The following is a 55,833-nucleotide window of genomic DNA, read 5'->3' on the forward strand; positions in this document are numbered from 1 at the left end:
TTTCCCCTTACCTCCCCCCGCCCCCCTGGTGTTGTGTGGGGGGGGGGGGGGGGCGCCCCCCCCCCCCCCCCCCCCCCCCCCCCCCTCTCCATGCCCTCTCCCGTCCTGGGGGGTAATGACGGGGGCGAGCTGCCGCGGTTCCCTGTCCCGGACCGCGGACGGCGTGGTTCCATGGGCGCCGGACGGGGGGTGACGGGCATGGTGTCCACGGACCGTTTCCTGGCCTTCGCGGCCATGTCGCTGCTGGTGATCGTGATTCCGGGGCCGAGCGTGCTGTTCGTCATCGGCCGGGCGCTGGCCCACGGCCGCCGCACCGCCGTGGCCACGGCCTTCGGCAACGTCGTCGGCTCGTACCTGCTGGTGGTCGCGGTGGCGGTCGGGATCGGCTCGGTGGTGGAGCGTTCCGTGACGGTCTACCTCGCGGTGAAGCTGGCGGGCGCGGCGTATCTCGTGTACCTCGGCGTCCGGGCCTTCCGGCACCGGCGGGAGCTGAAGGCGTCGGCGATCCGGGCGGCGCCCGAGGCCCCGGCCCGCGGTGACCTGCGGACGGTCCTGGACGGTGTGCTGGTCGGTGTCACCAACCCGAAGGGTGTGGTGTTCTTCGCCGCCGTGCTCCCGCAGTTCGTGGACCACTCGGCCGGGCACGTACCGTTGCAGATGCTCCTCCTCGGCCTGGTGCCCATCTCGATCGGCCTGGTCACGGACACCCTGTGGGGCCTGACGGCGTCGGCGGCCCGCACCTGGTTCGCCCGGTCCGACCGCCGGCTGTCCCTGATCGGCGGCGCGGGCGGCTGCACGATGGTCGGCCTCGGGGTGACGGTCGCGGTGACGGGCCGGGCGGACTGACCGGTCCACCGGCGACCGGTCCACCACCGACCGGCTGACCACTGACCGGCTGACCGCTGACCGCTGGATCACCGGATCACCGGATCTACTGGATGTACGAGACTTTACGAGACCGAGAACTACGGGATCACGCTCCCGAAGCGGATGTCGTACGACGACTCCCCGTGCATCGTCTTCCACAGGCGCGCTCCCTCGGCCGTCACCTCCTCCCGCTGGGCCTTCGTGAGCGTGCCGAACGGCTCGACGACGAGGGCGTCCCGCTCCGGCTTCCACACGCCCGCGAGGAAGCCGTCGACGAGGAGGGTGCGGTAGGCCTGGTTGCCCTGCCAGCTGCGACCCCGGTGGTCGGCCGGTACGACGCGGGTGCGGTCGGCGTGGGAGAGGAGCAGGTTGTCGAACTCGGGGAGGAAGCGGGGCGGGGCCGGGGTGCCGGGGTCGGGGCGGGGGGCGTCGGGCAGGTCGAAGAGTTCGACGCCGTTCTCGTCGCGGAAGGTCAGCAGCCGCGGGCGCAGGCGTTCGAAGGCTTCGCGCAGGCGGGTCAGGCCGGCCCACGTCTGCATGTCCCTGACGGAGGCCGGGCCGAAGGCGGCGAGGTAGCGCAGGACGGTGGCGTCGGGCGTCGGGGCGGGTTCGGCGGGGCGGCCGAGCCAGTGCTCGGCGGTGGTGAGCGTGACCTGGCCGCTCCTGCCCCACAGCCCGCGCGGGGTGACCTGGACGAGCGGGAGCTTGCAGCGGGCGGCGACCGCGAGGGCCTGCGGATCGGCGTCGGGCCACTCGGCGAGGAGTGCTTCGCGCAGCTGTTTCATGGTCCGCGGTTCGGCCTCGACGAGGTCGCGGGCGAGGGCGGCCAGGCGGTCGAGGTCGACGCCGGCGAGGCCCTTGCGGAAGGTGGTCAGCTCACGGTCACGGGCGGGCTGCACCAGGGGCCGCAGGGTGAGGCAGTCGTCGGCGGTGTGGGTGTGGATGGTCGAGCGCATGGTGACGATGCGGACGGCTTCGCGGCCGGCCATGAGCGTCGACAACTGCTCGGGGGCGAAGCCGTCGAGGCGGGCGGCGAGGGCGTAGTACGGCGGCTTGACGTTCTGGGCCTGGAGTCCGAGGAGGTGCCCGACGGCGGCCTTCGCGGACAGCGGGCTACGGCGCAGGAGGAGCTGCCGGGCGAGGGTCGCGCGGTTGAGGGCGCGGGTGCCGAGCACGGGGGCCGTGGACGTCGTCTTCGTCATGCCCCGCAGGTTAGAGGGCATTGAGGACAGTTTCTGTCCGCTGTTCTCGGCCCGTTCATCGAGGCGGGCGGCGATCACCTCGCCCACCTACGGATGCAAAGCGGTCATAACGGGTGCCGTCTCCTTACGGACCGCTGACGTCGCTCCGGTGCTTGCGCCCACGGCGGCATCATGGTGTGAGACTCGTGGGGTGGAACACGTATCCGAACCGTCTCTCACCCTCCGGGAGTCCGGCGTGCCGTCGACCGTCGCCGTCCCCGCGCGGCGGCCGGGCTGCCGTGTCGGCCCTGACCGGTCGCGGGAAGCCGAGGTCGGCCATGATCGGTGACACGCTTCTCATCGCCCTCTACGCGGCGATCGGCGCGGCGGGCGCCGGCCTGGCGGGGGCGGCGGCCCTGCGGGCGCTGCGGAACCGGTCCGTCGCCGTGTCCCTGGCCGTGGTCGCCGCCGTCACCGTGGCGGCGATGCTCGCCGGAACGATGCTGGTGTCCTGGGCGATGTTCCTGTCCGACCACGACCTGTGGGTGGTGACGACGGTGTGCGCCATGGCCGCGGTCGTCTCGCTCGTCGTGGCGCTCCTGCTGGGCCGCAGTGTCGTGAAGGGCAGCCGGGAGCTGGCCGAGGCCACCCGTGCCCTCGGGGACGACGGCAGTTTCACTCCGCCCGTCGCCGCACCCACCGCCGAACTGGCCCAGCTGAGCCGTCAGTTGGCCGCCACCAGCGCCAAGCTCGCCGCCTCCCGGGAGCGGGAGCAGGCCCTGGAGGCCTCTCGACGCGAACTGGTCGCGTGGATCTCCCACGACCTGCGCACCCCGCTGGCCGGCCTGCAGGCGATGTCGGAGGCCCTCGAGGACGGCATGGTCGACGATCCCCGCGTCTACCACACCCGCATCCGCACGGAGGTCGGGCGCATGAGCGCCATGGTCAGCGACCTGTTCGAGCTCTCCCGCATCCAGGCGGGCGTGCTCGCCCTGTCCCCGGCCCGGATGTCGGTCTACGACCTGGTCGGCGACGCCATCGCCGGCGTCGACGCGCTGGCCAGGGAACACGGCGTACGGCTCGTGGGCGACGGAGTCGAGCCCGTGCCGGTGGAGGTCGACGGCCGCGAGATGTCCCGTGTTCTCGCCAACCTGCTGGTCAACGCGATCCGCCGCACGCCCGCCGACGGCACGGTCGCCGTCGCGGCCCGCCGTGAGGCCGACCGGGTCGTGCTGTCGGTGACCGACGGCTGCGGCGGGATCGCTCCGGAGGACCTGCCCCGCGTCTTCGACACCGGCTGGCGCGGCACCGACGCCCGCACCCCGCCGGCCGGCGCGGGGCTCGGCCTGGCCATCGTGCGCGGCATCGTGGAGGCCCACCGGGGACGCGCGGCGGTGCGCAACGTTCCGGGCGGCTGCCGGTTCGAGGTGCACCTGCCGGCAGCGGTCTGAGGACGACGGCCCGAGGACGACGAGGCAGCGGGGCCGGCCCGGCGGCCGCGTCTGAACGGGCCGGGAGGTCTTTGCCGTCCGTCGCGATCGCGGGAGGACGGCGGCGAGGGCGCACACTCCGCCGGTTCGAGACTCACCCGCCCGCTGCGATCCGAGGACGAGCGGAAAGCTGGACCGGCCCGGCGGGAGGCGGGGCGGGGCGCGCCGCCGACACCCGGGCACCGCGGAAGCGGGAACCGGCAACCGGAATGCGGACCCGGCAGCCGGGAAGCGGGAACTGGCAGCCGGCCACCGTCAACCGGGCGAGTTCACCCGGCCCGCAGGGGCGCCGTCGCGAACTCCGTCATCCCCTCCGCGAAGGCGACCTGCGGTTTCCAGCCCAGTTCGTCGCGCAGCCGCTGCGAGGAGGCGGTGATGTGGCGGACGTCGCCCAGCCGGTACTCGCCCGTGACGACCGGCGTCGGCCCGCCGTACGCCTCGGCCAGTACGGCGGCCATCTCGCCCACCGTGTGGGGGTCTCCACTGCCGACGTTGTACGCCCGCAGGCCGCCCTCCGGAAGACGGTCCACGCCGTCCAGCGCCGCCAGGTTGGCGCCGGCGACGTCCTGGACGTGGACGAAGTCCCGCCGCTGCCCGCCGTCCTCGAAGACGCGCGGGGCCTCGCCGCGCGAGAGCGCGGACCGGAACAGGGAGGCGACGCCCGCGTACGGGGTGTCCCGCGGCATTCCCGGGCCGTACACGTTGTGGTAGCGGAGGGCGGCCACCCGCCCTCCGGTCGCCCGCGCCCACGCGGCGGACAGATGCTCCTGGGCCAGCTTGGTGGCCGCGTACACGTTCCGCGGATCGGCCGGGGCGTCCTCCCCCACCAGGCCGGCGGTCAGCGGCTCACCGCAGTGCGGGCACGGAGGCTCGAAGTTCCCCGCCTCCAGGTCCGCCACCCGGCGCGGGCCGGGCCGTACGGCGCCGTGGCGCGAGCAGGCGTACCGTCCCTCGCCGTAGACCACCATCGAACTCGCCAGCAGCAGGCGCCGCACCCCTGCTCGGGCCATACCGGCCAGGAGCACGGCGGTGCCGAGGTCGTTGCAGCCCACGTAGTCCGGGGCGTCGGCGAAGTCCTTGCCGAGACCGACCATCGCGGCCTGGTGGCAGACGGCGTCCACGCCCCGCAGGGCGTCGGCCACGGCCTCCCCGTCGCGGACGTCGGCGTGCCGCCGGTCCACCCCGTCGGGGACCGGCGGGACCGTGCGGTGCGCGGCGGGCAGCAGCGCGTCGAGGACGCGGACCTCGTGCCCGGCGCCGATGAGGGCCGTGACGATGTGCGAGCCGATGAAGCCCGCGCCTCCGGTGACCAGGATCAACATGCCACCGACCGTAGGCCCGCAGGCCCCGCGGCGGGCCGCCCGGCACGAGGACGTCAGGGGTTCGTAAGCCCTTCCGTCCTCCCGCACCCGTCTTCGGCGGGCCGGGGGCGGCGGCACCCGGCGGTCCCCGCACACCGTGCCGCCGCCGGCGCACCGCGCCGTGGCGAGCCGAGGCCCGCCCCGCCCGTCCACCCCGGTCAGGCGCTCAGGCCGCCGGCACGGCGGGGCGCTCGTCCGCCTCGTCCGCCTCGTCGGTCAGCAGGTCCATCAGGGTCGCCCGGGCACGGGCCACGCGGGAGCGGACCGTGCCGACCGGGCAGTCGCTGATCTCGGCCGCCTCCGCGTAGGGCAGACCGACCATCTGGGTCAGGACGAACGCCTCCCGGCGCTCGTCCGGCAGCGAGGCCAGCAGGTCGAGCAGGGCGACGCCGTCGTCGAAACCCGGCAGGCCCCGCGGTTGGGACAGTTCGACGGCCAGCTGCCAGTCCGGTACGTCGGCCGGCCGGGGCCGGGCGGCGGCGTACCGATGGCTGTCGATGACGGCCCGGCGGGCGATGGACAGCAGCCAGGCGCGCGCCGAGGAACGCCCCTCGAAGCGGTGCAGGCTGCCGAGGGCGCGCAGGAAGGTGTCCTGCGCCAGGTCGTCCACCGCCTGGGGGTCGGCGCACAGGTGGGCGACATAGCGCTGGACGTCGCGGTGCAGGGCGCGGACGAACTGCTCGACGGCGTCGGCGTCACCGCCCCGGGCGGCGAGCGCCCAGGCGGTTGCCGACTCGTCGGCCGCGACCGGTCCGCCGGTTTCGCCGGGTGCGGTGGGCAGGGCAGAGATGATCACCTGGTGTCCTTCTCGGGATCCGTGACCCGGACCGGGGGCGCGCGAGGGCGCGGACGGTCCGGTGAGTGAGGAGTCGGCCCTACGACGGCGCGGTGACGCTGCGGTGCGGTGGCGCAGTGGCACTGGTACGGCACTGCGGCGCGGTGGCAGCGCTACGGGGCGGGGCTGCGGCGCGGTGGTGTCAGGGCGCCGCGGCGCGATGCCGCGACGGCACCCGTGCGGGCGTACGGCCGAGGCCCGGGGCGCGCAGGGGCGGCCCGGGATACCGGCTGTCGTCAGACGACAGCGGTCCCCACGGCGGACCGCGCGAGACGATCGCGTGGACGAGCAGGAGCGGGCCGGGGTTCCGCTCCGAGCGGGGGCGGCGCGGGCGAAGGCGCGGGCGGTCCGGGACGGCGGGGAGGGCGAGCGGCAGCCGCAGCGGCGCCGCCAGCCGTCCGGCCACGGCCCGCAGGATGCGGAAGGCGGCCTTCTCCCCGTACGCCAGCCACAGTCCGGTCAGGAGCGCGGCGAGCAGGTGGGCGGCGAGCATGCCGGCGAACGACGAGCCGACGCCTCCCGTGACGTGCCCCAGGTGATCCACGGAGCCCATGCCGGTGTGGCTCATGCCCGGGTGGCTCACCGGCGGGTGACCCATGCCCGCGTACCCCATGGCCATGGCCGTGCCCATGTCCATGGAGTCCACGGAGTCCACGGGGGCCGTGGCCGGGCCGTCCCCGCCCGGGGAGCCGGTGCTCCCGGACGCCGGCCGGCCGAGGGAGAAGGCCGAGTGCAGAGCGGTCTGCGCGGCGACCACGACGGCCACGATCAGGGGCAGTCCGCGCTCACGGCCCGCCAGGCACCAGCCGGTGCCGCCGGTCACGGCCAGGCCGGCCCCGAGCACCCCGGCGGGGACGTCGTCGCCGGACATCAGGACGTGGCCCAGGGCGGCGAGCAGCACGCACACGGCCGCGAACACCGCGGCCCGTAACGTGCGCGAACACCACCCTGCTGTCACGGTGCTCATCCTCGCATCCGGGCGCTGGTCGTCAGCGGTGGATACGGATGTCGCCCCGTCCCCGCACTCAGCCCGGCCGGCGTGATCCGGGCCACTGCGTCGGGGCGGACACCGACGTGTACACGCGAGCGAATGTTGTGCACTTTATTGACGGCAGTCACCTGCGAGCCTAAGTTCACGGTGTCCTTCCCCCGGTCAAGGGAGACCGCGATGCCCACGTCCCCCGTCGCATCACCGTCCACGGCCCCCGAACGCACCCGGCAACTGCGCCGGGTCGCGCTCTCCGGACTGCTCGGCACCGCCGTGGAGTTCTACGACTTCCTCGTCTACGGCACCGTCGCCGCCCTCGTCTTCGGCGAACTGTTCTTCCCCGGCGCCGATCCCGCCGTCGGCACCGTCGCCGCGTTCGGCACGTTCGCCGCCGGCTATGTCGCCCGGCCGCTCGGCGGCATCGTCTTCGGGCACTTCGGCGACCGGCTCGGCCGCAAGTTCATGCTGCTGCTCACCATGGGCCTGATGGGCGGCGCCAGCTTCCTCATCGGCCTGCTGCCCACGTACGACACGATCGGCGTCTGGGCGCCGGTCCTGCTGATCACCCTGCGGGTCGTCCAGGGCATCGCCATCGGCGGTGAGTGGGGCGGCGCCACCCTGATGGTCGTCGAGCACGCCGGGGAGCGGCGCCGCGGCCTGTGGTCCAGCTTCACGCAGATGGGAGCCCCGCTCGGCTCCCTGCTGTCCTCGCTCGTCGTCACCCTCGTGGTCGCCATGCCCAGGGACCAGTTCGCGGCGTGGGGCTGGCGCGTGCCGTTCCTGCTCAGCGTGGTGCTGCTCGGCGTCGGACTCTTCGTCCGGCTCAAGGTCGTCGAGAGCCCGCTGTTCGCCGAGGTGAAGAAGGACCGGGCCGAGGCGCGGCTGCCGATCCTCGACGTGCTGCGTCACCCGCGCCCCCTGCTGCTGGCCTGCTGTGTCGGCATCGGCGCCTTCACCGCCCAGTCGCTGCTGACCAGTTACCTGATCGCGTACGCCACCGGCATCGGCTACGCACGCCCGCAGGTGCTCACCGCCCTCACCGTCTCCGCCTGCGTCGCCCTCGTCGTCCTGCCCTGCGCCTCCGCGCTCTCCGACCGGATCGGCCGCCGCCCGGTCGTCCTCGCCGGAGCCGTCGCCTCGGCGGCCCTCGCCTTCCCCGTCCTCGCGCTGGTCGACTCGAGGTCGCCCGGTCTGCTGATCCTCGCCGTCGTCCTCGGCCACGGCATCGCCCAGTCCACGATGTACGGCCCGCTGGGCGCGCTGCTCACCGAGATGTTCGGCACCCGGGTCCGCTACACCGGAGCCTCCCTCGGCTACCAGGGCGCCACCCTCATCGGCGCCGGCTTCTCGCCGATGATCGCCGGAAGCCTGGTGGCCGCCAGCGGCGGCAGCACCCCCGTCGCCCTGCTGCTCTGCGGCGGAGCCGCCATCACCGCGGTGACCGTCTGCTGCGTACGCGAGACCAGCCGGACGTCCCTCACCGACGCCACCGAGCGCCCCACCACCCCCCACACGGAGGAAGTCCCGGCATGACGACCGGCACCAGCCCCCACCCCCGGACGCACTCCCGCCCCCGTCCCCGGACACGCCCGCGCACGCGCGCCGCCCGTCGCGCCGCCTGCGCCGCGGCCCTGCTGCTCGCCGTCACCGCCGCACCGGCCCCGGCCGTGGCGGCCACCCCCACCACGAGCCGCATCGAGGGCGGGCTCCCGTCGGGCGCGACGTACCTGATGGACGTGCCCGCCGACTGGAACGGCACCGTCCTGCTCTTCAGCCACGGCTACGTCCCGGCCGGCGCCGCCAACCCCGCCCAGGACGCGCCCGACGAGGCCACCAAGGCCCTCCTGCTGGAGCGCGGGTACGCGCTCATCGGATCCTCGTACGCCACCACGGGCTGGGCGGTGACGGACGCGGTACCCGATCAGCTCGCGACCCTGTCCGCCTTCGGCGACCGTTTCGGCGCCGCTCGTCGCACCATCGCCTGGGGCAGGTCGTACGGCGGTCTGGTCACCACCGCCATCGCCGAGCGCCACGCGGACCGGATCGACGGGTCGCTGTCCCTGTGCGGTCTCGTCCACGGCGGCGTCGCCAACTGGAACAACACCCTCGACCCGGTCTTCGCCCTCAGGACGCTCCTCGCGCCCGGCTCCGACATCCCCCTGACCGGGCTGCCGGACCAGGCGGCCGCCGCCGACGCGGCGAAGGCCCTGACGGCCGTGGTCGACTCGGCGCAGTCGACGGCCGCCGGGCGGGCCCGGATCGCGCTGGCCGCCGCCCTGCACAACATCCCGGTCTGGAACCAGCCGACGCAGACCCGGCCCGCCGCGACCGACTGGGACACGCAGCAGGCCAACCAGTACCCGGCCGTGAAGGGCCTGCTGAACACCGCCGCCTTCACCTGGCGGCAGGAGGCCGAGAGCCGGGCCGGCGGCACCATGTCCTGGAACACCGGGGTCGACTACGCGGCGCTGCTCGGCCGGTCCTCCGTCCGCAAGGAGGTCACCGAGCTGTACAAGAAGGCCGGGCTCTCCCTGCGCGGCGACCTGGCCGCCCTGAACCGCGCCCCGCGCGTCGGCGCCGACCCGGCCGCCGTCGCGTGGATGAGCCGGACCAGCTCCTTCACCGGCCGGCTGACCAAGCCGCAGCTCTCCGTCCACACCATCGGCGACGCCCTCGTCCCCGTCCAGACGGAGAGCGCCCTGCGCCGGGCGGTCACCGCCGCCGGGTCGGCGCCCCTGCTGCGGCAGGCGTACGTCGACAACGCCGGCCACTGCACCTTCAGTCCCGGCGAACAACTCGCCGCCCTGCACACCCTGGAGGACCGTCTCACCACCGGCGGCTGGCACGGCACCGACCCGCAGGCCCTCAACTCCCGGGCAGCCGCGGCAGATCCCGCGTCCCCCGCCCGGTACGTCACCCACCGTCCCGCCCCGTACCCGCGGCCGTACGACCTTGCCCACCCCGCCGACGGCCGGTGACGCCGTACGGCCGCCCGCCGCGCCGTCGGCGGGCGGCCGTACGCTTGCCTGCGTGGAGGACGACGACATCCTGGACACCTCGGACGGCCCGCAGCCGCGCCCGCAGTCGCTCATGCTCGCCTTCTTCGGCAACCACGTCCTGGACGAGGGGGACCTGTGCGTGTACTCGGGCAGCATCATCGACGTCCTCGGCCGCGCCGGAGTCGGTGAACAGGCCGTACGCTCCACGCTGACCCGCATGGTCAACCGGGGTCTGCTGCGGCGCCAGCGCGAGGGCCGCAGGATGTACTTCGGTCTGACCCCGCAGGCGACCCGCGTCCTGGAGGACGGCCGCACCCGCATCTGGAAGCAGGGCGCCGTCAACGACGACTGGGACGGCGCCTGGACCCTGCTGGGCTTCTCCCTCCCGGACTCCTGGAAACGCCAGCGCCACGACCTGCGTTCACGGCTGACCTGGTCCGGGTTCGGCGCCCTGTACAGCGGACTGTGGATCGCCCCCGGGAAGGTCGACGTCGCCGGTGTCGTCTCCGACCTCGGGCTCGCCGCCCACGTCAAGATCTTCCACGCCCGGGCGGACGAGGCCACCGACATCGAGCTGATGATCCGCGACACCTGGGACCTGGAGAGCATCGCCGCCCGTTACGTCACCTTCGACAAGCGCTGGACCGCCCATCTGAACGCCGGGGCCGGAGACGACCCGATCGGCACCCGGCTGCGGCTGGTCAGCGAATGGCTCGGGACCATCCGCACGGACCCCCGGCTGCCCGCCCGGCACCTTCCCCCCGCCTGGCCGGCCCGCCCCGCCCAGGAAACCTTCCGGCACGTCGCCGAAGAGACCGCCGCGCCCGCGCGGCACATGGCCCGCGAACTGCTGGAGACGAGCCCGTCGCGCTAGCGACGGAGTCCGGCGCCAGGGCGAGGCGGGGGCCCCGTCGGCGTCCGCGGTGTTCACACCGTGGCTGCTCAGGCTGCACCTGGAGACCGGCCACCACAGGGGCTGCGACGTCCAGTCCCGAAGCGGCTCGCCCGCGTCGCCGTGAACGTTCCCGGGTCCGTCGGCGTCACAGCCGTAACCGATCCGAGGAGAGCCACCATGACCGCCGTTCCGCCGAGGCCCCGTCCCGTCTCCGCCGCCGTGCTGATCGGCGCCCTGCTGTGCGCGACGGCCGCCTGTGGCTCGGGGGCGTCCCGGGGATCCGCCGGGGGGAGCACGCCGACGGGGCCCGGCTGGGAGGAACCCGCTTCCTACACCTACACGCTGACGTCGCGGACCCAGGTCCTGGCGGGTACGTTCCGGGTGGAGGTCCGGGACGGCGCCGTGGCGGAGGTCGTCGGGCTCGACGAGGACAGCCGGCGGGCGGCGCGGGAGGTACCCGGCCAGGCGCCCACGATCGGCGGCCTGCTGGAGAGGCTGGAGCAGGCCCGCGGCGACGACGCGCACACCGCCGAGGCGGAGTACGCGGCGGACGGGCACCCGGTGCGGATCTCCCTGGACTGGGACGAGAACGCCATCGACGACGAGGCCCTGTACCTCATCAGCGCGTACCAGCCGTCGCCCGGCCGGTCCGGCGTCCGCTAGGGGCGGTCGTCAAACTCCCGCGGGGCAGGCGGGAGTTTGACGACAGCCCCTAGGACGCGCCGGGCGCCGGGGTGGGGCCGATTCCCCGCAGCTGCCGGATGGTCCCGCCGAGCTTGGGCCGGAAGCGTTGCAGCGTCTCCGGCTTCGCGCTGACGACCCAGCGTTCGCCGACCAGATACGTGCCGCCGTACACGCCGGCGGCGTCCAGCCAGGCCAGCTTGTACTTCTCCGCGGGGAAGGTGGTGATCAGGTAGTCGGCGGTCTCCGTGTGGCACACGCCCTCGCGCAGCTCGTCCGCCTCGACGCGGATCTCGGCCTGGCAGCCCGTCAGGCCGGCGATCACCTCGACCTTCGCCGGGGCCACGACGCCGGCCGCGGGGGCGGCGGTGATCTTCGACGGGTCGCTGTTCAGGGCGGCGCTCTCCGTGTCCCCGCCGCAGGCCGTGGCCAGCGGAAGCAGGACCAGGCCTCCGAGGAGTGCCGCGCCGCGCGCCAGGCGGGCGGTGGACAGGGTTCGGCCGGTGTGTCCTCGCTGCGGCTGCTGTGCCACGTACCTCTCCGTATTCCGGTCCCCGACGGTGCCCGGCCGCACGGGCGCGGCCGGGCGTACGACTGCCCAGGGGTACGGACGGCCCGTGGGGGATGTTCACCGGTACATCCCCGGTACATCCCCCACGGGTGCGGAGTCACTTGATGTACACGAGGCCGTCGGTGGTGATGGTGGGCCGGCCGCTGGTGCCGACCACGACGATCTTGACGGTGTGCTTGGCGCTCGTCGACCAGGTCCTGGTCCAGATCGCCTGTCGGTACAGGGTGGTGGCGGACTTCAGGTCCACGGTGGCGACCTTCGTGCCGTCGACGTACACGTACGCCTGGCCGGAGGTGGAGGCGCGGGAGACCACCCAGGAGGCGGAGCGGCCGGTGAAGGTCCAGGTGAGGCTCGCGCCCTTGGCGCCGCTGGAGTAGGACTTGCCGCCGAGGTAGCCGGTGGAGGAACGCGCGGTCCAGGTGCCGGACCTGGTCGCCGAGGTCTCCTGGAGGATCACCGGGGTGTAGGAGGCGGAGGCCGTGCGGTAGTTGCCGGCGTAGTCGTAGGCCCGCATCGACCAGGTGGTCGCGGTGCCGGAGGCGGCGGTGCGGCCGGAGGCGGTGGTGGCCGGGCCGAAGGTGGCCGTGGTGGGGGCGAGCAGCCTCACCTCGCGCAGCGCCTTGTCGTCGACGGCCTTCCAGCCCAGGGTGACCGGGACGGCGCTGGTGTTGACGGTGCCGGTGCGCAGGGACAGCTTCGGGGCGGTCGGGAAGGTCGGTGCGGTCGTGTCCGCGACGACGTTCAGCGCGGCGGTGGTGGTGACCCTGCCGGACTGGTGCACGGCCCGTACGGCGACGGTGTGGCTGCCCGCGGCGAGCGTGACGCCGGCGGAGGTGGCGGTTCCCGGGACGGTGGCCACCGCCGTGCCGTCGACGAGCACCTGGAACCTGGAGATGAGCGAGGCCGGCGTGGTGGCCGTCCAGCCCACGGTGACGGAGCCCTTGGTGTAGTACGTCGAGCCCGTGAGGCCCGCGCCGCCGACCGAGGTGACCTTCAGGCCCTGCACCGGCCCGGCCGCCCAGGCGCGGACGGTCGGCAGCTGGGTGTAGAGGGAGCCGCCGGGGCACTGGGTGTTGTAACCGTCACGGTGTCCGGAGATCCGCTGGAAGGTGTACTTGCCGCCGGTGGTGAAGCCGGTGCCGAAGTAGTTCTTCTGGGTGGCGCCCGCGGTGAGCTGGACGGTCCCGGCGGGGTCGGCGCCGTACTGGCCGAGCTTCCAGGCCGCCACGCGGGCGACCGAGGTCAGCGCGGCTTTGGATGCGCTGGTGGCCGTGTAGTCGCCGAGCACCGCGATGCCCGTGGACTCACGGTTCCAGCCGAAGGTGTGGGCGCCGAGCACCGGACGGTCGATGCCGCCCTTGCGGCCCTCGAAGACCGTGCCGCACTTGTCGACCAGGAAGTTGTAGCCGATGTCCTTCCAGCCGCTGACCTGCACGTGGTACGCGTAGATGCTCCGCACGACCGACGCCGAGTCGGCGCAGGAGTAGTCGTTGGACCCGTCGGTGTGGTGGACGAAGACGGCCTTGACGTCCGCGTTGTACTCGGGCGCGTCGGGGCTGATGGACTCGTCCGCGCCCCAGCCGGCGCGCGAGGTGACCGGCGGTTGGGGCACGGTGGACGGCGGCGCCGAGGGGACGGTGTCCGAGGGGCTGGGGGACGTGCTCGCCGAGGCCGAGGCCGACGGGGACGGGGACGCGGATGCCGAGTCGGTGGCGGTCGCCGTCGACGCGGTGTCGGCCGGGGTCGCCGTCGTGCCGTCCGCCGGGGTGCCCGAGTCGGTGGGCGCGGCGGACGTGGCGCCGGGGGTCTCCTCGGCGACGTACGCGGCGGGCTCGGGGTCGTCGCTGCCGGCCTCGGCCTCGGCGTCGGTCACCACGCCCGGGTCGACCAGGTTGACCTCGAGGCCCTTGGGCAGCGGACCGGTGGCGCCGCTCTTGCGGACGACCCGCGCCTCGACGCCGTCGGAGGAGCCGACCCACAGCGGCTCGGACGCGCCGCGCACACCGGGGCCGGGGTCCTCCAGCGGGTCGACGTCCAGGCCGAGGTCCTGCCAGGCGCTCCACTCGCCGGTCTCACGGCTGCGGGTGCGCACCTGTGCCGTCCCGGCGATCCGCTGGGTGGCGCCCGTCCAGGAGACGCCGAGCATCGAGAACTGCTCGGTGTCGGTGCGCGCCAGCTCCCGCTTGTCGCCCGCGGTGCCCCGCAGGGCGAGGTCGTAGACCTTCACCGGCCGCTTGGCCCGGGCCGCGGCGCCGGAACCGGCGGTGGGGCTGGCGACCGCGTAGGTCACCACACCGCCGCCGCCCAGGATCACCGCGCCGAGCGTCAGCCAAGCCCTCCGTCTCAGGCTCAGCGGTCGGTACGCGTGCGAACGACGACTCATGAACGAAACACCCCACAGAAGGCCGGGAAGGGCCGCGGAAGAAAGACACGTGGGCCACTCCCGTCACTGGGGTGACCCGCCGTGTTCAGCGCGCCGCGGCCACCTGCCGTCACGGGTTAAGGGGCTGCGGTGACGCAGATCACTGCGACGTGCGGGCCGCGGCACGGGCCACGGGCTGTCGCGTCCTCACGTCGCGCGGGTGGTGGGACGGGACGGAAGGGGGCTCGGCGGGGTGTGCGCGACAGGGGCGCGCAGCCGACGGTGGCAGCGTCGGCGTCGGCGCCGGTCAAGGAGCGGCCGTCGTCCGGGGCGACGGCCGGCACGACGCGCTCGGGGCACAGCGGCCGGACGTCCGCGCGCCCCACCCGAGGCCGCGTGCCCTGCGCGACCGGCCGGCGAGGCGGTCGCCGTCGCGGACTCCGGTCATGGGGACGACGTGCGCCGAGCACTGCGCGGCCATCTCCGGTGGCGGGCCGGGGCGCGGACGGATGTCCGCACGCCGAACGGGTCGCCGAGCACCTTCTCGGGAGGGGACGGACACTCGTCCGCCCGTCGGCGGTCACCCACGGCTGCGGGCTGAGCCCGCCCACGAGCCCGCGGCCTGGCCGACCTCGCCCCGGCCACCCGGCCCACCGGACGCCCGGCATGCGAGCGGCCCCACCGGCACGGCGGCCGACGCGGACGTCCCGGCCGGCCCACCCGGACGCGCGGCGTACGAACAACCGCGGGCGGGGCGGCCGACACGAGATCACGGCGGCCCGCCGGACACCCCGCCCACGAGCGACCCCACCGACACCGACGGCCGACGCGGACGTCCCGGCCGGCCCACCCGGACGCCCGGCGTACGAACAACCGCGGGCAGGGCGGCCGACACGAGATCACGGCAGACCCACCGAACACCCCGCCCACGAGCGACCCCACCGACACCGACGGCCGACGCGGACGTCCCGGCCGGCCCACCCGGACGCCCGGCGTACGAACAACCGCGGGCAGGGCGGCCGACACGAGATCACGGCAGACCCACCGAACACCCCGCCCACGAGCGACCCCACCGACACGGCGGACGACGCGAGGGCGTCGTCGGCGGCCGGGGCGGGAGCCGGGCCGCGGCAGGGGGCGACGGGACCGTGCGGCAGGCGTCGGGTGTCTCCGGTGCTTGCCGGGCTCAGGTCGCGGTGTACCCGAGCTGGCGCCTCATGTACGGCGTCATCAGGGTCTTCGCCTTGGCCAGGACCGAGGTGCGGCTGCCGAGGACGGCGGTCTCACCGCCCGGGACGGGCAGCATGGTCAGTCCGTCGGCCGCGCCGAAGGGCACGATCAGCGGGGTCCGGTGGACGGGCCGGTAGAGGCGGGGTTCCTTGCGGTGCCGGCCGGCGCTGTTGAGGTAGGCGCGGATGTTCCACGCGGCGAGGTCCGCCTGGGCGAGCGCGGCGGGAGTGATCTTGAGTTCGGTGGCGTCGTTGACGTCGCCGACCGCGAACACGTCCAGCCGCCCCTCGACCCGCAGGGTCCGGTCGACCTTGACGTGCCCGGACGGGTTGAGCCAGTCGCCGTGCCCGGCCAGGCGCAGCCAGAGTGTGTTGGGGGTGGTGCCCGTCGCCCAGAAGGAGAGGTCGGCCTCGACGACGTTGCCGCGGGCGTCGCGGTAGGTGCCGAAGTCGTGGCCGGGGGACATGAACGAGTCGAGCCGCACCTCGACGTCGTGGGACTCCAGCCAGGCCTGGGCCTTGCGGCCGGCCCGCGCGCTGCCCGTCGCGTGGAGCAGCGCGGGCCCCGAGTGGGCGAGCGTGACCCGGGCGTCCGGCCGGGCCAGGCGGATCTCGGCGCTCAGCTCGACGCCGGAGGGTCCCCCGCCGACGACCAGGACGTGCCCGGCGGCGCTCACGTTGCGCTGGTGCTCGGCGAACGACTTGACCGCCTCCTCGGTGGTGGTGCCGACGAAGCGGGCCGGTTCGGGGTAGTCGGCGCCGGTGGCGATCACGAGCACGTCGTACGGCAGCCGCTCCCCCGTGGCCAGCACCACCTGCCGCTCGCCCGTGTCGATGCGGACGGCCTTGCCGGTGACCACCCGGCCGTGTCGCAGCAGCCGGTCGTACGGGATGAAGGGGGTCGCCGTCCACTCCGGGCGCACGCCGGCGCGCAGGGAGGCGATGCGGTGGAAGAAGATCTCCTTGCGGTCCACCAGCGTGACCCGCGCCGTCGCGTCCAGCCGTTTCGCGAGACGGACGCCCGCGTAGCCACCGCCGATCACCACTACGTCGCCGTCGCGCACGCCGTCTCCTGTGAGTGTGGGGGAAGCGAGCGCCGGGGCACCTGGGCGCCTCCGGCCACTCGACTGGCGACGAGCGTAGCGCTTGAATTTTAAAGCGCCGATGGCCTTGTGTGTGCGTTCTGTGAAGCGTGGGCCACCGAAGCTGCCCCACCGGCCCCGGGGGAGCCTCTGTCCAAACCATTGACGGGGGCATGTGCGCCCCCTATGTTCTGGCCGAAGTTACGAACCGTGTTCGAAACCCCGGACAAGGGAGGTGCTGTATGCCTCGGGTGTCACCCCCGCGCCCCGGCGCCCGGAACGCCGCCGGCGCCCCGAACCCCGGCACCCCGGTCGCCCTCGGCACGACCCTCCGCGGCCCGTCCTGGGAGACGGCGACGACCCCGACGTCGTACCACCTCGTCACCCGCGACAGCGGCAAGGGCCCGGACCTCGCGGGCGGCGGCACCGCCGACGGCGTGGACGTACGGCAGTGGACCTGGCTGAACAACGCCTGCCGGCGGTGGCGGCTCGTGCCCACGACGTGATCCCCCTCCCGCACCGCCTTCCACCGACTGGAGAACTCCCTTGAGACGCAACGCCGTCCGGCTGCTCATGGCCGTGCTCGTCGCCCTCGCCACCGTGCTCACCGGCGTGGGCTCCCCCGCCCAGGCCGCCGTACCCGACTCCCCCGCCGTGACGTACACCAACCCCGTCGCCGAGAAGCGGGCCGACCCGCACATCTTCAAACACACCGACGGCTACTACTACTTCACCGCGACCGTCCCCGAGTACGACCGCATCGTGCTGCGCCGGGCGACCACCATCCAGGGCCTGTCGACGGCCCCGGAGGTCACCATCTGGACCAAGCACACCAGCGGGGTCATGGGCGCCCACATCTGGGCGCCGGAGATCCACTTCATCGACGGCAAGTGGTACGTGTACTTCGCGGCCGGCGCCACCAACGACGTGTGGGCGATCCGCATGTACGTCCTGGAGGGCACCGGCAGCAACCCGCTCACCGCGACCTGGGCCGAGAAGGGCCAGATCAAGACCACGTGGGAGACCTTCTCCCTCGACGCCACCACCTTCGTCGTGAACGGCGTGCGCTACCTCTCCTGGGCGCAGCGCAACCCGGCCGAGAACAACAACACCAGCCTCTTCATCGCGAAGATGGCCAACCCCTGGACCATCACCGGGACTCCGGCGGAAATCTCCCAGCCCACGCTGTCCTGGGAGACGATCGGCTACAAGGTCAACGAGGGGCCGGCCGTCATCCAGCGCGGCGGCAAGGTCTTCATGACCTATTCGGCGAGCGCGACGGACGCCAACTACTGCCTGGGCATGCTGACCGCGTCCGCGAGCGCCGACCTGACGAACCCGGCGTCCTGGTCGAAGGGTGCGCAGCCGGTGTTCAAGTCCAGTGACGCGACCTCGCAGTACGGTCCCGGCCACAACTCCTTCACCGTCTCCGAGGACGGCAAGTCCGACATCCTCGTGTACCACGACCGCAGCTACAAGAACATCACCGGCGACCCGCTGAACGACCCCAACCGCCGCACCCGCGTGCAGAAGGTGTACTGGAAGGCCGACGGAACGCCCGACTTCGGCATCCCGGTCGCCGACGGGGTCACCCCGCAGCGCTTCTCCTCGTACAACGTCGCCGACCGTTTCATCCGCCACTGGGAGTACCGCGCCCGGGTGGAGGCGAACGTGAGCCCGCTCGCGGACTCGCAGTTCCGGGTGGTGCCCGGCCTGGCCGGCAGCGGCACGGTGTCGCTGGAGTCGGCCAACTTCCCCGGCTACTACCTGCGGCACAAGAACTTCGAGGTGTGGCTGGAGAAGAACGACGGCACGGCGCAGTTCGCCTCCGACGCCACGTTCTACAAGCGGGCCGGGCTCGCCGACTCGGCGGGGATCTCCTACGAGTCGTACAACTACGCGGGCCGTTACATCCGGCACTACGAGTACCTGCTGTACGTGCAGGCGTTGAGCACGGCGACGGACCGGGCGGACGCGACGTACTACGCCCAGTGACGCGTCCCCCGGAGCGTCCCTCCTGACCCACGGGATCCGGTGCGTCCCCGGTCGGCGAACCCGCCGGCCGGGGACGCGTCGTTGTCGCGCTGTTATTCCGCCGGACGCCCGGGCACTCGGGCGGCGTCCGTGTCGGCCCGGCGAGGAGAGACGAGGAGAGACAGTGACGACAGGCCGGCTTTCCGATGACGAGCGGCGCGTCCTGGCGGAGATGGAACGCGCGCTGCGCCGCGACCGCCGCCTCGACCGGCGGCTGCGCACCCTGCGATGGCGCCCCGGTCTCTCCCGCCTGGCGTCCTGCACCCCCCACCCGCTGGCCGTCGCGCTGCTGCTCGCCGTGTCCGTCGCCCTGATGGTGGCCGGCATCATCACCTCGGCACCGGCCGTGATCTGGGCGTTCGCCGCGGTCTGGCCCCTGACGCTGTACGCGGCGTTCCGGCTGCTGTGCCGCTGGACGGAGCCCTGACCGGGCGCCCGGACGACCGGGAGCCCGCACGTCCCGGCGCCCGGTGTGCCCCTTCGCCGCAAGGAGGCCGAACGGTCCGGTATCTCCGACCGGGACGCCAACGCGGCCGCCAACGAGGACCTGCGGAACGATCCCCAGCGGCGGAGCCGGGGCCCGCGCACGGAGCGGGGGCGGGGGCCGAAGGGGGAGCGTCCGGAGAACGCGTGACGCGGAGTGTGACGGGGAGTGCCGTACGGCCCGCCCGTGCCCTTCAGTCCCCTCAGTCCCCAACCCCTTCAGCGGGGCCGCCCGGTTCTTCGGGGCGGCCCCGCTGCGTTCGTGCCGCGTTCGTCTTCGTGTGAGTTCGTCCCGCCTCCGGCCGCCCTTCTTCGTGCGCTCACCGGCCGCCCTTCTTCGCGCTCAGGGCCGTTCAGCCGATCGGTAGGCCGCCGTGATCGCCCGCTCGTCCGCCAGCACGTGCTGCCTCGGCGGCCCGGCCAGCAGCCCGCGCACCGCGGTGAGCAGGTCGGTGGCCACGTGCTCGGCGGCGGCCGTCTCCTGCGGGCGGGTCGCCGGGGTGGGGACGAGGATGCCGTGGGCGCCGGCCCGGCGCGCGGCCTCGACGGTGTTCCCGGTCGCGCCGACCACGGCGATCCGCCCGGGCGGCGTGCACACCCGCCCCGCCGCCCACAGCACCAGTCCGGGCGCCGGTGCGCGGCAGTGGCAGCCGTCGTCGGGGTCGTGCGGGCAGACCGCCCAGACGTCGAAGGGGCCGAGGAGGTCGTCGATCCGTTCGTCGACGCGCCGCAGGTCGGCCTGGGACAGCAGTCCGCGGGCGACGCCCGGCTGGTGGGTGAGGACGCCGGTGCGCACGCCGCGCGCCCGCAGCAGCGCGAGCGCCTCGCGCGCGCCGGGGGCGGGGCGGACCCGGCCGGGGTCGGCGTTGTCGGGGACGTCCTCGACGAGGACTCCGTCGCGGTCGAGGAGCACGACGCGGACGCGGTTCACGGGGCCACCTCCTGCCAGGGGGCCGCGTGCCGGTGTCGCCAGGTGCCGTTCAGCCGGTACCAGGTGGCCGCGGGCGGGATGAGGACGCTGGTGGCGAGCAGGGTCGTCACCTCCTGGCGGGTGCGCGGCCCGGGCGCGATGCGCGCCCACGCCAACTCGCCGGTGCCCAGCGCCCAGCCGAGCGCGGCGGCCGTGGCGGCCCGCCGGTGGCCGGCCGCGGCGAGCGTGCCGGCGGCCAGGCCCGCCGCGGTCGTCGCGACGTGGGCGCGGATCCGGCCGCGCGGGGCGAACGCCCGGTGCTGCCAGCCCGGTCCGTGCAGCCGCCGCATGAGGGCGTCGTCGGCGTTGCCGCGCTCGGCGCGCAGGGACGCCCAGCGGTCGGCGGGCGGGACCGGGTGGCGGGAGGTGCGCCGGCCCTGTCGGATGCGCCACCCCGCGTCGAGCAGGCGCAGCGCGAGGTCGGTGTCCTCGCGGAAGACGTGCCGCAAGCGTTCGTCGAAACCGCCGACCTGCTTGAGCGCCTCGGCGCGGTAGGCCATGTCGGCGGTGATCCAGCGGGCCCGTGCGAGGCCGGCGGTGGCGCGCTCCCAGTCGGTGGGGCGGCGCCCGTCCGGCAGGGGTACGGTCGGCACGCCCTGCACGCCCGCGGTGTCGGGGGTGGCGTCCGCCAGGTCCTCGGCGAGCTGCTCGCCCCAGTGGGGTCCGACCTGGACGTCGTCGTCGAGGAAGGCGACCCAGGGCGCGGCGGCCGCGCGCAGCCCGGCGTTACGGGCGGCGGCGGGTCCCCGGCCGCCGCCGCGCAGGACGGTGGTGCGCTCGCGCAGGTCGCCGAGGACGCTCAACGGGTGCTCCAGGGGGCAGGGCTCGGGGTCCGACCGGTCGTCGACGAGGACGATGCCGGCCGGCTTCGGCCCCTTGGCGGCGGCGAGCGCGCCGAGGCAGTCGGCGAGCGAGTCCCGTACGAGGGTCGGGATCACGACGGTGTAGGCGGTCATGCGCGCGCCTTCCTCCGCCCGGGTGCGGCGGGTGGGCGACGTCCGGACCATTCGGGTGCCAGCTGACGGCTGCCTCAAACACGGGGAAGGCCGAGCCGGGGAAGGTCCACCGCTCGCCGCCGGCTGAGCCAAGAGTGTGAGCCGTCGGAGATCGTGCCGCCCGGACGCCCGGAATCCCTACGATCTTCCCGTGGTCACCTTCCAGTTCGAACGCACGGCACCACTGGCCCTCGACGAGGCCTGGCGCCGGCTCACCGAGTGGACCCGGCACGGCGACGTGGTCCCGCTGACCCGCGTCACCGTGGTCACGCCCGGGCCGACCCGCGAGGGCACGGTGTTCGTGGCCCGCTCCGGGATCGGACCGCTCGCCGTCGACGACCGGATGGAAGTCACCGTCTGGTGCCCTCCGGGCGAGGACGAGCCGGGTCTGTGCCGGCTGGAGAAACGCGGCCGGACGGTCCGGGGCTGGGCGGAGATCGAGGTGCGGCCCGGGCCGGGCGGGCGGGCCCGGGTGGTGTGGCGCGAGGAGCTGCGGCTGCGGCCCCTGCCGTCCCTGTTCGATCCCCTGCTGCGGGCCACGGCCCGGCGGATGTTCGGGCGGGCGGCCAACCGTCTGCTGCGCCGCCCGTGACCCGCACCGGCCCGACCGGACGGCGGCACTGGGAGGAGCACTTCGCCGCGGGCCACGGCTTCCGGAGCGCCGACGAGCACGAACTGCGGCTGCTCGCCGACGCCGTACGGCCGGGGCCGGGCACCCGCGCCCTGGACGTCGGCTGCGGGCTCGGCGGGTACGCCGCCGCACTCGCCGGGCTCGGCTGTCACACCCTCGCCGTGGACTGGGCCGACGCGGCGGTGGCCGCGACCCGCGACCGGTACACCGGCCTCGCACCGCGCCTGCGCGTCCGCCGGCTGGACATCACGGACGCCGCCGAGGCCGCGACCCTGCCGGCGCGCTCCTTCGACCTGGTGACGATGCGGCTGGTGCTGGCCTTCCTGCCCGACAAGGCGGCCGTCGCGGAACTGGTCCGTACGCTGCTGGCGCCCGGTGGGGTGTGGCTGGTGACGACGCCGCTCACCGGACGGCTGCCCGCGGAGCGCCGCTCCATCGGCCTCACTCCCGACGACGTGGCGACGGTGACGGACCGCTGGAGCCGGGGCCACTTCTACGACCTGGAGCCGGGCGGACCGCGCTGCTTCGTGCTGCGCGACTGACCCCCGGACCGGCCCCCTGGGCAGGTGCCGTACCGCGTGCCAGGGTGGACGCAGGACGGGGGTGGTCGCATGACGGCGGTGGACGAGGTCGAAGCGCTCGCGGTGGACGGTCTGCGCTGGCTGCTGGGGGTCGCGCGGGAGACGGGGGACGGCGGCCTCGGCTGGCCCTCCCGTCCCTCGGACGCCACGCTCGCACCGATGCTCTACGACGGCACCGCCGGGATCGTGCCGGTGCTGCTGGAGGCGCGCCGGCACTTCGGGGACGACGCCTACGGCGACGCCGCCCTGCGCGCGGCACGGAGCCTGGTGGTCGCCGTCGAGGAGTGCGGGGACGACTCGCTGTACTTCGGCCGCACCGGTATGGCGCTCGTGCTGCGGGCCGTCCACCGCGAACTGGGCGACGGCGCCGCCGGGGCCGCCGCCGGCCGGGCCCTGGCGCGGGTGCGGTCACGCTTCGACGGGACGCGCTGGGGCGAGCTGTTCGAGCTGATGGGCGGCAACGCGGGCATCGGTCTCGGCGCGCTCGCGCTCGGCGACCCCGAGCTGGCCGTGCTCGCGCTGGAGCCCTACGCGCGCACGGCCGAGGCGACCGCGGCGGGCGTGCAGTGGGCGCACCGGCCCGGTGTGCGGGCGCGGCTGCACCACGTCTCGCACGGCACGCTCGGCATCGTGTACGGGCTGGCCGCCGTCGGCGCGGCCACCGGCCGGACGGACCTGGTGGACCTGGCGCGGGCCGGGGCCGCGGACGTCGTGGCCCGCGACGAGGCGGGACCGTACGGCTTCCTGGTGCCCCACTCCGACCCGCAGCACGTCCCCGAGCTGGTCGAGCGGTACAGCTACGGCTGGTGTCACGGCCCGGCCGGTGACGCCCAGGTCTTCCGGCTGCTGCGGAACGTCCTGGCCGAGCCCGCGTGGCAGGCTCTCGCCGACCGCTGCTGGCACACCGTGACGCACTCCGGTCTGCCGCGCCGGCTGCGGCCCGGTTTCTGGGACAACAACGCCCGCTGCTGCGGCACGGCGGGCGTCCTGGCGCTGGCCTGCGACCGGATGGCCGAGCAGGGCGACTCCCCGGACTTCGCCGGGGTGCTGGTCGAGGACCTCGTCGCCCGCGCGACCCGGGACGCCGACGGGGCACGCTGGTCGAACGTCGAGCACCGGGCCACTCCCGGCACGCTCGAACCGCGCACCGGCTGGGCGATGGGGAACGCGGGCATCGTGCGCGAACTGCTGCGCTTCGTCCGGCTGAGCGAGTCGGGGGATCCGCACTACGCGTTCGCCTGGCCGGACCAGCCGGTGGTCCGCCGGCTCACGCTCCCGCCTCAGGCCACCGACCCGATCCTCCCGGCCGGCACCGACGTCACGTCGTGATGGATCGGGGTGTGCGCGCCGGTCAGCGGCACGCCGCTGCCGCCCCGCCGGCCGGCCACGATCTCCGCGGCGATCGACAGCGCGGTCTCCTCGGGTGTACGGGCGCCCAGGTCGAGGCCGATGGGTGAGCGCAGCCGTGCCAGCTCCAGCTCGGTGACGCCGACCGCGCGCAGCCGCTCGGTGCGGTCGAGGTGGGTGCGGCGCGAGCCCATGGCGCCGACGTAGGCGACCGGCAGGCGCAGGGCGAGCCGGAGCAGGGGGACGTCGAACTTGGCGTCGTGGGTGAGGACGCACAGGACGGTCCTGCCGTCCACGTCGGTGTGCTCGAGGTAGCGGTGCGGCCACTCGACGACGATCTCGTCGGCCTCCGGGAAGCGGGCCCGCGTCGCGAACACCGGGCGGGCGTCGCACACGGTCACGCGATACCCGAGGAACGTGCCGATCCGCACCAGCGCCGACGCGAAGTCGATCGCGCCGAAGACGATCATCCGGGGCGGCGGCACGGAGGACTCGACGAGCACGGTGAGCGGGGCCCCGCAGGGGGAGCCCTGTTCGCCGATCCGGAGGGTGCCGGTGCGGCCGGCGTCCAGGAAGGCGCGGGCCTCGGCGGCGACCGTGCGGTCCAGTTCGGGGTGGGCGCCGAAGCCGCCGTCGTGGGAGCCGTCGGGGCGGACGAGCAGGGCGCGGCCGAGGAGTTCCGGTGGTCCGGCGACGATCCGGGCCGTCGCCGCGGCCTCCTTGCGGGCGGCGGCCGCCAGCGCGGCGGCGGCCACCGGGCGGACCGGGTCCCCGGCGCGGACCGGTGTGACGAGGATGTCGATGACGCCGCCGCAGGTCAGGCCGACCGCGAAGGCGTCGTCGTCGCTGTAGCCGAAGCGCTCCACGACCGACTCGCCGTGCTCGAGGGCCTGTTGGCACAGTTCGTAGACGGCGCCCTCCACACAGCCGCCGGAGACCGAGCCGATCGCCGTGCCGTCGGCGTCCACCGCGAGGGCGGCCCCGGGCCGGCGTGGGGCGCTGCCGCCGACGGCCACCACGGTGGCCACGGCGAAGTCACGGCCCTGCTCGACCCACCGGTTCAGCTCCTCGGCGATCTCCAGCATCTCTCGGTCTCCTTACTGCGGTCGTGTGGAGGGTGTTCGCGGGAAGGGCTGGGTCCCGTCTTACGGATCAGCCCGACTCGGGGCTGCGGTGCCCGGCCGACCGCGGCCCCGGGCTGATCCGGAAGACACGGCCTCTAGTGCACGCCCAGCCAGCTCTCGACGGGGTTGAGGGCGAAGTAGAGCAGGAAGATCACGGTCAGGCCCCACATGAAGGCGCCGATCTCCCGCGCCCTGCCCTGGGCGGCCCTGATGGCGGCGTAGCTGATGACGCCGGCCGCGACGCCCGCCGTGATGGAGTACGTGAACGGCATGATCACGACGGTCAGGAAGACCGGGATCGCGGTGGCCCGGTCGGCCCAGTCGACGTGCCGGGCGTTCATCATCATCATGGCGCCGATGACCACCAGGGCCGCGGCGGCCACCTCGCCCGGCACGATCGCCGTCAGCGGGGTGAGGAACAGACAGGCCGCGAAGAAGAGACCGGTGACGACGGAGGAGAGTCCGGTACGGGCTCCCTCGCCCACGCCGGTCGCCGACTCGACGAACACCGTCTGGCCGGAGGCGCCGGAGACGCCGCCGATCGCGCCGCCCGCGCCGTCGATGAACAGCGCCCGGGACAGGCCCGGCATGCGGCCCTGCTCGTCGGCGAGTTTCGCCTCGGTGCCGACGCCGATGATGGTGGCCATCGCGTCGAAGAACCCGGCGAGGACGAGGGTGAACACGATCATGCCGACGGTCATGGCGCCGACCTCGCCCCAGCCGCCGAACTCGACCTTCCCGAAGAGCGAGAAGTCGGGCATCGAGACGGCGCTGCCGTGCAGTTCGGGGGCGCCGCTCGCCCACTGCTTCGGGGCGATGACGTCCAGTGCGCTGAGGAGCACCGCGAGGACGGTGCCGCCGACGATGCCGATCAGGATCGCGCCGGGGACGCCGCGCGCCTGCAGCATGAAGATGGCGAGGAGGGTGACGGCGAAGAGCAGCACCGGCCAGCCGGCCAGCTCGCCCGTCGGGCCGAGCGACACGGGGGTCGCCTTCCCCTGGTGCACGAAGCCGGCCTTGTAGAAGCCGATCAGGGCGACGAACAGGCCGATGCCCATGGTGATCGCGTGCTTGAGCGCGAGCGGGATCGCGTTCATGATCATCTCGCGCAGGCCGGTGACCACGAGCAGCATGATGACCACGCCGTACATCACGCACATGCCCATCGCCTGCGGCCAGGTCATCTGCGGGGCGACCTGGGAGGCCAGGACGCCGGAGACGGAGAGGCCGGCGGCCAGGGCGAGCGGCGCCTTGCCGAAGAAGCCCATCAGCAGGGTGGTGAGGGCCGCCGCGAACGCGGTCGCGGTGATCAGGGCCTGCCGGCCGAGCGTGTCCCCCGCCGCGTCCTTGCCGGACAGGATCAGGGGGTTGAGCAGCAGGATGTACGCCATCGCCATGAAGGTGGTGACGCCGCCGCGCACTTCACGCGCGACCGTGGATCCCCGGTGGGATATGTGGAAGTACCGGTCGGGCCAGGACCTGCCGGCCGGGACGCGGGTGCCTTCGCCCGCGTCGTCGGCTGTGGTCCTCGGCTCCAGTGACTGCTGGGTCATGGGGGCCTGCTCCCAAGGTTCATAGGGACACCCGCGGGCCGCCTGCGGCGACCGGCGGGTTTTGGGGAGGTGCACGACCCGGGGGACGGCCCGAGACGAACAAGGGGGACGGCGCCGGGGTGACCGCCGGTGGACGGTTGCCGGGCGCCGGGTGCCGTCGCGCTCACCCGTGCCGTTCTGCGGCACGGGTGCGGGCGACGGCGGCCGGCGTCACACGGTTCCCGTCAGGTGTTCGGGACGTACCGGTGTGCGGTCGAGTTCCAGCCCCGTCGCGTCGCGGATCGCCGCGAGGACCGCCGGAGTCGACGACAGCGTGGGGGCCTCGCCGATGCCGCGCAGCCCGTACGGGGCGTGGTCGTCGGCGAGTTCGAGGACGTCGACCGGGATGGTCGGCGTGTCGAGGATGGTGGGGATCAGGTAGTCGGTGAAGGAGGGGTTGCGCACCTTCGCGGTCTTCGGGTCGACGACGATCTCCTCCATCACCGCGATGCCCAGTCCCTGGGTGGTGCCGCCCTGGATCTGGCCGAGGACGGACAGCGGGTTGAGCGCCTTGCCGACGTCCTGGGCGCAGGCCAGCTCGACGACCTTCACCATGCCCAGCTCGGTGTCGACCTCGACGACGGCCCGGTGGGCGGCGAAGGAGTACTGGACGTGGCCGTTGCCCTGGCCGGTGCGCAGGTCGAAGGGCTCGGTCGGCCGGTGCCGCCACTCCTGCTCGACCTCGACGGCCTCGTCGCCGAGGACGTCCACCAGGCCGGCGAGGACCTCGCCGCCGTCGGTGACGACCTTGCCGCCCTCCAGGAGCAGTTCGGCGGTGGCCCAGGCGGGGTGGTACGAGCCGAACTTCCGGCGCCCGATCTCCAGCACCTTCTCCCGCACCAGTTCGCAGGCGTTCTTCACGGCGCCACCGGTGACGTACGTCTGCCGTGAGGCGGACGTGGAACCGGCGCTGCCCACCCCCGTGTCTGCCGGGTGGATCGTCACCCGGGCGACGCCCAGCTCGGTGCGGGCGATCTGCGCGTGGACGGTGACCCCGCCCTGGCCGACCTCCGCCATCGCCGTGTGCACGGTGGCGACGGGTTCGCCCGCGACGACCTCCATGCGCACCCTGGCGGTCGAGTAGTCGTCGAAGCCCTCGGAGAAGCCGACGTTCTTGATGCCGACCGCGTAGCCGACCCCGCGGACGACGCCTTCGCCGTGCGTGGTGTTGGACAGACCGCCGGGCAGCTGCCGTACGTCCGCGCCCTCGCTGCTCTCCCACTGGCGCTCCGGCGGCATCGGCATCGCCTTGACGCGGCGCAGGAGTTCGGCGACGGGGGCCGGGGAGTCGACGGGCTGGCCCGTCGGCATCAGGGTGCCCTGCTCCATGGCGTTCAGCTGCCGGAACTCCACCGGGTCCATGCCCAGTCGGCCGGCCACCTTGTCCATCTGCGCCTCGTAGGCGAAGCACGCCTGGACCGCGCCGAAGCCGCGCATGGCGCCGCAGGGCGGGTTGTTGGTGTAGAGGGCGATGGCCTCGATCTCGACGTCGTCGACCCGGTAGGGGCCGATGCCGAGCGAGGAGGCGTTGCCGACGACCGCGGGGGAGGCGGAGGCGTACGCGCCGCCGTCGAGGACGATGCGGCACTTGACGTGCGTGAGCCTGCCGTCCTTCGTCGCCCCGTGCTCGTAGTACAGCTTGGCCGGGTGGCGGTGGACGTGCCCGAAGAAGGACTCGAAGCGGTTGTAGACGATCTTGACGGGCTTGCCCGTGCGCAGCGCCAGCAGGCAGGCGTGGATCTGCATCGACAGGTCCTCGCGCCCGCCGAACGCGCCGCCGACGCCGGCCAGCGTCATCCGCACCTTCTCCTCGGGCAGGCCGAGGACGGGGGCGATCTGGCGCAGGTCGGAGTGGAGCCACTGGGTGGCGATGTAGAGGTGGACGCCGCCGTCCTCCTCCGGCACGGCGAGACCGGACTCGGGGCCGAGGAAGGCCTGGTCCTGCATGCCGAAGGTGTACTCGCCCCGGACGATGACGTCGGCCCTCTTCGCCGCCTCGTCGGCGTCGCCGCGGACGATCGGCTGGCGGTGCACGATGTTCGGGTGCGGCACGTGGCCGATGTGGTGGTCGTCGCGGTTCTCGTGGATCAGGATCGCGTCGGGGGCGGTCGCGGAGGCCTCGTCGGTGATGACGGGCAGCTCGCGGTACTCCACCTTGATCTTCGCGGCGGCGCGGCGGGCGGTCTCCGGGTGGTCGGCGGCGACGATCGCGACCGGCTCGCCGTGGTGGCGGACCCTGCCGTGGGCGAGGACCGGGGTGTCCTGGATCTCCAGGCCGTAGTTCCTCACCTCGGTCGGCAGGTCGTCGTACGTCAGCACGGCGTACACGCCGGGCGTGGCGAGCGCCTCGGACGTGTCGAGGGAGACGATCTCGGCGTGGGCGACGGTGGAACGCAGGATCTGGCCCCAGAGCATGTCCTCGTGCCACATGTCGGAGGAGTACGCGAACTCGCCGGTGACCTTGAGGATGCCGTCGGGCCGGAGCGTGGACTCGCCGATGCCGCCCTTGGTCTGCGAGCCCTGGGTGATCTTGGTGGGAGCGCCGTTGGTGGGCATCGTCAGACCGCCTCTTGCTGCCGGGCGGCCGCGAGGCGGACCGCGTCCATGATCTTCTCGTAGCCGGTGCAGCGGCACAGGTTGCCCGAGAGCGCCTCGCGGATGTCCGCGTCGGACGGGTTCGGGTTGCGCTCCAGCATCTCGTCGGCCGCGACGAGGAGGCCGGGCGTGCAGAAGCCGCACTGGACGGCGCCGGCGTCGATGAAGGCCTGCTGGACCGGGGAGAGTGCGGTGCCCTCACCGGTGTGGGAGTCGGTGCCCCCGGCCTGCCACCGCCGGGCCTCGTCGATCGAGGTCCCCCCGGATCCGCACCCGCCGGAGGCGCAGCCGCCGTGCTCGGCGCGCTGCTTGGCGTAGTCCGCCAGGCCTTCCACGGTGACGACCTCACGGCCCTCCACCTGGCCGGCGGCGACCAGGCAGGAACACACCGGGACGCCGTCGAGACGGACCGTGCAGGAGCCGCACTCGCCCTGCTCGCAGGCGTTCTTGGAGCCGGGCAGGCCGAGCCGCTCGCGCAGCACGTACAGCAGGGACTCGCCCTCCCACACGTCGTCGGCTTCCTGCGGACGTCCGTTGACGGTGAAGTTGACACGCATCACGCAGCACTCCCCTTCTGACGCGAGGCGCGGTCGGTGCCGCGGTACGACTCCCAGGTCCAGGTCAGCGTGCGGCGGGCCATGACGCCGACCGCGTGCCTGCGGTAGCTCGCGGTGCCGCGGACGTCGTCGATCGGGTTGCAGGCGGCGGCGCACAGGTCGGCGAACCGCTTGGCGACCGACGGAGTGATGATCTTGCCGTTGTCCCAGAAGCCGCCCTCGTCGAGCGCCGCGTTCAGGAACTCCTCCGCGGTCTTCGCCCGCACGGGGGTGGGGGCGGCCGAGCCGATGCCGGTGCGGACCGTGCGGGTCCCGGGGTGCAGGGCCAGCCCGAAGGCGCACACGGCGATGACCATGGCGTTGCGGGTGCCGACCTTGGAGTACTGCTGGGGTCCGTCGGCCTTCTTGATGTGGACGGCCCGGATCAGCTCGTCGGCGGCGAGCGCGTTGCGCTTCACGCCGGTGTAGAACGCGTCGATCGGGATACGGCGGGAGCCGCGCACCGACTCGGCCTCGACCTCGGCGCCGGCCGCGAGGAGGGCGGGGTGGGCGTCGCCGGCCGGGGAGGCGGTGCCGAGGTTGCCGCCGACGCCGCCGCGGTTGCGGATCTGCGGGGAGGCCACGGTGTGGGAGGCGAGGGCCAGCCCCGGCAGTTCGGCCCGCAGGTTCTCCATGATCTTCGTGTAGGGGACGGAGGCACCGAGCCGCACGCTCTCCTCGCCGACCTCCCACTCGTAGAGGTCGCCGACGCGGTTGAGGTCGAGGAGGTACTCGGGCCGCCGGTGGTCGAAGTTGATCTCGACCATCACGTCGGTACCACCCGCAATCGGCACAGCGGTGGGATGCGCGGCCTTCGCGGCGAGCGCCTCCTCCCAGCTGGCGGGGCGAAGGAAGTCCATGACCGGCTCTCTTCTTCGTCTCGTGAGTCGTTCGGATCGAGCCAGATTCGGGTGCGGCGGGCCCGGCTCGTTCAAGTGCTGTTCACGCGGATCGCAGCCAGTACACAGCGGCGTACTCCGACGGGGTCAGTCACCGAAACCATGAAGGAGTTGGCTGGTCGATGCGGGCATCTTGTAGATTCGTATGAACGGAGGTCCTGGGTAACCTCCCGGTTTTCCCGTGGAAACGCGGGAAACAGCCCCGCAACAGGAGAACGCGGCTCAGGAGGGCGCCCCCACGGGCCGCGAGCCCGTCGGCGTCGGTCCGCGCACCCGGTGGGCCCTCACGCTTCATCGTAGATTTCGAGACAGAGAACGGCGGCGACGAGAATGCGGCTGCGCGCACTGCTGGACACCGACGCGCTGGGCCTGCGGCTGCTCGGCGGCGAGGACGAGCTGGACCGCACCGTCCGGGGTGTGATGACCACCGACCTGCGGGACCCGAGCCGCTACCTCTCCGGGGGCGAGCTGGTGCTGACGGGACTGGCCTGGCGCCGGGACGCCGCGGACTCCGAGCCGTTCGTACGGATCCTGGTGCAGGCCGGCGTGGCCGCGCTCGCCGCCGGTGAGGCCGAGCTCGGCGATGTGCCGGAGGACCTGGTCGTCGCCTGCGCCCGGCACCGGCTGCCGCTGTTCGCGGTGCACGAGTCGGTGGCGTTCGCGACGATCACCGAGCACGTCGTACGGCAGGTGTCCGGCGAGCGGGCCGGGGACCTCGCGGCCGTCGTCGACCGGCACCGGCGGATGATGACCTCGGGCCCGGCGGGCGGCGGCCCCGACGTGGTGCTGGACCTGCTCGGCTCCGACCTCGACCTGCGCGCCTGGGTCCTCTCCCCCACCGGGCGGCTCATCGCGGGCCCCAAGGTGGCGGGCCCCGGGCCGTCGTCCGAGGTGTGCGCGAAGCTCGCGGCGGAGCACCTGACGGCCGTCCGCACCGGCCGCCGCGGCCCGCACCGGGTGATCGTGGGCCAGACGACGTACTCGCTGTTCCCGGTCCGCTCCGGCGGCCGCTCCGCGCGGGACGTGCGCGAGACGGTGCTGTCGGACTGGCTGCTGGCCGTCGAGGCGGACGCCGGTGACTGGGCGGAGGAGCGCCTCGACCTGCTCCAGGGCGTCACCCAGCTCATCGCGGTCGAGCGGGACCGCCGGGACGCGGCGCGCACGGTGCGCAGGCGGCTCGCGCAGGAGGTGCTGGAGCTGGTGCAGACGGGCGCGGCGCCCGCCGAGATCGCGGCGCGGCTGCGGGTGGCGGCGCCGGTGCTGCTGCCGGGCCTGGGGGCCGCCCCGCACTGGCAGGTGGTCGTGGCGCGCGCCGAGTGGGAGGGCGGTGAGGTGGAGGGCGGACCGGTCGCCCAGGCGCTGCTGGAGGAGATCCTGGTCGACCCGCGCGCCACCGGCCCCGAGCCCTCCGACCGCATCGCCGTCGCCCACACCGGCGACGAGGCCATCGCCCTCGTGCCGCTCCCGGCCGTCTCCACCGAACACGACGGCTCGGAGTCCGGCGTCCTCGCCGACGCCCTCCTCGCCTCCGTACGGGAGCCGCTGTCGGCGGGCCTGGACGGCGACGGCCGGGTCACGCTGGGGGTGAGCGCTGCGGTGCACTCGGCGGAGGGACTGCGGGGCGCCCTGGAGGAGGCCCGGCATGCGCGCCGGGTCGCGGCGGCCCGCCCCGGCCTGGTGTGCGCGGCGGGCCACCAGGAGCTGGCCTCGCACGTGCTGCTGCTGCCGTTCGTCCCGGACGACGTCCGCCGCGCCTTCACCGCCCGGCTCCTGGACCCGCTGCGCGACTACGACCGCCGCCATCGCGCCGAGCTGATCCCGACCCTGGAGGCGTTCCTGGACTGCGACGGCTCGTGGACCCGGTGCGCGTCCCGGCTCCACCTGCACGTCAACACGCTGCGCTACCGGGTCGGCCGCATCGAGCAGTTGACGAGCCGTGACCTGTCGCGGCTGGAGGACAAGCTGGACTTCTTCCTGGCGCTGCGGATGAGCTGACGGATCGGCGGTCGTGGGCCGAAACCCCGGAGGCCGGGGAGTCCCACGACTTTGTGAAATCCTTCACCCGCCCCCTTGGCCCGGCGCCGTGATCCGTGCTGAGATGCCGCCACCAACTCAAAGCTCGACGGCGCGCTCGAGGAGGGCAACGTGGCGCATCCCGCCATGTCTGGTAACGGAACGACCGCTGGTGACGATCCCCTCCAGACCGCGGTATGGCGGCTGCGCTCGCGGGCCTGCTGGGCCGACGCCGCTGCCCTGCTCCCGCCGGACACCGCGGCGGGCTCGATCCAGCGGGCCGCGCTGTTCGTGGAGCGGTGCCTGTACACCGAGCAGGGCTGGCAGGACGCGGAGGACGCGCTGCGCACGGCGGAGGCGCTGGCGCACACCGACGAGGAGCGGGGTGCCGCCGCTTGTGAACGCGGTCACCTGGCGTACGCGGCGACGGTGCACGGGGTGCGCGACCGGGTCGACGAGGCGCGGGCCGCGCTCGGGCGGGCGGCCGCGCTGATCCACCCGGAGGCGCCGGGCCGGGCCCTGCTGGACTTCCGCCGCGGCCTGCTCGCGGAGAACATCACGCGTTCCCCGCAGGCCGCCCGCGCCGCCTACCGACGCGCCCACACGGCTGCGGCGGCCCACTCCGACGCCCTGCTGCTCTCCTTCACCTGGCGCCATCTCGCGGGCCTCGCCCTGCGCGACGGCGAGGTGGCCGAGGCCCGGCACGGCTTCGCCGAGTCGCTGCGGATCCGGGAGGAGCTGGGCTATCTCGTGGGGACGGCTCCGGCTCTGGCGTCGCTGGCGGACGCGGAGGCCGAGCCGGAGGCGTCGCGGCTGCGGGAGGAGGCTCGGCGGCTGTTCCGTCTCCTCGGGGGCGTACCGACGTGGCTGGACCGGCAGCTGGCCCCGCCGGCCGCCTCGGCGTAGGACGTCGTGGCACGCCGGGCGGGATCAACTCCCGTCCGGTGTGCATCCGGACGGCTGCCTCGGCGCCCGCTTCCCGCTCACCGGCGGCCCCGTCCGAGGAGCTCTCGGCGCGTCGGCACAGGCACCGGTGACGCCCGTTCGGGAGACGACCCGCTCGTGAGCGACCGCCCCCGTCGAGGCCGGCCGCCGGCCGTCCGGTCAGCCCGCGCCCGCGAAATGCTCCCGCACCAGCGCCTGCACCACGTCCAGGTCACCCGCCGTCAACGCCTCCAGCAGCGCCAGGTGTTCGGCGGCGTCGGCGACCAGGTCCGCCCGCCCCCGGGTCACCGGCCCGCCCACCAGCGGCCACTGCGAGCGGCGGTGGAGGTCCTCCGCGACGCCGACCAGCTGTTCGTTGCCGCACAGGCCCAGGACCGCGCGGTGGAAGACGCGGTCGGACTCGGCGTACGTGGCGCGGCAGCCGGAGGTCGCGGCGCGGACGGTCGCCTCGGCGAGGGGGCGCAGGTCCGCCCACCGTTCGGCGGGGACCGTCCGGGCGAGCCGGAGCATCACGGGGACCTCGATGAGCGCGCGCACCTCGGCCAGCTCGGCCAGCTCGCGGGCGCCGCGCACGATCACCCGGAAGCCCCGGTTGGGCACGACCTCGACGGCGCCCTCCAGCGCGAGCTGCTGCATCGCCTCGCGGACCGGCGTCGCGGACACCCCGAAGCGTTCGCCGAGGACCGGCGCCGAGTACACCTCGCCGGGGGCGAGGTCCCCGGTCACCAGGGCGGTGCGCAGGGCGTCGAGGATCTGGCCGCGCACGGAGGCCCGCCGCACGACGTGGCGGGGCCGGGGCAGGGACACCTCGCTGTGCGTGTGCTCCCCGCGGACGGCGCCGGGTACCCGCGCGTCCCCGCCGGAGCCGGCCGGGCCCCGCCCGCGCTCCGCCGCGCGCGGCTGCGCCGGCACCCTGACCTCGTTCGCGTGTCCTTCGGGGATCCCCGTCCCGGCAAAGCCCTGCGCGCTCTGCTCCACGGGGGGTCCTCCTCGGGACGTGTCGGCACTTGGGGTCATTACGGCGGGTTGTTACTCGTCCGTCAAGCACCTTAGGCGTATGGGCCGCCAGTTCAAATCCCGGGCATATTGAGTAAGGTAAGCCTTACCTCTTAATCGCTCGTGAAGGGTGGTCCCCGTGCCCGTACGCCCCTCGGCCCCGTCGGCCGTGGCGGACGCCTACGCCCGCCTCGCGGAGGTCTTTCCGGGCCTCACCGTCAGGGAACTGGAGGCCGGCGAGCCGGAACCCGGGGGCGGCGGCTGGGTCGCGGCGGCCGAGCTCGCGCAGGGCGGAGCGGCCCTGGAGGCCTTCCTCGCCTGGGACGACGCCCAGGTGGTCCGGGACTACGGACAGCGGGCCCGCCCCGACGTCGTCGCGAGCTTCGGACTGCACCGGTACGCCTGGCCCGCCTGCCTGCTGATCACCGTCCCCTGGTTCCTGCACCGCCGGGTGCCCCGCTTCCCCGTGACGCATGTCTCGTACGACCGCACCGGCGACGGCATGCGGATGGCCGTCCGCGCGCCCGCCTCCTTCGCCTGTCTGCCGGGCGATCCCGCGGCGGCGCTGCCCGGCGCCCGGGTGGTCGCGGACGAGGAGGCGCTGCGGGCGGAGGTGCGGGCCGCGATCGCCGAGCACCACGAGCCGGTCCTGGCCGGCTTCGCGCCCCGGACGCGGCGGCGCGGGCGCGCCCTGTGGGGCATGGTCACGGACGAGGTGGTGGAGGGGCTCTGGTACATCGCCCACCTGCTCGGCGAGGGCGAGCAGGGGCGGGCACGGCGCGAGCTGGAGCTGCTGCTGCCGGGCGCGACCCGGCCGTACGTCGGCTCGGCGGCCTTCCGCGAGCTGACCGGACCGGACGGCGAGTCGCTGCCCACCCGGGACCGGGCGAGCTGCTGCATGTTCTACACGGTGCGCCCCGAGGACACCTGCGCCACCTGCCCGCGCACCTGCGACGCGGACCGCGTCACCAAGCTCGCCGCGGCCGCGGCGAGTTGAGGGACCATCGGACCGGCTTCGGCGGGGCACCCCGGACCGTTGCCCTCTCCCGCGTCCCGTAGGATCACCCGCACGAGACTCCCGCATGGTCACAGGCGTTTCACGATTTCCTCACCAGCCACGGGAACTTTCCGTGGAACCACCGGTACGGGTAGTCTTATTCGAACTCAACTCCCGCCCCTCAAGCGGCAGTTCGAGCAGAACGTCGCCCTGGGCATTCCCTTGCACCTCCTTGGCGGCCTCTTGCCCCGAAACCCCCTGAGGGCCGGCGGGATTGGGCCACTATGGCGGGCGTTACGCCCTATCCCAATGCAAGGGACCCCAGATGAGACTGACCGACATATCGCTGAACTGGCTGCTTCCGGGCGCCGTACTGCTCCTGGGCATGCTGGCGGCGGTGGCGGTGCTCGCGCGCGGAAAGCGCTCCTCCGGGGAGAACGCGAGCGCGGACGACTCGTGGGAGCGCAGCGAGGAGCGCCGCAGGCGCAAGGAGGCCCTGTACGGCACCGCCTCCTATGTGCTGCTGTTCTGCTGCGCGGCGGTCGCCGCCGCGCTCTCCTTCCACGGCCTGGTCGGCTTCGGCCGGCAGAACCTGAACCTGTCCGGCGGCTGGGAATACCTGGTGCCGTTCGGCCTGGACGGTGCCGCGATGTTCTGCTCGGTCCTCGCGGTGCGCGAGGCCAGCCACGGTGACGCGGCGCTCGGCTCCCGGATACTCGTGTGGACGTTCGCGGGCGCCGCGGCCTGGTTCAACTGGGTCCACGCGCCCCGGGGCCTGGGTCACGACGGTGCCCCCCACTTCTTCGCCGGCATGTCGCTCTCGGCGGCCGTGCTCTTCGACCGGGCGCTGAAGCAGACCCGCCGGGCCGCGCTGCGCGAGCAGGGCCTGGTGCCGCGCCCGCTGCCGCAGATCCGCGTCGTGCGCTGGCTGCGGGCCCCCCGCGAGACCTACAAGGCGTGGTCGCTGATGCTCCTGGAGGGCGTGCGCAGCCTGGACGAGGCCGTCGAGGAGGTCCGCGAGGACAAGCGCCAGAAGGAGCAGGCGCGCCGTCACCGCCGCGACCAGCAGCGCGTGGAGCGGGCGCAGCTGAAGGCGATCAGCCGGGGGCACCGCGGTTTCCCGGGCCGCGGCGGCCGTCAGCTGGAGGGACAGGCGGCCCTGGAGCGGGCCGGCGAGCGAGTCTCCGCGGAGCCTGCCATAGCAAGCGCGCCGGAGCAGCTGCCCGTGCCTTCGCGGCCCTCCCTGCAGCCCGTACGCCAGAGTTCTGACCCGATCACCGTCGACCTCACCGCGGAGGACGACACGATGGCCCTGCCGCGCCTGGACTCCCTGGAGCGCAAGCTCAAGGACCTGGAGCAGCAGTTCGGCTGACCGGTACGCGATCACGGGAAGGGGGCGCGACCCATGGGGTCGCGCCCCCTTCCCGTGGGTTCACGCCGCCTCCGCGCCCAGCTCGAACCACACCGCCTTCCCGACCCCGTGCGCCCGGACCCCCCACGCGTCCGCGAGGGACTGCACCAGGATCAGGCCCCGGCCGTGCGTGCCGTCGTCGGCCTTCGGCATGCGCGGCTGCGGGCGGCGGGAGACGAAGTCCCGCACCTCGACCCGCAGACCGGCCGGCCCCACGGTGGCCGTCAGGACCGCGTCGTGATCGGTGTGGACGAGCGCGTTGGTGACGAGCTCGCTGGTGAGCAGTTCCGCGATGTCCGATCGTCCGGGTTTCCCCCACTGCCGCAGCATCTCGCGCAGCGCCCGGCGCGTCTCGGGGACGGCCCGCAGGTCCGCCCGCCCGAGTCTGCGCCGCAGCTGGGACGCCTGCGCCCGCGTCTGCCCGGCGTCGTCGCCGTCGGCCTTGTCCTGCGCTGTCCGCCTCGCCGAGGTACCCGCGATCACGGTCGAACCGCTGCCTCGTGCCTGCCTCTTCATGACCCCCGCCCGCGTGCCGATGTCGGTTCCCCTCCTGCTCGAACACGTTCACGGGGATGCTTGCCCCGTGGGCACCGGGCCAGTCATGTCCACTCGTTGACGACCAGGTGTTCGGCCATGTCCGAGCGGGCCACGGGGGCTTTCCAGGGGCACGTGACAGGCCGACGCCGCCGCCCGAGCCGCCGGCGAGCGTGCCGTGCGGGACGACCGGCCGCCGGACTCGGCACAACTGCCGGGCCCCGTCCGCTGGGCACGTGTCCGACGAGCCGGTGCCGGTGATCCAGGCCCTCCCGGCCGCCCACGAGCCCTTCAGAACCGGCTCGGGGCGCGGGAAAGCCCTGGTCGACGGGTTGGCTCCGAGGGGAGGCCGGGACCCCGAGGAGTGGGCGCGCCCCGGAGGGGAGGCGCTGCCTTACGACGGCGCGGGCGGCCGTCGTACGGGCGTGCACCCGCGCGACCAGCACCTGACGGTCGCCGCCCCCGCGCAGGGAGGTGAGCCGGCGCATCCGCTCTTCCCACGACCACCGATCCGGCCGTCCTGCACGCTTTCGAACCTACGCACCCGGACGACGGGGCGACCGCCGGGCTCGGCCGCCGCGCCGATACGCCCCTGCCGACTTGGCCGTACCCGAGGAAGAGGTGAGGAGGAAGAGGCGTCGCGGGGGTACCGGCTGCCGAAGTGCCGGAGGAGGCGATGCGTGCGCGGGGTCCGGTGGCGGAGGGCCCGCCGCAACCGGAGCCCGCGCGCCTCGGACCTCCGTCGTGTGCCGGGCCGCCCTGCCGCGGCGCCGCGCGGCGACCAAGTTGGCCGAATCCGCTCGTTCCCCTCGCTTCCCTTGCTCCCCTTGGGGCCGATGGTGCACGCGTTCCGCGCGTGCAGGAGGCCGTCCGCGTGCTCCTCCGCCTCCCAGGCCGCCGGCCGCTTCAGGCAGTCGGCGCCGAGGCAGTACCCGCGCGGCCCGGAGGCGAGCCGGCCGCCGCCGTCCGGGCCGACGCATTCACGCCGAACGCCGTCACGCCTCCCACACGGCGGCGGCCGTACGGTCGTCCGCGTACCCCTTGACCCGGACCTGGACGTCGGCGAGGAAGGCGGCCAGACCGGGCGGGGCGCTCTTCGACCACCGCTCCGTCAGGTGGGCGGGCAGTTCGGGCTCGCCGCGCAGGGGCTCGGCGAGGCCGTCGGTGCACATCAGGAGCGTGTCACCCGGCCGGGCGACGGAGGCCCGGAAACGGAAGGGTTCGCGGGCCGGCCCGGGGGACGGTTCGTACGGGGTCGGCGGGGTCGGAATCCCGAGGTCCATGGTGAGGCGGTCGCCCTCGGGCGTCTCGGCGGGCGGGGAGCCGAACCCGACGACCGGCTCGCCGGCGACCTCGCCGGCCTTCGGTTCGATGTCCTGCCACGCGCCGTCCCTCAGCCGGAACAGTCCGCCGGGGCCGACGCCGAAGAAGACACGCGTCCGGCAGGCGGGGTCGGCGGGCAGCAGGAGACAGCGCAGGGTGGCCGCGTACTCCTCGGGTTCGAGGCCCTGTTCGGCGGCGCCGGCGCGGAGCCGGCCGAGGCTGCGGTCGGTGAGGCGGTGCAGGCCCGACTTCAGGTCGCCGCGCCGCGCGGCCCTGATGTCCTCGGCGAGCCGGACGTGACTGCGGCCCACGGCCCGCCCGATCCACCGGCACACCTCGGCGGCCGCCCGGTGCGCCCCCGGGGTGGCCCGTGCGCCGGTCGCCATCGCGACCAGGATCAGCGCCTGCTCGCCGGCGCCGAAGCGGGCGGTGAGGAGGGAGTCGCGGCGCGGCTCGCCGCGGTAGCGCGCGGAGTCCCCGCGCACGGAGGCGGCCCGCAGGACGCACGCCCCGTACCGGGCGCCGTCCAGCACGGTGTCGGCGACCAGATCGTCGAGTGCGTCCGGGTCGGCGGGGGGCAGGGCGGTGGGCTCGGCGTCGTAGGTGGGCGGCCGGGAGCCGACGTGGGGCTTGGCGGTGGGGCGCGCGGTGTGCCGCGGGGCGGGCGGCGCGGCGGCCGGCTGCCCGAAGGGGGTCACCGTGCCGGTGGCGGAGGCGGTGGGGGCGAGGAGCGGTGGGGGTGGCGGGGACGCCGGTGCGGCGGGAGCGGGCGCAGCCTCCGTGGACGTGGGGTTGGCGGCGGGGGCTTCGGGAGCGGGGTTCCGGCCTGGGCGCGCCGTCCGTTCGTCGAAGCCCGGGGGGAGGGGGCGGAACGGGCCATCGCCGACGCGCGCACCCTGCGCACCACCCTGCGGACCCTCGGGCAGGAAGGTGGTGGGGCCGGGCGGTGTGGCCGGCGGAGGTTCCCAGGGGGCACGTCGGGGTGCGGGAGGACGGGCGGCGTCGGGGGTGGGGGTGGGGCCGGGGTCGGTGGGGGTGGGGCCGGGGTCGGTGGGGGTGGGGCCGGGGTCGGTGGGGGTGGGGCCGGGGTCGGTGGGGGCGGAGCCCGCGTCCGGCCCGTCGGCAGGTTCCCCGTCCCGCCCGCGGGGCGGACCCTCGGGAGGGCCGGCGACAGGCCCGGCAGCGGGCGCGCTGCGCGGTGGCGGGACCGTGGGAACCGATGGCGGAGCCGCGGTGGGTGGGGGCGGAGCCGCAGCCGGTGGCGGTGGAGCCGTGCCGGGTGGCGGTGGAGCCGTGCCGGGTGGCGGTGGAGCCGTGGCCGGTGACGGTGGAGCCGTGCCGGGTGAAGAGGGAGCCGCAGCCAGTGGGGGCGGAGCCGCAGCCGGTGGCGGTGGAGCCGTGGCGGGTGAGGGCGGAACCGCAGCCGGTGGCGGTGGAGCCGTGGCGGGTGAGGGCGGAGCCGTAGGCGGAGGCGGTGGAGCCGTGGTCGGCGGTGGCGGGGGGCTCGCGTCCTTCTGCGCCCACCAGTCCACCTGCTCGGTCCGCTCCGGGCGTTGCGGACGGTCGGGGCGCTCGAGGTGGTCGGTGTGACCGGGATGGCCGAGCCGCTCGGGCCGCTCGGGCTGCTCGGAACGCGCCCTCGGCACCGCACCGGACGGGCCCTCCCGCTCCTCGCCCTCCTCGCCCTCCTCGCCCACCGAGCCCACCGACTCCGTGGCATCCACTGCATCCACTGCATCCGTGGCATCCGTGGCATCCGTGGTGTCCCCGGAATCCGCTGAGCGCACCGCCCCCGCCGCCGAGGCGAACCGGTCGTCCAGCGAGTCGGCGGCGGCCGTCGGTCCGGTGTCCTCGGTGGAGTCGCCGTACAACTCCCCCCACCAGTCGTCCTCGTGACCGGTGGGCCTTCCCCCCTGCTGACTCATGCCGCCAATTGTCCACCGCACGGGCCATATGAAAACGGGGCATCGGGAAAAATGCGCCCCGGTATCGCGCCCCGGCTTGGTGTGCGAGGAGGTGGCTTCGGTGGTCGCCGGGCGGCTCCACCCCCCACGGGAGAACCGCCCGGCGACTTCGGGTGATCCGGGCTCAGATCCCCTATGCGCCCCTGCGCGTCTCGAGTCCGGATCACGTTCCGGGTGCCCACCGGCGCCGCGCTGATGCAGCCGGCCGCCACGAGTGTGTCCCGCTCGCCTGGAGATCCGCTGTGCCGGATGCTCACGGCCGCGGCCGCGGATGATCACCGGTGACCGCCGTGCCACACCTTGGCGGAGCGGCCCGGTCCAGGGCGATGATGTGCCGCGGCGAAATCGCGCCGTGGCGGTTTCCCGCCACGTACGGCGTGGGCGGTCAGGGAGGACGGCACCAATGCTGGAAGCGATCGGGCTCGACGAGACGCACGAGTCGGCCTATCGGGCGCTGGTGTCCGTGGGCGCCGCGGACGTACCGGATCTCGCGCGCCGGCTGGCCCTCGGCGAGCGCGACACCGAGGGCGCGCTGCGCCGGCTGGAGCGGCACGGGCTGGCGGCGCAGTCCTCGGGCCGGCCCGGTCGCTGGGTCGCCGCGCCGCCGGGCGTCGCGCTGGCCGCGCTGCTCACCCAGCGGCGGCGGGAGCTGGAGCAGGCGCGGCCGGCGGCCGCGCTGCTCGCCGAGGAGTACCGGGCGGCGGCGGCCGAGCCGTCGGTGCACGACCTGGTCGAGGTGGTGACGGGCGCGGCCGCGGTCGCGCAGCGCTTCCTGCAGATCCGGCTGGGCGCGAGCGACGAGGTGTGCGCGCTGGTCACCGGCGCGCCGGTGACCGTGACGGGCGCGGAGAACGACGCGGAGGAGCGGCCCACGGCCCGCGGCGTGCGCTACCGCGTCGTCATCGAGCGGGCGGTTCTCGACCAGCCGGAGGGCGTCAGGGAGCTGACGGCCGCGCTCGGCCGGGACGAGCGGGTGCGGGTCGTGGACCGGGTGCCGACGAAGCTCGTCGTGGCGGACCGTTCGCTCGCCCTGGTGCCGCTGACCGGCCGCTCCGGGGCGCCCGCCGCGCTGGTGGTGCACGCCAGCGGGCTGCTGGAGCTGTTGTCGGGCCTGTTCGAGTCGGTGTGGCGGGAGGCGCGCCGCTGCGGCTGGGCGCGGCCGGCGTCGAGGCGCAGGGCCCGGACGGCCCCGACGCGGCCGACCTGCAGATCCTGTCCCTGCTGCTGGCCGGCCTGACCGACGCGAGCGTCGCGAAGCAACTCGATCTGGGCCTCAGGACCGTACAGCGCCGGGTGAAGCGGCTGATGGAGCTGACGGGCGTGACGACCCGGCTCCAGCTGGGCTGGCACGCGTACGAGCGCGGCTGGGTGACGCGGGAGCGGTAGCCACGGCACCTGGGAGGGGTGGCCACGGCACGCGGGAAGGGCGGCCACGGCCGGCGCGAGGGGTGGCCACGGCAGGCCGGAGCGGTGACCGAGGCGTACGGGAGTGGTGGCCACGGTCTCCGTCTTGACCTGCGGCTTCTCCCGGAGTCCGGCACGCTGAACAAATGGGAGCGTGGGAACTCCTGCTGGTCGGCCTGGTCATCCTGCTCGGCCTGTGCGGAGTGCTGGTGCCCGGGGTTCCGGGGTCGTGGCTGGTGTGGGCCGCGGTCCTGTGGTGGGCGCTTAAGGACCCGCAGCCGGTGGCCTGGGCGGTGCTGGTGGGCGCGACGGTCGCGCTGTTGGTCTCCCAGGTGGTGCGCTGGGTCCTGCCGCCCCGCCGGCTGCGCGTCAGCAGCGCCACCCGCCACATGGCGGTGTACGCGGGTGGCGGGGCGTTCCTCGGGTTCTTCCTCGTCCCCGTCCTCGGCGCGATCCCGGGCTTCCTCGCCGGCATCTACCTGGCCGAACGGCTCCGCCTCGGCCGCGCCGACGCGGCCCGCGCCTCCCTGCGCACGGCGATGCGCGCGGGCGGCACGAGCATCCTCGCGGAACTGTTCACCTGTCTGCTGATCATGGGGGCGTGGTTGGGCGCGGTGCTGTGGTGGTGACAGCGGGAGTGGTGGTGGCGGCGGGAAGGGCCGCGGGGGTGGTGGCGGCCGGGACGGCGCGGGCAACCGCGTGCGGCGTCACACGCGGGGGGGGCGGAGCCGGGGTGGCCCGGCGGTGTGCCCGGAGGCGGGGTTCGGTTCCTCAGTGTGGCGCCGGTGCGTCGGTGAGGAGGTGGTCCCGTCCCCACGCCCCCAACGGGCCCAACGCCTCGTTGAGGGACTCGCCGCGGGGCGTCAGTGAGTACTCGACGCGCGGGGGGACCTCGTCGTACTCCTCGCGGTGGACGACGCCGTCGGCCTCCAGTTCGCGGAGCTGGGCGGCGAGGACCTTCTCGGTCACGCCCGGCAGTCCGCGCCGGAGCTCGCCGAAGCGGCACGGCTTCTCGTGCAGCGCCCAGAGGATCAGTACCTTCCACTTTCCCCCGATGACGTCCATCGCCGCGTCGATCCCGCACACGTACGCCCCCGGCCGCCTGCCGACCGCCATGTCGCCCCTCCCCTGCCTGGATGCTTTCCCGGCGGTAACCACCCACTCCGAAGTACGTACTTGAGCAGGGCGGTTCCCGCGAACGAGCCTAGTCGCCATGACCGACAACACCCCTTCCCCCATCACCCTTCTCGGCGCCGGTGCCATGGGCACCGCGCTCGCCCGCGCCTGGCTGGCCGCCGGGCACCCCGTCACCGTCTGGAACCGCACCCCGGCCCGGGCCGAGGCCCTCGCCGCCGAGGGCGCCACCGTCGCCGGGAGCGCGGCGCGGGCGGTGGCGGCGAACCGGCTGGTGGTCGTGTGTCTGCTCGACGACGCGTCCGTCGGTGAGGCCCTCGCGGGGGCGGACCTCGCCGGCCGGGACCTGGTGAACCTCACCACCGGCACACCCGCGCAGGGCCGGGCCCGGTCCGCCTGGGCCGAGGCGCGCGGCGCGCGTTTCCTGGACGGCGGGATCATGGCCGTACCGCCGATGCTCGGGGTTCCGGAGAGCGGGGCGTACGTCTTCTACAGCGGCTCCGCCGGCTTGTTCGAGGAGCACCGGGAGACTCTCGCCGTCCCCGCCGGGACCGTGTACGTCGGCGCGGACGCCGGGTTCGCCGCCCTGCACGACGTGGCGCTGCTGAGCGCGATGAACGGCATGTTCGCGGGCATCCTGCACGCCTTCGCGCTGATCCGCCGCGAGGACATCGCCCCCTCGGACCTGGCCCCGCTGCTGGTGTCGTGGCTCGGCGCGATGGCTCCCATGGCGCACCAGGCGGCCGCGCAGCTGGAGAGCGGCGACTACGGCAAGGGCGTGGTGTCCAACCTGGCCATGCAGGTCGCGGGGACCGAGACCCTGTTGCGCACGGCGCGGGAGCAGGGGGTCAGCCCGGAGCTGCTGACGCCGTGGGTGGCGCTGATGGAGCGCCGGCTGGCCGACGGGCACGGGGACGAGGACACGACGGGGGTGGTGGAGCTGCTCGAGCACCCCTGATCCCTCAGCGCCGCCCCCTGATCCCCCAGCTCCCCCAGCGCCCCCGATCCCGCAACGCCCGCTGGTCCCGCCCTACAGCGAACCCTCCAGCGTGAGCAGCCGTACCTTGCGCTCCAGGCCGCCCGCGTAACCCGTCAGGGAACCGTCGGCACCGATGACGCGGTGACAGGGACGGACGATCAGCAGCGGGTTGGCGCCGATGGCTCCGCCGACGGCCCGTACGGCGGCCCGGGAGGCGCCGATGCGGGCGGCGATCTCGCCGTACGTCGTGGTCGACCCGTACGGGACGGTGTCGAGGGCGGCCCACACGCGTTCCCGGAAGGCGGTGCCCTCCGCGCGCAGGTCCAGGCGGAACTCCTTCAGCTCGGCGGCGAAGTACGCGGCGAGTTGCTCCTCGGCCGCGCGGAAGGGGCCGGGGTCGTGCCGCCATCCCTCCTGGACGGTCCGTCCGCCCTTCTGGCCGGGCACGGACACGGAGGTCAGGGCGCCGTCGGGGGCGGCGGTGAGGAGCAGGGGGCCGAGCGGGCCGTCGACGCTAGTCCAGTACACGGGTTTCCTCCGCTGCGCGCAGGTGGTGAAGGGCGTAGGTGCGCCAGGGGCGCCAGGTGTCGGGGACGTCCGCGCCGGGCGGCGCGGCGTCCGGGTCGCCGAGGGCACGCGACCTGATCGCCGCCACCGTACGGCCGTCCAGGCCGGGCAGGGCGAGCAGCGCCGCCTGGGCGTCGTCCCGGTCGGCGCCTGGATCGAGGCGTACGGTGCCGTCGGCGAGGGCGGCGGCGAGGGCGCCCGGGGTGCCGGTGGGCTCGGCCTCGGCGAGGGCGGCCGGTTCCGGGAAGAGGTGGGTGAGGCCGCCGCAGGGGGCGTCCAGGGTCTTGCCGTAGGCGCGGACCAGGCGTTCGGCCTCCGTGCGGCCGACCAGCGCGCGCAGCGCGTACTCCTCCGGGTCGGCGGCGCCCGGCGCGCGCAGTCCGGGCCGGGCGGCGACGAGTGGGGCGAGCCGCGGGTCGGCGCCGAGCCGCTCGTCGACGGCGTACGGATCGGCGTCGAGGTCGAACAGCCGCCGCAGCCGCTGGACGGCGGTGGTGAGGTCGCGCGGGTCGGTGAGGTGCAGGCGGGCGTCGAGCCATCCGCCGGGGTGGACGGCGGTGGCGGGAGCGGAGCCCGCCCGCTCCCGCACGGCGACGATCCCGGTGCCGTACGGGAGGCGCAGGGTCCGGCGGTAGGTGCGGTGGCCCGGCGGGCCGGTCACCTCCTCGACGCCGCCGACGGCCTCCCGTTCCAGCAGGTCGAAGACGGTGGCCGCGTGGTACGGGCCCCGGTGGGCGAGCCTCAGCGGGATCCCGGCGCCGGGGGCGGCCGTGCGGCCCTGCCGTGGGGCGGCGGCGCGCAGCTGGGTCGGGGTCTGCGCGTACACGGCCCGGATGGTGTCGTTGAACTGGCGCACGCTGGCGAACCCGGAGGCGAAGGCGATCTCGGTGACCGGCAGGCCGGTCGTCTGGAGCAGCACCCGCGCGGTGTGCGCGCGCTGCGCCCGTGCGAGGGCGACGGGCCCGGCGCCGAGTTCGGCGGTGAGCTGCCGCTGCACCTGGCGGGCGCTGTAGCCGAGGCGTACGGCGAGACCGGCGACGCCCTCCCGGTCGACGATCCCGTCGCCGATCAGCCGCATGGCGCGGCCCACGACGTCGGCGCGCACGTTCCACTCGGCCGAGCCGGGCGTGGCGTCCGGCCGGCACCGCCGGCAGGCCCGGAATCCCGAGCCCTGCGCGGCGGCGGCCGTCGTGAAGAACCGCACGTTGCGCCGTTTCGGCGTCACCGCGGGGCAGCTGGGCCGGCAGTAGATGCCGGTCGTCTCGACGGCGAAGAAGAACTCGCCGTCGAACCGGGCGTCCCTGCTGCGGACCGCCTCGTACCTGGTCTCCTCGTCCGTCACGCGTTCCAGTCTTCGCCCGCGACGGGGAGGGCGCTAGCGGAAATCGGACGTGGTGGTGACGGGTGGAGGGCCGGCGCGCGGATGGCGGACCCGGCCGGGGGCCGCCCGATGCCGACCTGGCCGGAGTCCCGCCTACGGCCGCCACGGCGGGCCTCCGCCGTGGGGCCCCGGCTGGGTCGGTATTCCGCCGTCCCGGCCGGGCGGGACCGCCCCCACTGCCGCCGGGAGCAGGACGCGCCGGCAGGCAGCCGACCCTCCGCCGTCATCGCCGGACCCGCCCTCCCGCGCTCCGTGTCCGGCGGCCGAGCAACAGGTCGAGCGCGATGCGCAGCTCGGCGCTGCGGCCCGGCCGAGCGCCGGACGCCACCACCCCCACCGGACATGGACACCCCCCTCCGACCGGAGCCGACCCACCGTCACCCCAGCCGGGATCGGCGGCCCGCACCTCACCGGCAGGGCACCGGATGCCGCCGCCCCCGACCCCAAGCCGGACGCTTCCCGGTCCCGGAGCCGCATTCCGCCGTCCCGGCCGGGCGGAGCCGCCAGCACGCCCGTCGGGAAGCGAACGCCATCACCCCCGTCGGGAGCCGGACGCCGTCACCCCCCGTCAGGAGCCGGACGCCGTCACGCCCACTCCCCCCGCTTCGCCCGCCAGGCCGCCCGCCCCTCGGCGCGCTTCCGCTTCCAGTCCCGGCGGATGTCGGAGCGCGTGCGGGCGTCGGACTTGGCGACGATCCACTGGTTCTCCCGGAGGAGCTTGCGGTAGCTGTCGAGCCGGCGGACCGGCAGGTCGCCGTCGGCCACGGCGGCCAGCACCGCGCACCCGGGCTCGAACGCGTGGGCGCAGTCCTGGAAGCGGCAGTCGCGAGCGAGGCTCTCGATCTCCGAGAAGACCTGGCCGACGCCCCTGCCGGCGTCCCACAGACCGACGCCGCGCAGGCCGGGCGTGTCGATGAGGACGCCGCCGCCGGGCAGCGGCAGCAGGTTGCGGGTGGTCGTGGTGTGCCGTCCCTTGCCGTCCATGTCGCGGGTGGCCCGGACGTCCATGACGTCCTCGCCGAGGAGGGCGTTGGCGAGCGTGGACTTGCCCGCGCCGGAGGCTCCGAGCAGCGCGGTGGTGCCCCGGCCGAGGACGCCCGTCAGCCGGTCGATGCCCTGCCCCTCCAGTGCGCTGACGGTGAGCACGGGCACCCCGGGCGCACTGCGCTCGACGTCCTCCACGAGGTACGCCGTCCCCGCGGGGTCGGGCACGAGGTCGGCCTTGGTGAGCACGACGACGGGCTGGGCGCCGGACTCCCAGGCCAGCGCCAGGAACCGCTCGACGCGCCCGAGGTCGAGCTCGACGGCCAGGGACAGGGCGACCACGACGTGGTCGACGTTGGCCGCGAGGATCTGCCCCTCGGACCGCTTGGAGGAGGTGGAGCGCACGAAGGCGGTACGGCGCGGCAGATACGTGCGTACGTAGCGCGGGGTGCCCTCGGCGTCGACGGCGACCCAGTCGCCGGTGCAGACGACCCGCAGGGGGTCGTGCGGGGTGACGAACGCGGTGTCCGCCCGTACGACACCGTCACCGGTGACGACGTCGCACTGCCCGCGGTCGACGCGGACGACACGGCCGGGCAGGAGCCCCCGCTCGGCGTGGCCGGTGAACTCGGCTTCCCATCCGTCGTCCCAGCCGTAGGGGGCGAGGGGGTGCGAGGAGGCCGGAGAGTGCGTGGGTGTGGCGAGGTTCAAGGCAAACCCTTCACAGGGCGGCCCCGGGGGCGCGCTCGCGGGCGCGCGGACGGTGAGAGGTGGTCAGCCGGGGACCGCGGAGGTGGTGTGGACGAACGTCTGGCTGCTGCGGACAGCACCCGTCGTGGCGGCAGTCATCGCTCACACCTCCTGTTCCTCATCGGGTCGACGGCAGTGGCCCGAGGGCCACTGCGAGAAGCGGGCTCATCCTAGGAGGGCCGCGCGCACGGGTGCGACCGGTTTTCACCGGCGCACCGTTCCCACCGCCAGCACATTGCCCTCGCTGATGTAGCCGTCGGGGTCGTCCAGCGGGTGGTGGGGGGAGCGGGGGTCGGTGAAGCGGTGCCATTCCTCGCTGAGGCCCAGGTCGAGGGCCTGGCGGGCGATCTGGGCGCAGGCCGCCGTGTAGAAGTCGCGGGCCGCGGGGGTCAGGGGGGCGTGGTGCTCGATCAGGACGGTCCGCTGGCGTACGTCGGCGAGTCCGGCCCGTCGCAGGTGGCGGTACAGGTCGCGGGTGCGCAGGAGTTGGCGGGCGTAGCCGGGGGTGGCGCCGGCGGTGCGGAAGAAGTCGGTGAACAGGTGGGGGTCGGTGGGGCGTGCGGTGATCAGGTGGGCGTCCAGGTCCTTGACGGCGATCGTGCCGCCCGGGCGTACGACGCGCGTCAACTCGGCGAGTACGGCGGCCAGTTCGGTGTCGTCGAGGTACTGCACGGTGTTGGCGCACCAGGCCGCGTCGAAGCTGTTGTCCGGGTGGGGCAGGTGGCGCAGGTCGCCCTGACGGACCTCGACGGGGCAGGGCAACTGTCCGCTGCGGGCGCGCTGTTCGGCGAGGCGGGCGTTCTCCGGGGCGAGGTCGACGGCGGTGACGCGGCCGGTCTCGGTGACGAGGGAGGCGAGGTGCGGGAGGTAGTCGCCGGGGCCGCAGCCCGCGTCCAGGACGTGCTGTCCGGGGCGGAGGCCGGCCTGGCCGAGGAGGCTCAGGTAGGTGTGTTCGCAGGCGCGGAAGTGGGTGTCGACGATGGTGTGGTGGGTGAAGCCGAGGCCGGTCGAGGAGGTGTGGCCCCACTGGCGGTGGTCATCGGTGCGCATGCGGTGTCTCCGATCTCGGTGAGGAAGGCGTGCAGGGTGCGCACGACGGCCCCGGGGGTCTCCAGGGGCGCGAGGTGGCCGGCGCCGGTGAGGGTGACGAGGCGTCCGTCGGGGAGGGTGCCGGCGAGGTGCCGGGCCTCCTCGGCCGGGACCAGTTCGTCCTCGTCGCCCGCGATGACGACGGCCGGTGTCCGGGCGGCGGCCAGGACGTCGGTGGAGTCGGGGCGGGCGGCGATGGCGAGCTGGGACCAGGCCAGCGCGGCGGGGTCGGCCCGCTCGGCGTCGGCCCGGACGCGGGCGAGCACCTGGGGGCGGCTCGCGCGGGTGGTCGCGCCGACCAGGCCGGGGGTGGTGTGGGCGAGGAGCGCCGGACGGTGTTCCTCGTCCTGTACGAGGTGGGCGAACCGGCGTCGCTGCGCGGCGGTTTCGGGGGTGTCGGCGGTGGCGCGGGTGGCGAGCAGGGCGAGGCCGGCGACCCGGTCGGGGAAGCGGCGCAGGAAGGCCGACGCCGTGTACCCGCCCATGGAGCATCCGGCCAGTACCGCCCGGTCGATGCCGTGCGCGTCGAGGGTGCGGGCCAGGTCGTCGGCCACGACGTCGAGCGAGGGCTCGGCGGTGCCGAGCGGGACGGTGCCGAAGCCTCGCTGGTCGACGGCGAGGACGGGGTGGCCGAGGGTGCGCAGGGCGTCCGCGGGCTCCCGCCACATCGACGCGTCGAGGGAGAGGGCGTGCAGCAGGACGACGGGGAGGCGGGCCGGGGCGGTGGTCATCGGGGGCTCCGGGGTGGTGGTCATCGGATGGTCCGGGTCGGCGTCATCGGGCGGTTCGGGGCGGCGGTCGCCCGGCGGTCCGGGGCGGCGGTCGCCCGGCGGTCCGGGGCGGCGGTCACCGGGCGCTCCGCAGTGACGGCCACCCGCCGGTCCGCGGCAGCGGTCACCCGGCGCTCCGCAGTGACGGCCACCCAGCGGTCCGGGGCAGCGGTCACCCGGCGCTCCGCAGTGACGGCCACCCGGCGGTCCGGAGCGGTGGTCATCGGGCTGCTCCCGCTTCCGCCGCGGTGATGAACTCCCGTACGTGCGCGGGGAGTTCGGTGGCTCGGGGCCAGGCCAGGGTGACCGGGGCCGGGGGCAGGTCGGGGACCGGGATCACGCGGATGCCGGGGGGTGCGATGTCGGCGAGGGAGATCAGGGACAGGTGCACCGCCTCGCCGGAGGCCACCAGCCGCATCATGTCGGGGATCGCGGTGACCCGGTGGCGCCGGCGCAGGGGCCGGCCGGCGGGGGTGTACCGGGGGACGACCTCGTCCCAGACGTAGGCGGGCAGGTCGCCGGGCCGGTCGAAGCAGTCGTAGGCCGCGACGTCCTCGACGGAGACGCTGTCGTGGGCGGCGAGCGGATGGCCGGCGGCCACGACGACGGCGCGGGCGTCCTCGGCGAGGGTGCGGCTGGTGACGAGGTCCGGTTCCCGGACGGCGAACTTGGCGGTCATCACGTCCAGCCGTCCGGTGCGCAGGGCCTGGAAGGGCGCGGCGATGTCGTACTCGGACAGGTCGACCGCGGTCTCGTCCCAGCCGGCGCGGCGGATGACGCGGGTGGCCACGTGGGGTGAGCCGTGGTAGCCGAAGCGGATGACGTGCCGGCCGGCGGCGGGACGGGGGGTGGTGCGGGTCGCCTCAGGCATGGCGGGCCTCCTGGGTCAGGGCCGCGGCGGCCCTCAGCCGGCCGGGCAGATGGGGTTCGGGGACGGCGCGCACCCGCACGACGGGCCGGGCCAGGCCGGCGAGGCGGGGCACCCGGTGCAGGGTGAGGCGGTCGCCGGGGGCGATCAGGCCGTCGAGGACGGCTTCGACGAGCAGGTGGTTGAGGTGGACCAGGGCTTCGGCGACGCCGCATCCGGCGGTGGCCAGGTACACGCCGTGGCGGGCGGGGGCGCGGCCGGGCCGTGGGGCGCCGGGGAGGTCGACGTGCTGTGCGGGGGCGGGCGGCAGGTCGGCCGGGGCGTGCAGGAGTTTCAGCAGGCGGCGCAGGGTGGTCGTGTCGGCGGCGGGGCCGGGTGCGGTCCAGGCCGTGTGGTGGCCGTCGCCGACGTGGGCGAAGGGGAAGCGGTCGTGCAGGTTGCGGGGGTTGCCCGCGAGGAAGACGGTGCGGGTGAAGGAGGCGCGCCAGGCGGCGGCCGGGCCGGGCGGCAGGCCGAGGGCGAAGGCGCAGGTGTCGCGGGCCCAGTGGGCCAGGTCGAGGTCGCCGATCACGACGACGACCTGGGTCTGCTCGTCGGCCGGCTCCTCGGCGGTGAGGTGGTGCTGGGCGGCGACCAGGCCGTCGTACGTGGTGAGGTCGTGGCGGGCGCCGAGGCCGGGACGGGCCGAGCGGATGCGGGCGGCGGTGTGCTCGCGCAGGGCGCGCTGGGTCGGGGTCACAGGAACACCGTGGCCAGGAGGTCGAGGGCCGGGGCGGCACGGCGTTTGCCGAACAGGCCGGCGGTGAGCCGGTAGGGGTCGACGTACGTGTGGTCCTTGCGGTGCGGTGCGAGGAGTTCGGCGAGCGGGCGCGGCCGCCCGTGTTCCGCCGTCTCCAGGAGCCGTTCGGCCCGTCTGAGGCACTGGGCCAGCAGGTCGGCGCGGAACGACTGCTGCCGGCCGGGCCCCAGTACGGCGATGAAGTACAGCCGCATGCCCAGGCGCACCGCGGCCGGGTCGTGGCCGGCGGCGGCGTCCAGGAGTGCCCCGGCGTGCAGGCCCTGCCAGCCTCCGTGGCGGGCGGAGCGGATGTGTCCGTCGATGGGCACCCGGCCGACGGGCACCCGGCGGACCCGGGGGCCCAGCGCGGTCAGGACGCGTTCCAGGAGTTGGTAGTCGGGGTCGAGTTCGCCGTCGTACAGCAGGACGATCTCGTCGAAGTCGGCGGCCAGGGGCAGGAGTTCGCGCAGGGCGCAGGCCAGGTAGTTGGGGCGGCCGTCGGGGGTGACGAGGCGGCGCAGGGGCAGTCCGTGGCGGGTGGGGTCCAGGTGGACGGGGCCGCCGACGGCCCGCTGGTCCAGGCACATGCCGAGGTCGGCGAGCCGGTCGAGGGCCGCGTCCAGGCCGAGGCCCGGGGGCTGGTGGCGCAGGAGGCCCGGGTCGTGCAGGCCGAGCCGGGCGTAGTGCCCGCTCCAGAGGGTGAGGACACGGGTGGCGGCGGGGTGCACCCAGCCGTGTTCGGCCGCTTCGGCGTAGGGGCGCAGGGCGCGCGGCGAGGGGCGGGGGGCGGCGCGGAAGGCGACGTACAGGTCGCCGATGTCCTCCTCGGAGAGGTCGTCGTAGTCGGTGTCGCCGCGGGTGCGGTCGAGGAACTCCCAGAAGCCCAGGGTCTGTTCGGTGGGGTGGTAGGTGGTGTGGCTGTAGCGGTAGGTGACGTGGGCGAGGGGCCGGGTGGCCCGGTACATCACGTCCGTCCACAGCAGTCCCTTGAGGTGGCTGGGGGTCAGGGGTTTGGAGGGGGTGACGGTGACGGGGGCGAGCAGGACCCGGTGGGCGGGCGCGGTGGCCGGGGACGGGCCGGTGCGCTCCGCGGTGAGCGCCGTCATACGGGGGCTCCTTCCACGGTCGCCTTGCGGGGGCTTCCCTGCGCCGCCGTCAGGCGGGTTTCGGCCGCCGTCGTACGAGCGGCTTCTTCCGCCGCCGTCACCCGGTGGACGAGGTCGGCGCGGGCGGGCGGGGCCGGGGGCGGGTCCGTCGGGGCCGGTGCGAGCCGGACGCGGGTGCGGAACGCCTCGCCGGTGACCGACTCCGCGGGCGGGGTGAGCGACATCAGCATGCGGGTGACCTGCCGCCAGACCGTGGCGTCGGTGCGGGACGCGGCCGCGACCCGCTCGGAGACGTCGTCGGCGGGGACCGGCGGCGCGGTGCCGTCGACGGCGGCCCGCCAGCGTGCGATGCGCTGCCGGTCGGCGGCGGCCGCCTGCTCGTACCAGGGCGTGAACACGTCGTACGTCATGAGGGCCGCGCTGCGGCGCTGCGCGAGGGTGATGTCGGGCTGCTCGGCCAGCAGGTCGGCCAGGCGGAAGACGTGGTCGAGGGCGAGGGACATGCCGCGCCCGAACAGCGGGTTGGTGACGCAGGCCGCGTCGCCGACCGGGAACAGGCCCGCCACCGGCCGCTGTCCGGGGCCCGCCGTGCCGCGCAGCGTGTTCGGCGGGCTGGTGATCGCCCGCACGCCGGAGATCGGGGTGCCGGCGTCGTCGTCGAGCCAGGGCGCGAGCCAGGGGGTGGCACGGGCGGCCGCGGTGAAACCGGCCTCGGTGCGCAGCGGGTGCAGCGCGGGGTCGCCGGGGAGGGTGGCCAGGGCGATGGAGAAGGTGTGGTGGTCGCCGGGGTGCAGGACGCCGGCGTAGTGGCCGAAGATGTCGCCCGCCGCGTTGCCTCGGTTCAACGGGCCCGGCCGGGCCGGCGAGTGGAGGCGGTAGAAGCGGGTGTAGCCGGTCAGGGCGGAGGGGCTGGTGCGGTCCGGGGCGAGGGGGACTCCGGCGTCGGCGAGCCAGGTGCGGGACAGGGCCCGGCGGCCGGTGGCGTCCAGGACGACGTCGGCGGGGATCCGTTCGCCGGTGGTGGTGACGACGGCCCGCACGCGCGGGGTGCGCCGGTCCAGTTCCAGGGCGGCGACGGCGGTGTCGTGGCGGACGGTGACGCCGGGCAGGGCCTGGACGGTGCGGTGGAGCAGCAGCTCCAGGCAGGCGCGGCGGCAGCCGAGGGCGACCAGGTCCTCGTCCCCGGGCCGGCGCGTGCGGTCGCCGGCCGTGGCCGGCAGGGCGTCGGTCAGGTCCAGCAGGGCGGCTCCGGCGGCCCGGGCCTCGGCCAGGAGGCCGGGGGCGCGCTCGCGCAGGACGCGGACGCCCAGGGAGGTCAGGGTGTGCGAGTGGTGGGCCTGCGGGACGGTGGGGCGCTCCCAGCGGGCGATCGCCTCGTCGAGCGGGCCGTCGGGGGGTGCGGGCGCGCGTTCCAGGACGAGGACGTTCAGTCCGATCCGGGACAGGGCCAGGGCGCCCGCCAGTCCGGCGACGCTGCCGCCGGCGATAACTGCGGTCGGCATGTCAGCGGCGCCTGCCGTGCGCGAAGAACACCCGGCGCACCTCGCGTTCGGAGCGGGGCGGCACCGGGTCGGGCCAGCGCCCGAAGTCGGCGCCCTCCTCCCCCGGCTGGACCGCCCGCACGTCGAAGCCGTACGCGTCGAAGAGGGCCTCCGGCTCGTCGGTGCCGAACAGCCAGGGGCAGCCCCAGCCGGCGAACACCTCCAGCAGTCCCCGCATGCTCGGCAGGGTGAGGGCGGCGGCGTTGACGACGTCCGCGGCGATACGGCTGCCGGGGGCGCAGACGGCGGAGACCTGCTCCAGGATGCGGTGCACGTCCGGTTCCGGGATGTAGTAGAGGAGCCCTTCGAGGAGCCAGGTCGAGGGGACCGTCGGGTCGTAGCCCGCGTCCTGGAGGCGGTCGGGCCAGTCGGGGTCGGTGAGGTCGACGGCGACCTTGTGGTGGCGGACGCGGGGCTCGGCGTCGCCCAGGCGGTCGTCCTTGTAGGCGAGGACGGAGGGCCGGTCGACCTCGAACCAGCGCACCCGGTCGGGCCAGGCAAGGCGGTGGGCGCGCGAGTCCATGCCGGCCGGGGCCAGCACGATCTGGGTGGTCAGCGGGTCCCGGGCGGCGTCCTGGAGGTAGTCGTCGAAGAACCGGGTGCGGATCGCGTTGTAGTCGGGGGTGCTGGGCAGTGTCCGCCGCCGGTGCGGCGGGAAGGTGGCCTCGACGACCTCGGCGAGCAGGTCGGGGCCGATGTCCCCGGCGAGCCGGGCCGCGTAGGGGTCGGTGTACAGGCGGTCCGGCCGCCTGGTCTCGGCGGCCCGCAGCGCGGCGGTGAGCAGCGCGGTCCGTTCCACGGCGTCCAGTTGTGCGGTCATGGGGTGCCTCTCTCTTCTGTCGGGGGCTAGGGGCTGTCGTCAAACTCCCGTCGTCGCCCGGAGGGCGGCCCCGCGGCGGGAGTTTGACGACAGCCCCTAGGCGGGGGTGCGGCCGGTGAGGCGGGACCACTGGTCGGGGGCCTGGCGGAACAGGCGGTCCTTGACCTGAGTGGGGCGGATGCCGCTGTCGACGCGGTCCTGCCAGTCGCGCTGGAACGCCTCCGGGTCCAGGAGCAGCAGCTCCGGCGCGGCGAGCCGTCCGTCCGCGCGGGCCGCGCGGTAACCGGGCGACTCACGGCCCAGGGCCTGGTCGAGGAGGCCGGTGAAGCGCTCGGACTCCTCCCGGCTCCACGGGGTGAGCGGGGCCACGGCGAACGCGTAGGCGGGCCGCGCGGCGGTGGTCACCCGGCAGGCGGCGTTGCGCAGTTCGAGGCCGGTCGCCGCCAGGGCGGCGGACAGCGCCCGGATCACCTGGGCGTCGCGCAGCCGTTCCCCGGCGTGGTCGGAGCGCACCCCGCGGCCGGTGTACTCCAGGCGGGGCACACCGCCCTGGTGGTCGACGACGCGGACGACGTCGCCGACGGCGTACCGGTACAGGCCGCCGACGTGGCTGAAGACGACGTGGTAGTCGCGGCCCGCCTCCAGCTCGTGCGGGCGCAGGGTGGGGGTGTCCGCGGTGAGGTCGGCGTCGGCGTCGGCGAACTCGTACACGGAGGCGGTCACCACCAGGCTGCCCGCGGTGGGGTGGCGGTCCAGCGGGACGGCGACCGGTCCCTCCGAGGCGGCGACCGGGGCGGGCAGGGCGGTGACGTGGGTGCCGAACTCCTCGCGCAGTCGCGGCAGATACAGCGACGCGACGGCAGTGGTCCAGCAGAACAGGGCGCGCATCCGGGGCCAGACGTGGGCGGGGCGGACCGTGCCGTGGCGGTCGGCGAGCTGCTCGAGTTCGGCCGCGCGGGCGGGGTTCGGGGAGCCGTGGGGCAGCCCGCCGAGGGTGCCGTCGTGGATCTCCTTGAGGATGCGCGGCCACCACAGGCGCAGCTGGTACGGGAGGGCGGCGACCATCGCCGGGTTGATCCCGATCACGCACC

The 55,833-nt window shown here is 74.7% G+C and carries 50 protein-coding genes and 1 pseudogene (1 of these 51 only partly in view); 21 read left to right on the forward strand and 30 right to left on the reverse strand.

The genetic code is table 11. The annotated features are described in order from the left end of the window. The first annotated feature begins 198 nt into the window (after nt 1-198). Nucleotides 199-846 carry a LysE family translocator gene (locus ACF1A1_RS36675; RefSeq protein ID WP_392006136.1) on the forward strand — a complete coding sequence of 216 codons (648 nt, stop codon included), beginning with the start codon at nt 199-201 and terminating at the stop codon, nt 844-846. A 119-nt stretch (nt 847-965) separates the two neighbouring features. Here ACF1A1_RS36675 and ACF1A1_RS36680 read toward each other — a convergent pair whose 3' ends face one another. Continuing rightward, entirely contained in the window at nt 966-2,069 is a 1,104-nt protein-coding gene (locus tag ACF1A1_RS36680) for a winged helix DNA-binding domain-containing protein (RefSeq protein ID WP_392006138.1), read from the reverse strand. A 317-nt stretch (nt 2,070-2,386) separates the two neighbouring features. Here ACF1A1_RS36680 and ACF1A1_RS36685 point away from each other — a divergent pair, with 317 nt between their 5' ends. Next, nucleotides 2,387-3,499, forward strand: a complete 1,113-nt coding sequence (locus tag ACF1A1_RS36685) for a sensor histidine kinase (protein ID WP_392006140.1) — start codon at nt 2,387-2,389, stop codon at nt 3,497-3,499. Nucleotides 3,500-3,807: 308 nt separating this feature from the next. On the opposite strand, the gene ACF1A1_RS36690 is transcribed toward ACF1A1_RS36685, so the two are convergent. The 3 genes from ACF1A1_RS36690 to ACF1A1_RS36700 form a co-directional block, all read right to left on the reverse strand. Then, nucleotides 3,808-4,860: an NAD-dependent epimerase/dehydratase family protein gene (locus ACF1A1_RS36690; RefSeq protein WP_392006142.1), complete on the reverse strand. Its 1,053-nt coding sequence runs from the start codon at nt 4,858-4,860 to the stop codon at nt 3,808-3,810. 205 nt (nt 4,861-5,065) lie between these two features. Beyond that, nucleotides 5,066-5,695 carry a sigma-70 family RNA polymerase sigma factor gene (locus tag ACF1A1_RS36695; protein WP_392006144.1) on the reverse strand — a complete coding sequence of 210 codons (630 nt, stop codon included), beginning with the start codon at nt 5,693-5,695 and terminating at the stop codon, nt 5,066-5,068. Nucleotides 5,696-5,876: 181 nt separating this feature from the next. Beyond that, complete coding sequence (locus ACF1A1_RS36700; RefSeq protein ID WP_392006146.1) at nt 5,877-6,692, reverse strand: hypothetical protein; 816 nt, start codon at nt 6,690-6,692, stop codon at nt 5,877-5,879. A 210-nt stretch (nt 6,693-6,902) separates the two neighbouring features. Between ACF1A1_RS36700 and ACF1A1_RS36705 the strand changes: the two genes are divergently transcribed. The 4 genes from ACF1A1_RS36705 to ACF1A1_RS36720 all read left to right on the forward strand — a co-directional run bounded on the left by ACF1A1_RS36705 (nt 6,903) and on the right by ACF1A1_RS36720 (nt 11,279). Continuing rightward, nucleotides 6,903-8,255 (forward strand): MFS transporter, encoded by a 1,353-nt coding sequence (locus ACF1A1_RS36705; RefSeq protein WP_392006148.1) that lies wholly within the window; start codon nt 6,903-6,905, stop codon nt 8,253-8,255. Next, on the forward strand, nt 8,252-9,700 hold the full coding sequence (locus ACF1A1_RS36710; RefSeq protein WP_392006150.1) for a hypothetical protein: 1,449 nt from the start codon (nt 8,252-8,254) through the stop codon (nt 9,698-9,700). The genes ACF1A1_RS36705 and ACF1A1_RS36710 overlap by 4 nt, the downstream gene beginning before the upstream one ends. Nucleotides 9,701-9,752: 52 nt before the next feature. Continuing rightward, nucleotides 9,753-10,595 (forward strand): PaaX family transcriptional regulator C-terminal domain-containing protein, encoded by an 843-nt coding sequence (locus ACF1A1_RS36715; RefSeq protein WP_392006152.1) that lies wholly within the window; start codon nt 9,753-9,755, stop codon nt 10,593-10,595. 198 nt (nt 10,596-10,793) lie between these two features. Next, nucleotides 10,794-11,279 (forward strand): DUF6174 domain-containing protein, encoded by a 486-nt coding sequence (locus ACF1A1_RS36720; protein WP_392006154.1) that lies wholly within the window; start codon nt 10,794-10,796, stop codon nt 11,277-11,279. Nucleotides 11,280-11,328: 49 nt separating this feature from the next. Here the strand turns inward: ACF1A1_RS36720 and ACF1A1_RS36725 are convergent, their stop codons facing one another. The 3 genes from ACF1A1_RS36725 to ACF1A1_RS36735 all read right to left on the reverse strand — a co-directional run bounded on the left by ACF1A1_RS36725 (nt 11,329) and on the right by ACF1A1_RS36735 (nt 16,523). After that, the gene (locus ACF1A1_RS36725; protein ID WP_392006156.1) at nt 11,329-11,829 is read right to left on the reverse strand and encodes a hypothetical protein; all 501 of its coding nucleotides are present in this window, start codon (nt 11,827-11,829) and stop codon (nt 11,329-11,331) included. A 136-nt stretch (nt 11,830-11,965) separates the two neighbouring features. Then, a complete protein-coding gene (locus ACF1A1_RS36730; protein WP_392006158.1) occupies nt 11,966-14,251 on the reverse strand; it encodes an N-acetylmuramoyl-L-alanine amidase in 2,286 nt (761 codons plus the stop codon). 1,165 nt (nt 14,252-15,416) lie between these two features. Next, entirely contained in the window at nt 15,417-16,523 is a 1,107-nt protein-coding gene (locus ACF1A1_RS36735) for an NAD(P)/FAD-dependent oxidoreductase (RefSeq protein WP_392006160.1), read from the reverse strand. A gap of 260 nt (nt 16,524-16,783) precedes the next feature. Here ACF1A1_RS36735 and ACF1A1_RS36740 point away from each other — a divergent pair, with 260 nt between their 5' ends. The 3 genes from ACF1A1_RS36740 (at nt 16,784) to ACF1A1_RS36750 (ending at nt 19,002) form a co-directional block, all read left to right on the forward strand. Continuing rightward, nucleotides 16,784-17,047 (forward strand): RICIN domain-containing protein, encoded by a 264-nt coding sequence (locus ACF1A1_RS36740; RefSeq protein WP_392006162.1) that lies wholly within the window; start codon nt 16,784-16,786, stop codon nt 17,045-17,047. Between the two features lie 67 nt (nt 17,048-17,114). Continuing rightward, the gene (locus tag ACF1A1_RS36745) at nt 17,115-18,536 is read left to right on the forward strand and encodes a family 43 glycosylhydrolase (protein WP_392006255.1); all 1,422 of its coding nucleotides are present in this window, start codon (nt 17,115-17,117) and stop codon (nt 18,534-18,536) included. A gap of 163 nt (nt 18,537-18,699) precedes the next feature. After that, nucleotides 18,700-19,002: a DUF3040 domain-containing protein gene (locus ACF1A1_RS36750; RefSeq protein ID WP_392006164.1), complete on the forward strand. Its 303-nt coding sequence runs from the start codon at nt 18,700-18,702 to the stop codon at nt 19,000-19,002. Between the two features lie 399 nt (nt 19,003-19,401). On the opposite strand, the gene ACF1A1_RS36755 is transcribed toward ACF1A1_RS36750, so the two are convergent. Further along, the gene (locus tag ACF1A1_RS36755; RefSeq protein WP_392006166.1) at nt 19,402-19,989 is read right to left on the reverse strand and encodes a D-glycero-alpha-D-manno-heptose-1,7-bisphosphate 7-phosphatase; all 588 of its coding nucleotides are present in this window, start codon (nt 19,987-19,989) and stop codon (nt 19,402-19,404) included. Next, entirely contained in the window at nt 19,986-20,984 is a 999-nt protein-coding gene (locus ACF1A1_RS36760) for a glycosyltransferase family 2 protein (RefSeq protein ID WP_392006168.1), read from the reverse strand. Before ACF1A1_RS36760 ends, ACF1A1_RS36755 begins: the two co-directional genes overlap by 4 nt. Before the next feature lie 190 nt (nt 20,985-21,174). On the opposite strand from ACF1A1_RS36760, the gene ACF1A1_RS36765 reads away from it, so the two are divergent. The 3 genes from ACF1A1_RS36765 to ACF1A1_RS36775 all read left to right on the forward strand — a co-directional run bounded on the left by ACF1A1_RS36765 (nt 21,175) and on the right by ACF1A1_RS36775 (nt 23,564). Further along, nucleotides 21,175-21,615 carry an SRPBCC family protein gene (locus ACF1A1_RS36765; protein ID WP_392006170.1) on the forward strand — a complete coding sequence of 147 codons (441 nt, stop codon included), beginning with the start codon at nt 21,175-21,177 and terminating at the stop codon, nt 21,613-21,615. Further along, nucleotides 21,612-22,196 carry a class I SAM-dependent methyltransferase gene (locus ACF1A1_RS36770; RefSeq protein ID WP_392006172.1) on the forward strand — a complete coding sequence of 195 codons (585 nt, stop codon included), beginning with the start codon at nt 21,612-21,614 and terminating at the stop codon, nt 22,194-22,196. The genes ACF1A1_RS36765 and ACF1A1_RS36770 overlap by 4 nt, the downstream gene beginning before the upstream one ends. A 69-nt stretch (nt 22,197-22,265) precedes the next feature. Then, entirely contained in the window at nt 22,266-23,564 is a 1,299-nt protein-coding gene (locus ACF1A1_RS36775) for a lanthionine synthetase LanC family protein (RefSeq protein ID WP_392006174.1), read from the forward strand. On the opposite strand, the gene ACF1A1_RS36780 is transcribed toward ACF1A1_RS36775, so the two are convergent. From ACF1A1_RS36780 to ACF1A1_RS36800, 5 genes are all read right to left on the reverse strand, one after another. After that, complete coding sequence (locus tag ACF1A1_RS36780) at nt 23,516-24,667, reverse strand: XdhC family protein (RefSeq protein ID WP_392006176.1); 1,152 nt, start codon at nt 24,665-24,667, stop codon at nt 23,516-23,518. The two genes, ACF1A1_RS36775 and ACF1A1_RS36780, sit on opposite strands and share 49 nt — an antisense overlap. A gap of 134 nt (nt 24,668-24,801) precedes the next feature. Continuing rightward, nucleotides 24,802-26,259 (reverse strand): NCS2 family permease, encoded by a 1,458-nt coding sequence (locus tag ACF1A1_RS36785; protein WP_392006178.1) that lies wholly within the window; start codon nt 26,257-26,259, stop codon nt 24,802-24,804. A 210-nt stretch (nt 26,260-26,469) separates the two neighbouring features. Next, a complete protein-coding gene (locus ACF1A1_RS36790; protein ID WP_392006180.1) occupies nt 26,470-28,854 on the reverse strand; it encodes a xanthine dehydrogenase family protein molybdopterin-binding subunit in 2,385 nt (794 codons plus the stop codon). 2 nt (nt 28,855-28,856) lie between these two features. Continuing rightward, a complete protein-coding gene (locus tag ACF1A1_RS36795) occupies nt 28,857-29,450 on the reverse strand; it encodes a (2Fe-2S)-binding protein (protein WP_392006182.1) in 594 nt (197 codons plus the stop codon). Beyond that, nucleotides 29,450-30,349: an FAD binding domain-containing protein gene (locus tag ACF1A1_RS36800; RefSeq protein WP_392006183.1), complete on the reverse strand. Its 900-nt coding sequence runs from the start codon at nt 30,347-30,349 to the stop codon at nt 29,450-29,452. The genes ACF1A1_RS36795 and ACF1A1_RS36800 overlap by 1 nt, the downstream gene beginning before the upstream one ends. Before the next feature lie 369 nt (nt 30,350-30,718). On the opposite strand from ACF1A1_RS36800, the gene ACF1A1_RS36805 reads away from it, so the two are divergent. Together ACF1A1_RS36805 and ACF1A1_RS36810 are read left to right on the forward strand one after the other, a co-directional pair. Beyond that, a complete protein-coding gene (locus ACF1A1_RS36805) occupies nt 30,719-32,383 on the forward strand; it encodes a PucR family transcriptional regulator (RefSeq protein WP_392006185.1) in 1,665 nt (554 codons plus the stop codon). Nucleotides 32,384-32,533: 150 nt separating this feature from the next. Continuing rightward, nucleotides 32,534-33,307 carry a hypothetical protein gene (locus tag ACF1A1_RS36810; RefSeq protein WP_392006187.1) on the forward strand — a complete coding sequence of 258 codons (774 nt, stop codon included), beginning with the start codon at nt 32,534-32,536 and terminating at the stop codon, nt 33,305-33,307. A 198-nt stretch (nt 33,308-33,505) separates the two neighbouring features. Here the strand turns inward: ACF1A1_RS36810 and ACF1A1_RS36815 are convergent, their stop codons facing one another. Then, complete coding sequence (locus tag ACF1A1_RS36815; protein WP_392006188.1) at nt 33,506-34,324, reverse strand: GntR family transcriptional regulator; 819 nt, start codon at nt 34,322-34,324, stop codon at nt 33,506-33,508. Between the two features lie 157 nt (nt 34,325-34,481). Between ACF1A1_RS36815 and ACF1A1_RS36820 the strand changes: the two genes are divergently transcribed. Both ACF1A1_RS36820 and ACF1A1_RS36825 read left to right on the forward strand, forming a co-directional pair. Beyond that, on the forward strand, nt 34,482-35,339 hold the full coding sequence (locus ACF1A1_RS36820; protein WP_392006190.1) for a (2Fe-2S)-binding protein: 858 nt from the start codon (nt 34,482-34,484) through the stop codon (nt 35,337-35,339). Nucleotides 35,340-35,664: 325 nt separating this feature from the next. After that, nucleotides 35,665-36,711 carry a DUF2637 domain-containing protein gene (locus tag ACF1A1_RS36825; protein WP_392006192.1) on the forward strand — a complete coding sequence of 349 codons (1,047 nt, stop codon included), beginning with the start codon at nt 35,665-35,667 and terminating at the stop codon, nt 36,709-36,711. A 60-nt stretch (nt 36,712-36,771) separates the two neighbouring features. On the opposite strand, the gene ACF1A1_RS36830 is transcribed toward ACF1A1_RS36825, so the two are convergent. Continuing rightward, complete coding sequence (locus ACF1A1_RS36830) at nt 36,772-37,266, reverse strand: ATP-binding protein (protein ID WP_392006194.1); 495 nt, start codon at nt 37,264-37,266, stop codon at nt 36,772-36,774. A gap of 1,013 nt (nt 37,267-38,279) precedes the next feature. Next, a complete protein-coding gene (locus ACF1A1_RS36835; protein WP_392006196.1) occupies nt 38,280-39,305 on the reverse strand; it encodes a PP2C family serine/threonine-protein phosphatase in 1,026 nt (341 codons plus the stop codon). 521 nt (nt 39,306-39,826) lie between these two features. On the opposite strand from ACF1A1_RS36835, the gene ACF1A1_RS36840 reads away from it, so the two are divergent. The 4 genes and pseudogenes from ACF1A1_RS36840 (at nt 39,827) to ACF1A1_RS36855 (ending at nt 42,604) form a co-directional block, all read left to right on the forward strand. Further along, nucleotides 39,827-40,072, forward strand: a complete 246-nt coding sequence (locus ACF1A1_RS36840) for a hypothetical protein (protein ID WP_392006198.1) — start codon at nt 39,827-39,829, stop codon at nt 40,070-40,072. 275 nt (nt 40,073-40,347) lie between these two features. Further along, nucleotides 40,348-40,503: a hypothetical protein gene (locus ACF1A1_RS36845; protein ID WP_392006200.1), complete on the forward strand. Its 156-nt coding sequence runs from the start codon at nt 40,348-40,350 to the stop codon at nt 40,501-40,503. 471 nt (nt 40,504-40,974) lie between these two features. Beyond that, nucleotides 40,975-41,957 (forward strand): annotated as a pseudogene (locus ACF1A1_RS36850) (helix-turn-helix domain-containing protein). A gap of 164 nt (nt 41,958-42,121) precedes the next feature. Continuing rightward, a complete protein-coding gene (locus ACF1A1_RS36855) occupies nt 42,122-42,604 on the forward strand; it encodes a DUF456 domain-containing protein (RefSeq protein WP_392006201.1) in 483 nt (160 codons plus the stop codon). A gap of 142 nt (nt 42,605-42,746) precedes the next feature. On the opposite strand, the gene ACF1A1_RS36860 is transcribed toward ACF1A1_RS36855, so the two are convergent. Further along, complete coding sequence (locus tag ACF1A1_RS36860; protein ID WP_392006203.1) at nt 42,747-43,091, reverse strand: winged helix-turn-helix transcriptional regulator; 345 nt, start codon at nt 43,089-43,091, stop codon at nt 42,747-42,749. Between the two features lie 97 nt (nt 43,092-43,188). Between ACF1A1_RS36860 and ACF1A1_RS36865 the strand changes: the two genes are divergently transcribed. Then, nucleotides 43,189-44,067: an NAD(P)-dependent oxidoreductase gene (locus ACF1A1_RS36865; protein ID WP_392006205.1), complete on the forward strand. Its 879-nt coding sequence runs from the start codon at nt 43,189-43,191 to the stop codon at nt 44,065-44,067. A 72-nt stretch (nt 44,068-44,139) separates the two neighbouring features. On the opposite strand, the gene ACF1A1_RS36870 is transcribed toward ACF1A1_RS36865, so the two are convergent. From ACF1A1_RS36870 to ACF1A1_RS36925, 12 genes are all read right to left on the reverse strand, one after another. Continuing rightward, on the reverse strand, nt 44,140-44,616 hold the full coding sequence (locus ACF1A1_RS36870) for a methylated-DNA--[protein]-cysteine S-methyltransferase (RefSeq protein ID WP_392006207.1): 477 nt from the start codon (nt 44,614-44,616) through the stop codon (nt 44,140-44,142). After that, a complete protein-coding gene (locus ACF1A1_RS36875) occupies nt 44,603-45,997 on the reverse strand; it encodes a DNA-3-methyladenine glycosylase 2 family protein (RefSeq protein WP_392006209.1) in 1,395 nt (464 codons plus the stop codon). Before ACF1A1_RS36875 ends, ACF1A1_RS36870 begins: the two co-directional genes overlap by 14 nt. A gap of 624 nt (nt 45,998-46,621) precedes the next feature. After that, nucleotides 46,622-47,731, reverse strand: coding sequence for a ribosome small subunit-dependent GTPase A (gene rsgA / locus ACF1A1_RS36880; protein ID WP_392006211.1), 1,110 nt, complete (start codon nt 47,729-47,731; stop codon nt 46,622-46,624). A 243-nt stretch (nt 47,732-47,974) separates the two neighbouring features. Next, entirely contained in the window at nt 47,975-48,820 is an 846-nt protein-coding gene (locus tag ACF1A1_RS36885; protein WP_392006213.1) for a class I SAM-dependent methyltransferase, read from the reverse strand. Then, a complete protein-coding gene (locus ACF1A1_RS36890) occupies nt 48,709-49,614 on the reverse strand; it encodes an alpha/beta fold hydrolase (protein WP_392006215.1) in 906 nt (301 codons plus the stop codon). Before ACF1A1_RS36890 ends, ACF1A1_RS36885 begins: the two co-directional genes overlap by 112 nt. Then, on the reverse strand, nt 49,611-49,853 hold the full coding sequence (locus ACF1A1_RS36895) for a hypothetical protein (RefSeq protein WP_392006217.1): 243 nt from the start codon (nt 49,851-49,853) through the stop codon (nt 49,611-49,613). Before ACF1A1_RS36895 ends, ACF1A1_RS36890 begins: the two co-directional genes overlap by 4 nt. Next, nucleotides 49,850-50,500 carry a LysR substrate-binding domain-containing protein gene (locus ACF1A1_RS36900; protein ID WP_392006219.1) on the reverse strand — a complete coding sequence of 217 codons (651 nt, stop codon included), beginning with the start codon at nt 50,498-50,500 and terminating at the stop codon, nt 49,850-49,852. The genes ACF1A1_RS36895 and ACF1A1_RS36900 overlap by 4 nt, the downstream gene beginning before the upstream one ends. After that, nucleotides 50,493-51,236, reverse strand: coding sequence for a DUF6182 family protein (locus tag ACF1A1_RS36905; RefSeq protein ID WP_392006221.1), 744 nt, complete (start codon nt 51,234-51,236; stop codon nt 50,493-50,495). Before ACF1A1_RS36905 ends, ACF1A1_RS36900 begins: the two co-directional genes overlap by 8 nt. Next, complete coding sequence (locus ACF1A1_RS36910) at nt 51,233-52,381, reverse strand: hypothetical protein (RefSeq protein ID WP_392006223.1); 1,149 nt, start codon at nt 52,379-52,381, stop codon at nt 51,233-51,235. The genes ACF1A1_RS36905 and ACF1A1_RS36910 overlap by 4 nt, the downstream gene beginning before the upstream one ends. Beyond that, on the reverse strand, nt 52,378-53,883 hold the full coding sequence (locus ACF1A1_RS36915; RefSeq protein ID WP_392006224.1) for an NAD(P)/FAD-dependent oxidoreductase: 1,506 nt from the start codon (nt 53,881-53,883) through the stop codon (nt 52,378-52,380). The genes ACF1A1_RS36910 and ACF1A1_RS36915 overlap by 4 nt, the downstream gene beginning before the upstream one ends. A 1-nt stretch (nt 53,884) precedes the next feature. After that, nucleotides 53,885-54,742, reverse strand: a complete 858-nt coding sequence (locus tag ACF1A1_RS36920) for a class I SAM-dependent methyltransferase (RefSeq protein WP_392006226.1) — start codon at nt 54,740-54,742, stop codon at nt 53,885-53,887. Nucleotides 54,743-54,838: 96 nt separating this feature from the next. Next, nucleotides 54,839-55,833, reverse strand: the 3' portion of a protein-coding gene (locus ACF1A1_RS36925) for a GH3 auxin-responsive promoter family protein (protein WP_392006228.1). The gene runs 682 nt beyond the window's last position; only the last 995 of its 1,677 coding nucleotides appear in the window; its start codon lies beyond the right edge, outside the window; the stop codon is at nt 54,839-54,841.

It is taken from the genome of Streptomyces sp. NPDC014995 (assembly GCF_043080745.1).
In the GTDB taxonomy this organism is placed as follows: Bacteria; Actinomycetota; Actinomycetes; order Streptomycetales; family Streptomycetaceae; genus Streptomyces.

Coding starts and splice junctions, on each gene's coding strand:
- ACF1A1_RS36675 (WP_392006136.1), top strand. CDS start 199: ATGGTGTCCACGGACCGTTTCCTGGCCTTCGCGGCCATGTCGCTGCTG.
- ACF1A1_RS36680 (WP_392006138.1), bottom strand. CDS start 2,069: ATGACGAAGACGACGTCCACGGCCCCCGTGCTCGGCACCCGCGCCCTC.
- ACF1A1_RS36685 (WP_392006140.1), top strand. CDS start 2,387: ATGATCGGTGACACGCTTCTCATCGCCCTCTACGCGGCGATCGGCGCG.
- ACF1A1_RS36690 (WP_392006142.1), bottom strand. CDS start 4,860: ATGTTGATCCTGGTCACCGGAGGCGCGGGCTTCATCGGCTCGCACATC.
- ACF1A1_RS36705 (WP_392006148.1), top strand. CDS start 6,903: ATGCCCACGTCCCCCGTCGCATCACCGTCCACGGCCCCCGAACGCACC.
- ACF1A1_RS36710 (WP_392006150.1), top strand. CDS start 8,252: ATGACGACCGGCACCAGCCCCCACCCCCGGACGCACTCCCGCCCCCGT.
- ACF1A1_RS36720 (WP_392006154.1), top strand. CDS start 10,794: ATGACCGCCGTTCCGCCGAGGCCCCGTCCCGTCTCCGCCGCCGTGCTG.
- ACF1A1_RS36730 (WP_392006158.1), bottom strand. CDS start 14,251: ATGAGTCGTCGTTCGCACGCGTACCGACCGCTGAGCCTGAGACGGAGG.
- ACF1A1_RS36740 (WP_392006162.1), top strand. CDS start 16,784: ATGCCTCGGGTGTCACCCCCGCGCCCCGGCGCCCGGAACGCCGCCGGC.
- ACF1A1_RS36745 (WP_392006255.1), top strand. CDS start 17,115: ATGGCCGTGCTCGTCGCCCTCGCCACCGTGCTCACCGGCGTGGGCTCC.
- ACF1A1_RS36760 (WP_392006168.1), bottom strand. CDS start 20,984: ATGACCGCCTACACCGTCGTGATCCCGACCCTCGTACGGGACTCGCTC.
- ACF1A1_RS36775 (WP_392006174.1), top strand. CDS start 22,266: ATGACGGCGGTGGACGAGGTCGAAGCGCTCGCGGTGGACGGTCTGCGC.
- ACF1A1_RS36780 (WP_392006176.1), bottom strand. CDS start 24,667: ATGCTGGAGATCGCCGAGGAGCTGAACCGGTGGGTCGAGCAGGGCCGT.
- ACF1A1_RS36785 (WP_392006178.1), bottom strand. CDS start 26,259: ATGACCCAGCAGTCACTGGAGCCGAGGACCACAGCCGACGACGCGGGC.
- ACF1A1_RS36790 (WP_392006180.1), bottom strand. CDS start 28,854: ATGCCCACCAACGGCGCTCCCACCAAGATCACCCAGGGCTCGCAGACC.
- ACF1A1_RS36795 (WP_392006182.1), bottom strand. CDS start 29,450: ATGCGTGTCAACTTCACCGTCAACGGACGTCCGCAGGAAGCCGACGAC.
- ACF1A1_RS36800 (WP_392006183.1), bottom strand. CDS start 30,349: ATGGACTTCCTTCGCCCCGCCAGCTGGGAGGAGGCGCTCGCCGCGAAG.
- ACF1A1_RS36805 (WP_392006185.1), top strand. CDS start 30,719: ATGCGGCTGCGCGCACTGCTGGACACCGACGCGCTGGGCCTGCGGCTG.
- ACF1A1_RS36825 (WP_392006192.1), top strand. CDS start 35,665: ATGAGACTGACCGACATATCGCTGAACTGGCTGCTTCCGGGCGCCGTA.
- ACF1A1_RS36830 (WP_392006194.1), bottom strand. CDS start 37,266: ATGAAGAGGCAGGCACGAGGCAGCGGTTCGACCGTGATCGCGGGTACC.
- ACF1A1_RS36840 (WP_392006198.1), top strand. CDS start 39,827: ATGGCGGAGCCGCGGTGGGTGGGGGCGGAGCCGCAGCCGGTGGCGGTG.
- ACF1A1_RS36855 (WP_392006201.1), top strand. CDS start 42,122: ATGGGAGCGTGGGAACTCCTGCTGGTCGGCCTGGTCATCCTGCTCGGC.
- ACF1A1_RS36860 (WP_392006203.1), bottom strand. CDS start 43,091: ATGGCGGTCGGCAGGCGGCCGGGGGCGTACGTGTGCGGGATCGACGCG.
- ACF1A1_RS36865 (WP_392006205.1), top strand. CDS start 43,189: ATGACCGACAACACCCCTTCCCCCATCACCCTTCTCGGCGCCGGTGCC.
- ACF1A1_RS36885 (WP_392006213.1), bottom strand. CDS start 48,820: ATGCGCACCGATGACCACCGCCAGTGGGGCCACACCTCCTCGACCGGC.
- ACF1A1_RS36890 (WP_392006215.1), bottom strand. CDS start 49,614: ATGACCACCACCCCGGAGCCCCCGATGACCACCGCCCCGGCCCGCCTC.
- ACF1A1_RS36895 (WP_392006217.1), bottom strand. CDS start 49,853: ATGACCACCGCTCCGGACCGCCGGGTGGCCGTCACTGCGGAGCGCCGG.
- ACF1A1_RS36900 (WP_392006219.1), bottom strand. CDS start 50,500: ATGCCTGAGGCGACCCGCACCACCCCCCGTCCCGCCGCCGGCCGGCAC.
- ACF1A1_RS36910 (WP_392006223.1), bottom strand. CDS start 52,381: ATGACGGCGCTCACCGCGGAGCGCACCGGCCCGTCCCCGGCCACCGCG.
- ACF1A1_RS36915 (WP_392006224.1), bottom strand. CDS start 53,883: ATGCCGACCGCAGTTATCGCCGGCGGCAGCGTCGCCGGACTGGCGGGC.
- ACF1A1_RS36920 (WP_392006226.1), bottom strand. CDS start 54,742: ATGACCGCACAACTGGACGCCGTGGAACGGACCGCGCTGCTCACCGCC.